We start from the raw sequence: 50,491 nt of genomic DNA, 5'->3' as shown, positions 1-50,491 counted from the left end.
AACAAACCCCCCCCCCCCCCACCCCCACCCCCCCCCCCCCCCCCCCCCCCCCCCCCCCCCCCCCCCCCCCCCCCCCCCCCCCCGCGGCATGTTCAGAACGTCTGCAGCGTGATCAGGGTGATCCGGCGCTCCGCGCCCTCGCCTTCGGTCTCGATCCGCACGCGCTGGCCCGGCCGCAGCAGCCGCAGCCCGCCGGCGTCGAACGCCGGCCCGTCGAAGGGCACCGGAGTGCCGTCGTCGAGCAGCACCTGTCCGCTGCGGGACTCGGGGTCGTACGTGTACGAGGTCGCCTGCATGGGGGCAGCCTACTGACCCCACCGCGCGGAGTGCCGTGCGAGGGACGCCGGGATCGCCCGGCCGCACGGACCCCGAACCGGCCCTGTCTGCCGCCGAGTGCCGCCTACTGCCCGGGAATCAGCAGGCGCGCCGCCGCGGCGGCCGTGCGCGGCCCCACGCCGAGGGCCAGCGCCGCCCGCAGATCGTCCCGGGTGTCCACGTCCTGGCGTACGGAATCCACCGCGTCGAGACGGAGTTCCGCGGCTCCCGAGGCGCGATGGCGGGCCCGGGAATCGCCGCCGAAAGCGGGGAGCAATTCCACGCCGGGGGAAGCGGCCAGGAGAGTGGTGCCGATTGCGGCGGCATCGGCCAGGAAAGCGCGGGGGAATTCACCGGCGGCGGACAGTACCCGGGCCAATTCCAAAGGCCGCAGAGCGGGCAGATCGGCGTTCAGGGCGGCGACCGCACGTTCGGGATCCCGGGACCGTACGGCCATCGCTCCGTGCGCCAGCGCCGCGTTGAGGCCCCCTCCCGGCTCGTCCGCGACGATGCGCGCGCCCAGCGCGGACAGTTCCCGCCCGGCCAGCGCGTCGCCCGTGACGACCGCCACATCCCGGACCGCCGCGCAGGCCAGCGCGGCCGCCACGGTGTCCTGCGCGAACGCCAGGGCGAGGCCGGGGCGCAGTACGTCGGAGGCGGTGTCCGCCAGTCTGCTCTTGGCCCGCGCCAAAGGTTTGAGGGGTACGACCAAGGTCCACCGCACGAGCGCTCCGCCCTCTCCAGTCACGCCTTATTGTGACCCGGTCACCCTGGCGGTCCGGGCGCCGGGGCGTACGGTGTTCTCGACAGACAGGCGGCCTGGAGCGACACTTGTGCGGCCCCCCAGGCTCTAGAGGAAGGTGTCCGCGTGCCCCGCCGCAGAATCGGCTTCTGGTACCGCTTCGCAGCGGTTCTCTGCAAACCGCCGCTGATGGTTCTGATCAAGCGGGACTGGCGAGGAATGGAGAACATTCCGGCCGAGGGCGGATTTATCACCGCGGTGAACCACAATTCCCACGCGGACCCGTTCGCGTATGCGCACTACCAGTACAACACCGGGCGTGTTCCGCGGTTCCTGGCGAAGGCCGGTCTTTTCAAGAAGGGATTCGTCGGCGCCGCGATGCGCGGCACCGGACAGATTCCCGTCTACCGCGAGAGCACCGACGCGCTGAGCGCCTTCCGGGCCGCGATCGACGCCGTGGAACGCGGTGAGTGCGTCGCGTTCTACCCCGAGGGCACGCTCACCCGTGACCCCGACGGCTGGCCGATGACCGGCAAGACCGGTGCGGCCAGGGTCGCCCTGCAGACCAAGTGCCCGGTGATCCCGGTCGCCCAGTGGGGCGCCAACGAACTGCTGCCCCCGTATGCCAAGAAGCCCAACGTCCTTCCGCGCAAGACCCACCACGTGCTCGCGGGCCCGCCGGTGGACCTCTCGCGCTTCTACGACAGGGAGATGAGCCCGGACCTCCTGAAGGAGGCCACGGAGGTCATCATGGCCGCCGTCACCGCGCAGCTGGAGCTGATCCGCGGCGAGAAGGCGCCCGAGAACGTGTACGACCCGCGCGAGGTGCGTATCGCGCAGCGCCGCAAGGCCGCGGCCAAGGGGAAAGCACAGCAGGAAGAAGGGCAGGGCACGTGAGCAAGCCGGTCAGGGCGGCCGTCTTCGGAACCGGATCGTGGGGTACGGCCTTCGGCATGGTGCTCGCCGACGCGGGGTGCGACGTCACCCTGTGGGCGCGCCGTCCCGAACTCGCCGACGCGGTCAACTCCACGCGGATGAACCCGGACTACCTCCCGGGGATCGAACTCCCCGAGAACCTGCGGGCCACCGCCGACCCGGCGAAGGCCGCGCGCGACGCCGACTTCACCGTGCTCGCCGTGCCCTCCCAGACCGTGCGCGAGAACCTCACGGAATGGGTGCCGCTGCTAGCCCCTGACACCGTGCTCGTCTCGCTCATGAAGGGCGTCGAACTCGGCACGGTGAAGCGGATGAGCGAGGTCATCGAGGAGGTCGCCAAGGTCTCCGCGGACCGCGTCGCCGTCGTCACCGGACCCAACCTGGCCAAGGAGATCGCCCAGCGGATGCCCGCGGCCGCGGTCGTCGCCTGCCGCGACGAGGCGGTGGGCCGGCGCATCCAGGCCGCCTGCCACACCCCGTACTTCCGCCCGTACACGAACACCGACGTGGTGGGCTGCGAACTCGGCGGCGCCGTCAAGAACGTGATCGGTCTCGCCGTCGGCATCGCCGACGGCATGGGCCTGGGCGACAACGCCAAGGGCTCGCTGATCACCCGCGGCCTGGCCGAGACCACCCGGCTCGGACTCGTCATGGGCGCGGACCCGATGACGTTCTCCGGCCTCGCGGGCCTCGGCGACCTCGCCGCGACCTGCTCCTCGCCGCTTTCCCGCAACCACACCTTCGGCATCAACCTCGGCAGGGGCATGACCCTCCAGGAGACCATCGCGGTCACCCGGCAGACCGCCGAGGGCGTCAAGTCCTGTGAGTCCGTGCTGGATCTGGCCCGCAGGCACGGCGTCGACATGCCGATCACGGAGACGGTCGTCAGCATCGTCCACGAGGGCAAGCCCCCGGTGGTCGCCCTCAAGGAGCTGATGTCGCGCAGCGCCAAGCCCGAACGCCGCTGAACCGGCAGCGCCGAACCGCCAGGTGGGCGACGCTCCGCAACGGTCGGTACGACGCTGAGCAACGGCCGCCGTGGGGCGCTGACCCACCGCCGTACCACCGGGTACTCTCAACCCGATATGAGCACCGAGAACCTCTCCCAGAACCCTGAGCAGCCGCCTCGCAAGCCGCGCGTGGCCGTCGTGTTCGGCGGCCGCAGCTCCGAGCACGGGATCTCCGTGGTCACGGCCGGCGCCGTCCTCAGCGCCATCGACCGTACGAAGTACGACGTACTGCCGATCGGCATCACCCAGGACGGCCGTTGGGCGCTCACCGCGGACGAGCCGGAACGCATGGCGATCGTCGACCGCAAGCAGCCCAGCGTCGAGCAGCTCGCCGAGTCCAGCGAGGGCGGCGTGGTGCTCCCCGTCGACCCGGCCAACCGCGAGGTCGTCTACAACGCACCCGGTTCGGTCCCCAAGGCGCTCGGCGAGGTCGACGTCGTCTTCCCGATGCTGCACGGCCCGTACGGCGAGGACGGCACCCTTCAGGGACTCCTGGAGCTCTCCGGGGTCCCCTACGTCGGCTCGGGCGTGCTCGCCTCGGCCGTCGGCCAGGACAAGGACTACATGAAGCGGGTGTTCACCTCGTTCGGCCTGAAGGTGGGCCCGTACGTGGTGATCCGGCCGCGCGAGTGGCAGCGGGACGAGTCCGCCGCCCGCAAGAAGATCGTCGACTTCGCGGGTGAGCACGGCTGGCCGCTCTTCGTGAAGCCCGCGCGCGCGGGTTCGTCGTTCGGCATCACCAAGGTCGACGACCTCTCGGGCCTCGACGAGGCCATCGCGGAGGCCCAGCGGCACGACCCGAAGATCATCGTGGAGGCGCTGCTGCGCGGCCGCGAGATCGAGTGCGGTGTCCTGGAGTTCGAGGACGGGCCGCGCGCCTCGGTCCCCGCCGAGATCCCGCCCGTGCAGTCGCACGCCTTCTACGACTTCGAGGCCAAGTACATCGACGCGGCCGACGGGATCGTGCCCGCGCCGCTCACCGGGGAGCAGACCGCCGAGGTCCGCCGCCTGGCCGTCGAGGCCTTCGAAGCGGCCTCCTGCGAGGGCCTGGTCCGCGCGGACTTCTTCCTCACCGAGGACGGCGAGTTCGTGATCAACGAGATCAACACGATGCCGGGCTTCACGCCGATCTCCATGTACCCGCGCATGTGGCGGGAGACGGGCGTCGGTTACCCGGAGCTCGTCGACCGTCTGATCCAGGCGGCGCTGCGGCGGTCCACGGGACTGCGCTGAGCATCCCGCGGGACCACGGTGTCAGTCGGCGATCCCTTTGGGGATCGCCTTCTTGACGGCTGCGGCCAGGTCGACGAGCACCCCGGAGGGATCGGCGCTCCCGGGCACCGTGACCTGGACGTACGCCAGACGCGAAGCGGTGGTGAGGCGGGTCGTCCCGTCGTCCTGCTTCTCCATCAGCCAGTCGACGCCGTTCACACCGCCGCCGACCGCCTTCGGGTCGTCGCCCGTCGCCACCTTCGGGTCGACCATCTTCGGAGGCCGCTCGACACCGCAGCGCAGTATGATCGCCGGGCTTCCCCAGCCCGCGGTCAGCGCGGACCGGGGCTCCGGGTCCTCGCGGCCCTGGCCGTCCACTGTCCGCGGCAGCGCCTTGTCCAGGTTCTGGCACAGCTCGGTGACCTTCGTGTCCGGGCTCGGAACCGCGACGGACGCGCTGTCGTCTGCTGAGGAGCAGCCCGCGATCGTGATCAGCGCCGCGAGAGCGGGCGGCCCGAGGAGAGCGGTGCGCCGGTGACGGAAGGAGTTCACCGGCCAAGGGTAGACGGGGGCTACAGGTGCACGACCGGGCAGGTCAGGGTGCGGGTGATGCCGTCCACTTGCTGGACCTTGGCGACCACCATGCGACCGAGGTCGTCGACGGTGTCGGCCTGGGCACGCACGATCACGTCGTACGGTCCTGTCACGTCCTCGGCCGTGATCACCCCCGGGATCTTGCTGATCGTCTCGGCGACGGTCGACGCTTTGCCGACCTCCGTCTGGATCAGGATGTACGCCTGTACCACGGAACCTCCAGGGCGGCCACGAGGATCATGTGGGGAAAAGGAACGCCACGGTATCGCGTTGCCGCTCGCCGCGGGGAGACCCGCGGTGACTGGGGCTCGCGCGCCGGGGTGGAGGGACTGCGCAAGTTGACGGTCAACTCGACCGTACCGAGTACTCAGACGGCTCGCGACCGGGCACGAGCAGCGACAGAGGGAGCACGACGATCATGAAGGGCACCGTGGGCGAGTTGGGGGAGTTCGGGCTCATCCGAGAGCTCACCTCGCGTCTCACCACCACCCCGGCGGTCCGGGTCGGTCCCGGCGACGACGCCGCGGTGGTGGCAGCGCCGGACCGCAGGGTCGTGGCGAGCACCGACATCCTCCTCGAAGGACGGCACTTCCGCCGTGACTGGTCCACGGCGTACGACGTCGGCCGCAAGGCGGCGGCGCAGAACCTCGCCGACATCGCCGCGATGGGCGCCGTCCCGACCGCGCTGCTGCTCGGCCTGGTCGTGCCCGCCGAGCTCCCGGCCACCTGGCCCTCCGAGCTGATGGACGGGCTGCGCGACGAGTGCCAGGTCGCCGGGGCGGCCGTGGTCGGCGGGGATGTCGTACGGGGCGAGACGATCACCATCGCGATCACCGCGCTCGGCGATCTGCGCAACCACGAGCCGGTCACCCGGGCCGGCGCGCAGCCCGGCGACGTCGTCGCCGTGACCGGCTGGCTGGGCTGGTCCGCGGCGGGGTTCGCGGTGCTCTCCCGGGGCTTCCGCTCGCCGCGCGCCTTCGTCGAGGCCCACCGCCGGCCCGAACCGCCGTACCACGCGGGTCCGGCCGCCGCCGGGCTCGGCGCGACCTCGATGACGGACGTCAGCGACGGTCTGATCGCCGACCTCGGACACATCGCCGAGGCGAGCAAGGTGCGCATCGACGTCCGCTCCGGGGACATCGACATCCCCTCCCAGATGAACGACATCGGCCAGGCCGTCGGGGTCGACCCCATCCAGTGGGTGCTCACCGGCGGCGAGGACCACGCGATCGTCGCGACCTTCCCGCCGGACGTGAAGCTGCCCGCGCGCTGGAAGGTGATCGGCGAGGTCCTCAACCCGTCGGCCCTGCCCCAGGTCACCGTGGACGGCGCTCCCTGGACGAGCAAGGGCGGCTGGGACCACTTCGGGGACATCGAGTCCTGAGGCCGCGGCGCCGGGGCGTGCCTCCGGCGCCCAACGTGCCGTCCGAGGGGTGGACTTCGGGGTCCGGAGAATGAAATGACGTGGCCCGTCGGCCCGCTGGGCGGATCGCCGCGGAACCGCTCCGGGCCGTGGCCGAGTTGCCGGCGCCCTCGTTGATCATGAGTGGGCCCGGCCCGTAAAGGGCCCGGCCCAGGGGCTCACGGACGCGGAAGGTCCCGCTGGGCGCACGCGGCGTGACGTACGAGGGCAGCAGAAAACCCGCCCACCGTGAGGTGGACGGGCTCAATGCAGACGTACCAGCAGTGGCCGCGCGCTAGCGGTTGTCAGCGCGTGACCTTGCCGGCCTTGATGCACGAGGTGCAAGCGTTCACGCGCTTCGGCGTCCCGCCCACCACGGTACGTACGCGCTGGATGTTGGGGTTCCAGCGACGCGGTGTACGGCGGTGCGAGTGCGAGATGTTGTTGCCGAAGCCCGGCCCCTTGCCGCAGACGTCGCAGTTGGCAGCCACGGGTCACTCCAAAGACTTCAGATGCACTTACGGTTGATCCCGGCATGCCGAGAATCAAGATCTAGGATCTGAGTGGCGGTGCCAGGGGGATGGCCCGATCGGATCGGGCAACTGGAGCAGCATACAACGACTGCGTCCGGAGAACGAAACTACCATGACCTGCCGGTTGCCACCGCGCCCGCCTCGGGGCCCTCTACCGGCAGTAACCCTCTCTGGGTCTACGCTGCGTCCCACGTCCAGCAGCTCAAGGAGGCGCAGGTGCCGCAGGTGCCGCAGACATTCGATGCTCTCGCGGTGCGCACCTGGTGCGGGCTCGCGCTGGAGGCCCTGGGCCGCGCGCGCGAGGAGATCGACGCGATCAATGTCTACCCGGTTGCGGACGGCGACACCGGAACGAACCTGTATCTGACGGTGGAGTCGGCGGCGGCCGCGGTCGAGGCGGTGTTCGCGGGCTACGAGGCGATGGCCGCTCCGGTGTCCGAGGCCCCCGAAGGGAACGGGGCGGCCGGCGGAACCGGGTCCGCGGGCGGCCGCGGTGTTCCCCTCGCCGCTGCCGCGCGGGCGATGGCGCACGGAGCCCTGATCGGCGCCCGGGGCAACTCCGGAACCATCCTCGCGCAGCTGCTGCGGGGCATGGCGCAGGTGCTCGCCGCCGATGGTGAGACGGCTCACACCGACGGCCAGGGCATGCGACTCGCCCTGCGGAACGCCGCCGATTCCGCCCGCAGGGCCGTCGCGCACCCCGTCGAGGGCACGGTTCTCACCGTCGCCTCGGCCGCCGCCGACGCGGCTTCCGGCGCCGAGGGGGACTGCGGCGCGGTCGCGTACGCGGCCTACGAGGGAGCCCGCGTCGCACTCGCCGCGACCACCGGCCAGCTCGCCGTCCTGGAGCACGCCGGTGTGGTCGACGCGGGCGGCCGGGGACTGGTGACGGTGCTCGCGGCGCTGGTGGAGACGTTCACGGGGGAGACGCCGGGGACGCCCGCGAGGGCTGCCGGCCTCCACGGGCCCGGATCGGTGACCGTTCCCGATGCCACGGGCGCCGCTGGTACGGCCGACATCTCGGCGGCCGGAACCGTCGGCACCCCGGACGCCCCTCCCGACGTCACCGGAGCCGCTGAAGCCGGCGCGCTGGACGCGGACGGCGCGGGCGCCTGCGTGGACGGGGCGGCGGAGGACGGTCATCCCGCCTTCGAGGTGATCTACCTCCTGGAGGCGGAGGACGCTGCCGTGGACCGTCTTCGGGCCCGGCTCGACGGACTCGGCGACTCCCTCGTCGTGGTCGGCGGCGACGGGCTGTGGAACGTCCATGTGCACGTCGACGACGCGGGCGCGGCGGTCGAGGCGGGCGTCGAGGCGGGGCGGCCGTACCGCATCCGGATCACCCACTTCGGGCTCGGCGACGTACACACCGGAGCCGGGCGTCCGCCCCGCGAGCGGGCACAGCGAGCCGTCGTGGCCGTCGTGCCGGGCGAGGGCCTGGCCGGGCTGTACACGGAGGCGGGGGCGACCACCGTGCTCGCCCGGCCTGGGGAGCCGCCGGCCAGCGGGGAACTCGTGGAGGCCGTACGACGGGCCCACGCGCGCGAGGTGGTGCTGCTGCCCAACGACGCCGATCTGCGGCACACCGCGGCGGCGGCAGCCGAACAGGCCCGCGCCGAGGGCGTCCGGGTCGCGCTGATCCCGACCCGCTCCGCCGTCCAGGGGATCGCCGCGCTGGCCGTGCACGAACCGGAGCGCCGCTTCGACGAGGACGTCGTCGCGATGACCTCGGCGGCCGGCGCCACCCGCTACGCCGAGGTCGCCGTCGCCGAACGGCAGTCCTGGACGATGGCCGGCATCTGCCAGGCCGGGGACGTCCTCGGCCTCATCGACGGCGACGTCGCGGTCATCGGCGCCGACCTCACCACCACGGCCGAGACCGTCCTCGACCGCATGCTCGCGGCGGGCGGTGAGATGGTCACCCTCGTCCTGGGCGACGAGGCCCCCGAGACCATCGCCGCGCACCTGGAGTCCCGGGTGCGGGAGTCGTACCTCGCGGTGGACACCGTGGTGTACCGGGGCGGGCGCCAGGGCGCGCTGCTGCTGATCGGGGTCGAGTAGCCGGACACGGGACGCCGCCCGCGACGGTGATCAGACGCTCGCGGGCAGCGTCTGCCGCTGGGAGGACTCCCTGGGTACGGCCGTCCGGTGGGCGCGTTCGACGGCCTGCCCCCAGTAGGTTCCGGCGACCATGAGCACGGCACCGAGGGCGGTGAGGGCCGTGAGGTGTTCGCCGCCCAGACCGATACCGACCGCGACGGCCCAGACCGGCTCGGTGCCCAGCAGCAGACTGGCCCGGCTGGCGGAACCGCGCTGCACCGCCCAGGTCTGGGCGAGGAACGCGAACACGCTGCAGAACAGGGCGAGATAGAGAAGCCGCGCCCAGCCACCGGCATCGACCCCGCCCAGCGTCGGCAGGGTGCCGGCGACCGGCACCGCGAACAGGGCGGTGCCGACGACCGTCTGGACGGCCGTGACGTGCAGCGGCCGTACGGCGCGACGGGCCGTGAGCCGCCCCACGAGCGCCACATGGGCCGCGCGGACCAGCGCGGCGGCGAGGATCAGCAGGTCACCGCTCCGGGGTGAGTGGAACCCGCTGCCGGACACCAGGAGCCCGACCGCCAGCAGACACAGGCCGGTGGCGGCGAAGTAGCGAAGCGGCAGCCCCGCCGTGCCGGACGTGCGGTCCAGCAGCGGGGTGAGGACGACGGTGAGGCTGATGATCAGGCCCGCGTTGGCCGCGCTGGTGTGCGCGACCCCGTACGTCTCCAGGACCAGGACCGCCGCCTGCGTGATCCCCAGTGCCGCCCCCACGCGGAGCTCGTCGCGTGTGCAGCGCCTCGTCCGGCGCCGGGCGGCGAGGAGGGCGACGCAGGCGGCGGCCGAGATGCCGTACCGGGCGAAGAGGACCAGCAGGACGGGGAGCGCCGATGTGGCGGTCTTGGCGGCCAGATAACTGGAACCCCAGACTGCGGCGACAAGGAGAAGCACCGCGTCGGTGCTGCGGACTCGGGACACGCCCCACACGCTCCCGCACCCCGACCCTGAAGCCCAGAGCGAAGTTCTTCACCGTCTTTTAAGCATCACTACAATGCGTGGATGAACGAGCGGCAGCTGCGGATCCTGCGTGAACTCGGTGAGCTGGGAAGTGTCACCGCCGTGGCGGAGGCGCTGCTGATGACCCCCTCGGCCATCTCGCAGCACCTGCGGCTGCTGCAACGCTCGATTCCCGTCCCGCTCACCGAACGCGACGGACGACGACTGGTGCTGACGGACGCCGGGCGGGCGCTGGCCGGAGCGGCGATCGAGGTGGAGAGCGCCCTCGCCCGGGCACGGCACTGCGTGGACGAGTTCGTCGACGAGCCGGCCGGAGACGTGTCGGTGGCCGCCTTCCACAGCGCGGCCGCCACCTTCTTCCCGGTCCTGCTGCGCGGCCGGGACCCGCGGGCGCCACGGCTCTCGCTCGCCGACGAGGACGTGGCACAGGACCACTTTCCCCGGCTGACACGGGACTACGACCTCGTAGTCGCCCATCACCTGGAACACGCGCCGCCCTGGCCCCGTACCGTCACCGCGACCACGTTGCTGCGCGAACCGCTCGACGTCGCCATGCCGGCCGACCACCCGCTGGCCCGCGCGGAGCGTCTGACCCCGCGTGATGTCGCGGACCGGCCCTGGATCACCGTGCACGACGGATTTCCGCTGATGGCGACCATCGACGCCATCGCGGCGGCCGCGAACCGGCGGCTCGACATCGTCCACCGCATCAACGAATTCTCCGTCGTCGCGGAGACCGTCGCCGCGGGAGGCGGCCTCGCCCTGATGCCCCGCTGGACCACGCGCCCGCATCCCGCGCTGGTTCTCAGGCCGCTCAGCGGGGTCCACGCCATACGGCGCATCGACGTGCTCCACCGCCCCGAACGCGTGGCACGCAAGGCCGTACGAACGGTGCTGGACGAACTGCGCCTTGCGGCGGAGACGATCCGGGGCGGCGACGCGGCGGCTTCCGACGTCGCCGGGACGACCCCCGCCGCCGGTCCGCGGTGAGACCCGCACAGCGGTCCGCGGTGCGGGCACCACACGGACGCGGCAGCAGGGGGCGACGACGTCGCCACCAGGGTGACGACGCGGATCTCGACGGCGCCCCGATCTCCCGCGCCGGACACCTGGGTGCGGGGCCGGGCCTCCGCGCCGGACACCCGGGTGCCGAGGCGCGGGGATCCCGCGCCTCGGCATCGATCAGGCCTTGTCGGCCCTCTCCATGAGCGTGAGCATCTTCTCGGCCTCGGCCCGCCGGGCCTCGGCGACCTGCCCGTCCAGCCGCGCGCACGCGGCGAGGACCACGCGCGCGCGTGCCGTGGCGGACTCGTGCCGACCCAGGTCGGCCTCCAGCCAGCCGGCCGCCAACTCGGCGCCCGTCCGGGCGTCGAGCAGGTCGTCCCCGAGGGAGGCGAACACGGCGCTCGCCAGGGTGAGATGCCCCAGAGCCTCCTCGAACGCCTCCCGCGAGGCGGCCTCCTCCGCGTCGTTCGGCACGGAACGGGCCACCAGATCCCCGAACTGACGCTGGGTGTGGCCGAGTTCGGCGACGATACGGCGCCGCGCCTCCTCGTCCTCGAGTGAGTCGTCCGGCACGGCCGAGTGTTCGGCCTCCAGCGAGAGGGGCGAGACCGAGGTGACCGGCGAGCCCGGCGCGGCCGACCAGTTCTCCACCGCCGACTCGCACTCCTGGACCGCCGCGCCCATCAGCTCCCGCGCCCCGTCGAGCCCGCCGTCCAGCCGGGCCGCGGCCCAGGCGCGTGCCCGGAGCGCCCGGACCAGCCCGTGGACGTTGCCCAGCTCGCGCCAGAGGTCGCCCGCGCGGGCGTACGCCTGATCCGCCTGGGCGGCCATCCCGGCGCGCCCGAGAGCCTCGGCCGCGAGGTGCGCGAGCATCGCGTGGTCGCGCTGCTCGGGCCAGTGCCGGGCGACGTCCGCGGCACGCAGCCAGTGCTCGGCGGCCTCGCGGTGCTCGCCGAGCTCGGTGAGGCAGTCGCCGAGCCACCAGCGCGTCTGCACGATCGAGCCGTCGCCATGTGTCTCGCCGGTCAGATCCGGCAGCGCCGACTCCAGGATCTCGGCGGCCTCCGCCCACCGCCCCCGGCGGACCAGGAAACCACCGAGCTGGTGCCGCGCCCAGGCCCCGAACGTGGCGGCCTCTCCCGCTTCGTCGGCCCAGTGCGCGGCCTCCAGGGCGTGCTCCGAGGCGGGCCCGAACCGCCCGGTGGCGGCGAGTATCTCGGCGAGCCGGAGATGCAGCTGCGCGCGGCCGGCCGGCTCCAGGTGGGACCCTCCGTGGTCCAGCGCCGCGCGCGTCGCCCGCTCGGCCGCCTCCGTGTCGCCGAGGTGCATCGCGATCCCGGCGAGCCGGGAGTCGTACTCGACGGCGAACCACGGCAGCCCGGCCGCCACGAACCCGTCGACGGCGAGCGACAGTAGTTCGGCGGCTCCTTCGGCGTCATCCGCGCGGGCCGCGAGCTCCCCGAGCATCGCGTACGCCTCGGCGGCCCGAGAGGCCAGCGCCACGTCGTCCCCGGCATGCGGCTCCGCGAGGGCCAGCAACTCCCGCGCGGCCTCCTCGGCGGCGACCATGACATCGCCCTCGGAATCGGAGCCGGCGTCGGAACCGGTGTCGGCGAGTGGCTGTCCGCTCTCCGGACCTGCCTCCAGCTCGTCCACCCGTTGCATCAGCGTCCGCGCCCGCCCCACCAGCACGGACGCCGTCTGCGACACCCCGGTCCCGCCCTCCGCGAAGAGGACCAGCACCTGCTCGCGCAGCTCCACGACGGTGTCCAGGACCTCCGCGGCCCCGCCGGACAGCGCCTGGACGTACGCGGCGCGGGAACGCGCCGCCAGCGCCTCGCCCGGGTCGCCCGCCTCGGCGTACAGCTCGGCGGCCCGGAGGAAGAGGTCGGCGCCCCGCGGCCCGCGGCCCATCGCCGCGTGATCGGCGATCTCCGCGCGGTCGCGGACCTCCAGCTCCTGGCCCTCGGCGGCGCGCGAGACAGCCGCCCACGCCTCCACTGCGTCCGGGTTCCGCCGCGCCGAGAGCCTCCGGGCCTCGGCGAGCAGCGCGTCCAGACCGGGGCCGGCGGCCTCGGTCACGGCCCGCGGCACGGGAGCGGGGGCCGTCGACGGCAGGGGAGGTCCGGTGCGCGCCGGGCGCGTGGAGCGCACCCCCAGCGGCAGCCGGTCGACGAGCGCGGGCCGGTCCATGCGCGCGACGGCACGTTCGCTGACGTACGACGTGCCGTTGCGGGCGTCGAACCGCGCGGCCAGCGCGAGCGCCTCCCCGCGCGCGTGCACGGCGAGTCCCGCCGCCGTCCACTCGCGCCCGGCAGGCCCGGGAACCGGCTGTCCGCCGAGCCCGAGGGAGGTCAGACGGTCCATGGTGAGCGCCACCACCGCCATGAAGTCCAGCTTGCTGCGCGGGTCCCCGGAGTCCGTGAAGTAGGCCGGGCGCTCCGCGAGCAGTTCCAGGGCGCGGGCCTCGTTGCCGGTGAGGGCGCAGAACTCCACATGGTCCGCGTACGCGCCCCGCATGCTCTCCATGGCCCGCACCAGCCGGAAACCCCGCAGATGGTGGGCGCGCGCCTCCTCGGCCCGCCCCAGACGCAGCAGCGGCAGCAGGGAGGACGCGAGGACGGTGTGCGGCTCGTGGGCGCACGTGTACTCGCCCTCCAGCACCGGCGCCCACAGCTCCAGCGCCGCCACGTCCGCGCCGCGCGCCGCCCGCCACCAGCCCTGCCCGTGCAGCTCGCACGCGTGGCAGTCGGCCATCGAGTCACGGTCCGCGGCCATCCAGGCGGTGTACGCCCGCTCGGCGCGCTCCAGGTCGCCCAGGTGCGCGGCGACGCTGAACTCGGCGCTGCGCACGGCCCGTTCGGAGTGACCGGCGAGACGGTAGCGCCGCTCCATCTCGCCGAGCCACTTCTCTATGGAGGCGAGCGGAACGTGCGGCTGGTCGAGCATGCCCGCCGACATCCACTTGAAGACCCAGTGCAGCGAGTGGGTCTCGAACTCGTCGAAGTCCTCGGGGTGTTCGTCCCACATGCGCAGCAGACGCGCGAAGGGGACGAACATCTTGCCCTTCTCGGAGCTGTAGTTGTAGACCTTCAGCTGGTGTCCGAGCGCCTCGATGACGGCGAGCGGGATGTTCAGCCGCTCGGCCTCCACGAGCAGTTGCTCCGCGCGCGCGTTGCGGCCGGGCCCCTCCGGCTGCTCGTAGTTGTCCGCCATCGCCCGGCGCAGCGTGTCGAAGTCCATGGCCGGGGTCATCGGCGGTCGTCCTTTCCGGGGTCGGTGTGCGTGGCCCATTCCAGGAGGCCGATGAAGGCGCGGTTGAGGAGCGCCGAGTCCGCGGGCCGCAGCGGGCGCTGGGCCATCAGCAGGGCCTGTCCGTAGAGGGACTCCGTGGCGGTGCCTATCAGGTCCGGGTCACCGAGTGAACTGATCCTGCGGATCAGCGGGTTGAGGTGATTGAGGACCAGCCGCGCGCGCGGGGCGCTGCCGCGCAGCGAGCCGAGAATGCCCGCCCACAGATCGTCGGCCTGATCCTCGGCCTCCGCGCGGGCCTGCTCGTGGCGGGCCGCCCGGTCGTCCAGATGCAGGGCGGGCACCGACATGGGGTGGAAGGCGCGCAGGACCACATCGCAGTTCAGCGGGTCGAGTCTGGCCCGCGCGACCCCCAGGAAGGCCGACAGGGCCAGTTCCTCGGCCGGGTCCACCGCGTCCAGGTGAGCTGTCACGGTGTCCGCGTCCAGCTCCGAGACGACCGTCCCGGGGCGCACGGCGGGCAACGCCTCGATCAGCTCGCTGTCGTACGTGTAGCCGCCGTTGACGACCCCGACACCCTGCGCGGAGGCGATCGGCGCGACCTGCCGGTACTCCTCCACGGTCCGCGTGAAGTGGATCACCGGGTGCCGCTGCGCGAACTCCTCCAGCGACAGCCGTCCGTCGGTCGTCTCGAAGGGCAGCCACGGCAGCATCGTGCGCAGCATCTCCGCGTCGTGCCGCGCCAGCGACTTCACACCCAGGTGGTGCACCGACAGGAACGCGGCCAGCCGCTCCGGATCGCCCGCCGCGAGCCCCGTCAGCCAGGACCGGATGCGCTCGCCCAGTGCCTCCCGTACGGTGGCCAGGGTCTCGTCCTCGTACAGCGACTCGCGCGACGCGGTGGGCCGCAGACTGTCCGTGTCGAGGACACAGCGCACGAAGAACGCCCAGTCGGGCAGCAGCTGTTCGGCCCGCTCGGTGAGCAGCATGCCCTTCAGGTGCACGCGGTGGCTCGCGCGCTGGGCCGGGCTGACCGCCGACGGCAGGACGTAGGCCACGCCCCGGATCCCGGCGAGCGGCACGTCCAGGTCGATCGAGTCCAGCGGAGTGAACCCGAACAGGTCGTGGCAGTGCCGGGCCAGCGCGACCCGTCGGCCGGCGGGACTCGGATAGGGCCGGTCCCAGGGCGCGGGAAGGTCCGCGATCGGCTCGTCGCCCACGCGCACGTCGTACGGCAGCAGCGCGCCGAAGTCGCGCGCCAGCGAGCGGACCCGCTCCTCGCCCAGCCACTCACCGGCCCCGGCGCGCGCCACCAGGTGCACGGTGGTGCCCGGTTCGGTGCGCGCCTCGTGCGGCAGGGTGCGCACGGTGTACGAGCCGTCGTCGGCCGCCGTCCACTCGACGGGCGCCGCGTCGGGCGTCCGGGCGCTGCGGCTGACCACCCGGATGCGTTCGGCGACGACGAAACACGCCAGCAGCCCGATGCCGAACTGGCCGAGGAAGTCCGAACGCGCCGACTCCAGGCCGTCGTTCCGCTTGGAGCTGCGGCCGATGGTCGCCAGCAGGCTGTGCACGTCGGACTCGGTGAGCCCGATGCCGGAGTCCTCCACGCGCAGGGCGCCGCCCTCGGCGTACAGGCGCACCGTGGCCGGGGCGTCCGGCTGCTCCGCGCGCCGCGCGGTGATCGCGTCGACGGCGTTCTGCAGCAGCTCGCGCAGATAGACCTTGGGACTGGAGTAGAGATGATGGGAGAGGAGGTCGACCAGACCGCGCAGGTCGACCTGGAACGTATGAGGAGACGGGGAGGCCTGGGACGGCTGTGAGGTCTGGGATTCCATCGTCGCTGCGCCGGTGGGTGGGGGGACGTGCGACGGCGCGGGGTCGGGCGGTCCCGGGGGACGGTGACCGCGAAGAGGGCCGGAGCGCGTCATCCTAGGCCCGGAACGAGCCGTCTGACCAGCGGATTTCCGGGACGTATACGGCAATGTCAGTGCCGTGGTGTGCAATGGATCTCGTGCCCGTGCTCGAAGAACCACTGAAGAAGGCGCTCGGTCCCGCCACCGCGAAGGTGATGGCCGAGCACCTCGGCCTGCACACCGTCGGCGACCTGCTGCACCACTACCCCCGCAGATACGAGGAGCGCGGGCAGCTCACGCACCTCGCCGACCTGCCGCTGGACGAACACGTGACCGTGGTCGCCCAGGTCGCCGACGCGCGCCTGGCCACCTTCGCCTCGTCCAAGGCGCCCCGCGGCAAGGGCCAGCGCCTCGAAGTCACCATCACGGACGGCAGCGGCCGCCTCCAGCTCGTCTTCTTCGGGCACGGCGTGCACAAGCCCCACAAGGACCTGCTCCCCGGCACCCGCGCGATGTTCTCCGGCAAGGTCTCCGTCTTCAACCGCCGCCTCCAGCTGGCCCATCCGGCGTACGAACTGCTGCGCGGCGACGGCGACGAGGCCGTGGAGAGCGTCGACAGCTGGGCGGGCGCCCTCATCCCGATCTACCCGGCCACCGCCAAGCTGGAGTCCTGGAAGATCGCCAAGTCGGTGCAGACGGTGCTGCCGAGCGCCCAGGAAGCGGACGATCCCCTGCCGGACTCGCTGCGGGACGGCCGCGGCCTGGTCACCCTCCCCGAGGCCCTCCTCAAGGTCCACCGCCCGCACACCAAAGCGGACGTCCACGACGCCCGCGCCCGCCTCAAGTGGGACGAGGCCTTCGTCCTCCAGGTCGCCCTGGCCCGCCGCCGCCACGCCGACGCCCTGCTCCCGGCCGTCGCCCGCGTCCCCGCACCCGACGGCCTGCTCACCGCCTTCGACGCCAGACTGCCCTTCACCCTCACCGACGGCCAGCAGAAGGTCTCCAAGGAGATCTTCGACGACCTCGCCACCGAACACCCGATGCACCGGCTGCTCCAGGGCGAGGTGGGCAGCGGCAAGACCCTGGTCGCCCTGCGCGCCATGCTCGCCGTGGTCGACGCGGGCGGGCAGGCCGCGATGCTCGCGCCCACCGAGGTGCTCGCCCAGCAGCACCTACGGTCGATCACCGAGATGATGGGGGAGCTGGCCGAGGGCGGCATGCTCGGCGGGGTCGAGCACTCGACGAAGGTCGTGCTGCTCACCGGTTCCATGGGGACGGCGGGCCGGCGGCAGGCGCTGCTCGACCTGGTCACCGGCGAGGCCGGGATCGTGATCGGCACCCACGCGCTGATCGAGGACAAGGTCCAGTTCCACGACCTGGGCCTGGTCGTGGTCGACGAACAGCACCGCTTCGGTGTCGAGCAGCGCGACGCCCTGCGCGGCAAGGGCAAGCAGCCCCCGCACCTCCTGGTGATGACCGCCACGCCCATCCCGCGCACGGTCGCGATGACGGTCTTCGGCGACCTGGAGACCTCCGTCCTCGACCAGCTGCCCGCCGGACGCTCCCCGATCGCCAGCCATGTCGTCCCCGCCGCCGACAAACCGCACTTCCTCACGCGCGCGTGGGAGCGCGTGCGCGAGGAGGCGGAGAACGGCCATCAGGCGTACGTCGTCTGCCCCCGCATCGGTGACGAGGACGACGACCCGAAGAAGGGCGCCAAGAAGAAGACCCCCGAGGACGAGGCCGAGAAGCGCCCGCCGCTGGCCGTCCTCGACGTCGCCGCCCAGCTCGCCAAGGGCCCCCTCCAGGGCCTCAAGGTCGAAGTCCTGCACGGCAGGATGCATCCCGACGACAAGGACGCCGTCATGCGCCGCTTCGCCGCGGGCGAGACGGACGTCCTGGTCGCCACGACGGTGATCGAGGTCGGGGTGAACGTACCGAACGCCACCGCCATGGTGATCATGGACGCCGACCGCTTCGGCGTATCCCAGCTCCACCAGCTGCGAGGCCGCGTCGGCCGCGGCTCGGCAGCCGGGCTCTGCCTCCTGGTCTCCGAGATGCCGGAGGCGAGCCCGGCCAGACAAAGGCTGAACGCGGTGGCCTCGACCCTGGACGGCTTCGAGCTCTCCCGCATCGACCTCGAACAGCGCCGCGAGGGCGACGTCCTCGGCCAGGCCCAGTCCGGCGTCCGCTCCTCCCTGCGCATGCTCGCCGTCATCGAGGACGAGGAGATCATCGCGGAGGCCCGCGAGGAGGCCACCACGGTCGTCGCGGCGGACCCGGACCTCAAGGGCCTCCCCGGCCTGCGCACCGCACTGGACGCCCTGCTGGACGAGGAACGTGAGCAGTACCTGGACAAGGGCTGAGCCGGGACCTGGACAAGGGCTGACCGGGTGCCTGGGCAAGGGCTGAGCGGCGACGACCGGCCGACGGCTGAGAGACTGGGAGGAACCGACACACCCCCAGCGCAAAGGACCCTCATGACCCGCGTGATCGCCGGCCGGGCCGGCGGACGCCGTCTGGCCGTCCCGCCGGGCACCGGCACCCGCCCCACCTCCGACCGGGCGCGCGAGGGCCTCTTCTCCACCTGGCAGTCCCTGCTCGGCGGCCCACTGGAGGGCGAACGCGTGCTCGACCTGTACGCCGGCTCGGGCGCCGTCGGCCTGGAGGCGCTCAGCCGCGGCGCCGGGCACACCCTGCTGGTCGAGGCGGACGCCCGCGCGGCCAAGGTCATCCGCGACAACGTGAAGTCGCTCGGCCTGCCGGGCGCCGAGGTCAGAGCGGGCAAAGCGGAGCAGATCGTCCGGACGGCGGCGCCGGAGGCACCGTACGACCTGGTCTTCCTCGACCCTCCGTACGCCGTCGAGAACGACGATCTTCGGGAGATCCTGCTCACACTCCGGACCGGGGGCTGGCTCGCGGAGGATGCGCTCGTCACCGTGGAGCGCAGCACCAGAGGCGGCGAATTCGGCTGGCCTGACGGTTTCGAAGCCGTCAGGGCCCGTCGATACGGCGAAGGCACGTTTTGGTACGGTCGCGCCGCCTCTACGTGCGAAGACGCACGATGACCGGACCGGAGAGCGAGGGACCACTGTTGCGCCGCGCCGTCTGTCCGGGGTCATTCGACCCCATCACCAATGGACACCTCGACATCATCGCCCGCGCCTCCGCGCTGTACGACGTCGTGCACGTCGTAGTGATGATCAATCAGTCGAAGAAGGGCCTGTTCACGGTCGACGAGCGGATCGAGCTGATCCGCGAGGTCACGGCCGAGTTCGGCAATGTCCAGGTCGAGGCCTACCACGGCCTCCTCGTCGACTACTGCAAGCAGCGGGACATCCCGGCCATCGTCAAGGGCCTGCGCGCGGTCAGCGACTTCGACTACGAACTCCAGATGGCCCAGATGAACATCGGCCTCTCGGGCGTGGAGACCCTGTTCATCCCGACCAGTCCCACCTACAGCTTCCTGTCCTCCTCGCTGGTCAAGGAAGTCGCGAACTGGGGCGGCGACATCTCCCATCTGGTGCCGCCGCCGGTCCTGGTGGCGCTCAAAGAACGACTGGGCCAGGACTGAGCGACTGACAGTCCGTCACCCGGTGTCGGACGGTGCGGGAGTGGTCGTACAGTCGACCCGTCCGTCTCCATCACAGCTGTAGAGAGTGGCGAACCCACGGTGGACGTGCAGAAGAAGCTCGATGAGATCGTCGCGGCGGTCGGCAGTGCCCGTTCCATGCCCATGTCGGCCTCGTGCGTGGTCAACCGCGCCGACCTGCTGTCGATGCTGGAAGAGGTGCGCCAGGCGCTGCCCGGCTCCCTCGCCCAGGCGCAGGAGCTGATCGGCGGCCGCGAGGAGATGGTCGAGCGGGCCCGTCAGGAGGCCGAGCGGATCATCGAGACCGCGCACGCCGAGCGGGGCTCCCTGATCTCCGACACCGAGGTCGCCCGCCGCTCGCAGAACGAGGCGGACCGGATCCTCGCCGAGTCCCGCAAGGAGGCCGAGGAGATCCGCGCCGAGGCCGACGACTACGTCGACTCCAAGCTCGCCAACTTCGAGGTCGTCCTCACCAAGACCCTCGGCTCCGTCGGCCGCGGCCGCGAGAAGCTCCTCGGTGCCGGTCCGGGCCTCGACGAGCAGGGGTACGAGGACGAGGACGCCCCCGAGCGCAGCCACGACCCGGAGACCCTGCGCCGCAACGCCGACGAATACGTCGACATCAAGCTCGGCGCCTTCGAGGCCGTCCTCGCCAAGACCCTGGAGGCCGTCGGTCACGGCCGGCGGAAGCTGCACGGCCGGATCGCCAGCGACGACCTCGGCGATCTGAGCGCCTTCGGGGAGGACGGAACGTCCGGCGCGCACACCAGCGACGCCGACTACCTGGCCGGCCTGGCGGAGCTCTCCGACGCCCCCGAGCGGCCCGCCCAGGCACCGGAGCCGGCCGCCCAGCAGTCCTACGGGCAGCAGCAGGAGGCGTACGCCTACCAGCAGCAGACCGACCCGTACGGCTACCAGCAGCAGTACGCCCAGCAGCAGGACGCGTACGGCTACCAGCAGGCCGACCCGTACGCCGCCTACCAGCAGCAGGGCTACGACCAGCAGCAGACGTACGACCAGAACCAGCAGCAGGTCTACGCCCAGCAGCAGGCCCACGCCATGGACCAGCAGAACCACGCCCTCGACGAAGCCAGCCTCTTCGACACCAGCATGATCAGCGCCGAGCAGCTCAGGGCGTACGAGCAGGGGCGCGGCGGCCACTGACCACCGGGTCGGGAGAGGCGCGTACCGGCGGGCGGGGCCGAGGGTACGGACCGGATTGGGCCGAAAGCGAAAGGTCCAGTATCCTGGCTCTTCGGTCGCGTGTACGTCCGCGATCCACGCTGCCCGCGGGAGACCAAGGGCGGCGTTCCCTTGAGTTCGAAGATCGAAAGCAGGAATGGCTCTGAACGCCCGCCTCGACCACCGCAATCCTCTCGTGTTCGACACGCACGAGCTGGGGCGGCGTCCTGGCGCGCTCCAGCGCCTGACCCGCACGATCGACGCTCCCACGGATCTGGGGATCCAGGGTGTCATCGGAGTGCCGGAAGGCGCCCCGGTGGAGCTCGGACTCCGTCTGGAGTCGGTCATGGACGGGGTGCTTGTCACAGGCACCGCCCGTGCATCGGCCAAGGGGGAGTGCGTAAGGTGTCTGGAGCCGCTCGAGCAGGCGCTCAGAGCGGATTTCCAGGAGATGTTCTCGTACCCTGACGCCGATGACCGGGGCCGCCCCAAAGCGGAGCCGGTCGACGACGCCGAGGACGACGAGGACACGCTCTTCCTCGAGGACGGCCTGTTCGACCTCGAACCCGTGCTGCGTGATGCGGTGGTGCTCGCACTGCCGATGCAGCCGGTGTGCCAGGACGACTGCCCCGGCCTGTGCTCCGAGTGTGGAGCGCGGCTCGCGGACGACCCGGAGCACCACCATGACGCCGTCGACATCCGTTGGGCGGCACTGCAGGGACTCGCCGGTTCACTCGAAGATGGCGAGAAGGACGAGTTGAGCGGCGCCGAAGCTGGCGTCGACGAGAAGCAGGAGAAGTAGCCGTGGCTGTTCCGAAGCGGAAGATGTCGCGCAGCAACACGCGCCACCGCCGGTCGCAGTGGAAGGCTGCGGTCCCCACCCTGGTTGCGTGCGAGCGCTGCCACGAGCCCAAGCTGCAGCACATCGCGTGCCCGGCTTGCGGCACCTATAACAAGCGCCAGGTCCTCGAGGTCTGAGCGGCTGGTGAGAGGTCTGATGTCTGACGCCAAGGCGGATCCAACCGCCAAGAAAAAGGCGGACAACACAGCCTCGTCCCACACGCTTCTGGAAGGGCGGCTCGGCTACAAGCTCGAGTCCGCCCTTCTGGTGCGTGCGCTGACCCACCGTTCCTACGCGTACGAGAACGGCGGTCTGCCGACCAACGAGCGTCTGGAGTTCCTCGGGGACTCCGTACTGGGCCTCGTGGTCACGGACACGCTGTACCGCACCCACCCCGACCTGCCCGAAGGCCAGCTGGCCAAGTTGCGGGCCGCGGTGGTCAATTCTCGTGCGCTGGCGGAAGTGGGCCGCGGCCTCGAACTCGGCTCCTTCATCCGGCTCGGCCGGGGCGAAGAAGGCACGGGAGGCCGGGACAAGGCGTCCATCCTCGCCGACACCCTTGAAGCGGTGATCGGCGCTGTCTATCTCGACCAGGGACTGGAGGCGGCGGGCGAACTCGTCCACCGGCTCTTCGACCCACTGATCGAGAAGTCCTCGAATCTTGGTGCCGGCCTGGACTGGAAGACCAGTCTCCAGGAGCTCACGGCGACCGAGGGGCTCGGAGTTCCCGAGTACCTGGTCTCGGAGACCGGCCCGGACCACGAGAAGGTCTTTACTGCTGCCGCCCGCGTCGGAGGCGTCTCGTACGGCACCGGCACCGGCCGCAGCAAGAAGGAGGCGGAGCAGCAGGCCGCGGAGTCCGCGTGGCGTGCCATCCACTCCGCCGCGGACGAACGCGCGAAGTCGGCCCAGGCCGCCGAACAGGTGGCTCGTGCCGCCCAGCAGGCGGCTCAGGACCTCGAGGAGACCGCCGACGCCTCCTCGACGCCGACCACCGACACGGCCACGGCCTGAATCCTTCACCCATCTGAAGTACCGCAGTACCTGTAGGACCCGCAGTACCAGCAGTACTGGACCCCGTCGCAGCGCTCTCGCGCCGCGGCGGGGTCCGCGCGTTGCCCGCCCCGTCTCGCTCCGGGGGAGGGGGAGCGGACCGGCCCAACTCCTCGGCGGCAGCGTGCCGCTGAGCCCGGACGAACCGCTCGCCACCGACCGTCGACAGCTGACGACGAGCGCGATGTACCCTTCCGGCATCACCCGCTCAGCCCGCCCCTCAGGAGGAGTCCCGTGCCCGAGCTGCCCGAAGTCGAAGTCGTGCGGCGGGGCTTGGAGCGCTGGGTCACCGGGCGGGTCGTGAAGTCGGTGGACGTACGGCATCCACGGGCCGTACGGCGGCATCTGGCGGGGCCCGACGGCTTCGCGAAGGCGCTCGCCGGACACCGGGTGGGTGAGGCGATGCGCCGCGGCAAGTACCTGTGGCTGCCGCTCGACGACTCGCCGTTCTCCGTGCTCGCGCACCTCGGTATGAGCGGCCAGCTCCTCGTGCAGCCGGAGGACGCCGCCGAGGAGAAGCACCTGCGCATCCGCATCCGCTTCGAGGACGACCGGGGCACCGAGCTGCGCTTCGTCGACCAGCGCACGTTCGGCGGGCTGTCGCTGCACGAGAACACTCCGGACGGCCTTCCCGACGTCATCGCGCACATCGCCCGCGACCCGCTCGACCCCCTGTTCGACGACGCCGCGTTCCACAGCGCGCTGCGGGCCCGCCGTACGACGATCAAACGCGCCCTGCTCGACCAGTCACTGATCAGCGGCGTCGGGAACATCTACGCGGACGAGGCGCTCTGGCGCTCCAAGCTGCACTACGAACGCCCGACGGGCACCATGACCCGGCCGCGCACCGCCGAACTCCTCGGCCACATCCGCGACGTCATGAACGACGCCCTCGCCGCCGGCGGCACCAGCTTCGACAGCCTGTACGTCAACGTCAACGGTGAGTCGGGCTACTTCGACCGCTCGCTCGACGCGTACGGGCGCGAGGGGGAACCCTGCCGCCGCTGCGGGACGCCGATGCGCAGGCGGGCCTGGATGAACCGCTCCAGCTACTTCTGCCCGCGCTGCCAGCGGGCACCCCGCCCCGGAGCCTGACTTCCGCCTTCGGCCTGACCCCTTACGCCCCGCGCTGGGCTTCGAGGGTCTCGTCGTAGCGCCCGCGGGCCTCCAGGACGTCGTCCATGCGGCCCTCGACGAAGGTGATGAGAGCCAGCAGCCGCTCGGCGACCTCGCGGCCCAGCGGCGTGAGGGTGTAGTCGACGCGCGGCGGGTTCGTGGGCCGCGCGTCGCGGTGCACCAGACCGTCGCGCTCCAGCGCGTGCAGGGTCTGCGAGAGCATCTTCTCGCTGACGCCGTCGACCCGGCGGCGCAGTTCGTTGAACCGGAACGTGCCGTCGTACAGCGCTCCCAGCGTGAGCGAGCCCCAGCGGCCGGTGACGTGCTCCAGCGTGCCCCGGGACGGGCAGCCGCGGGCGAACACGTTGTACGCGAGGTCCTTGCCGTCGGCGCACACGGTGCTCTCGTCGCTCTCGGCGCGCTCCGTGATCCGCGCGGACGATTCCATACGACCAGCATACTCAGCCACAGCGCTACCCAGAGGGTTGCACTAACTTCTGGTGAGCGCCCGGTGCTTGGCGCCCTGGATCCGCTTCTGAGTATGGGTACTCATGTGCGACACCCGCCGGCTCGGCATGCTGGGCCGCACGCGAGGGGCGACGGGCGACCGCGGACGGAACGGGGTGGACATGGAACGCGGGAGGGAGCCGTCGACCGGCCGGCAGGTGGTGATGGGTGTGGCGCTGCTCGTCAGCGACCTGGTGGTCATCGCCGGGCTGCTGTACGGCTATGGGATCACGGGCTGGGCCGACAGCTACAACGAGGGCGACGCACCCGAGGCGCCGGAGCTCGCGCTGCGGCTGACGTGGTACCTGGCCGGTGGCGCGGCGGTCACGGGCGGCGGCCTTCTCGCGATGCGATGGCGCATCCCCGGCGCCGTACAGATCGTCGTCCTGGGGATCGGGGCGCTCCTGTTCCACTCGCTCGCCGCCCGCACATAGGCGGCGCCCGGCCCCTCGACCCTGGGCGTCGGAACAGGCAAGGACGGACGACAGCCCGGACGTGAACCAAAAACACAGCCATGGCCGACCCCCTAGCGGGCCGGCCATGTGATCCGCGGCTACCTCAGTAGCCGAAGTCCTGCGTCCACCAAGGGCCGCCCGTGCCGAAGTGGACTCCGACGCCGAGGGTCTTGAAGTCGCAGTTCAGGATGTTGGCCTTGTGGCCGGGGCTGTTCATCCAGGCGTCCATGACGGCGGCCGCGTCGGCCTGGCCGCGGGCTATGTTCTCGCCGCCGAGGCTGGTTATCCCGGCCTTCGCGGCACGGTCCCAGGGGGTCAGTCCGCTCGGGTCGGTGTGGTCGAAGAAGTCCCGTGCCGCCATGTCCTCGCTGAAGGCCTGGGCCAGGTCCGACAGGGCGCTGTTCGCGGCCACCGGGCTGCAACCGACCGCGGCCCGCTGGTCGTTGACGAGATTGAGCACCTCGGCCTCGGCGGCGGCCTGTGCGGACACGTTCACCGGGGCCAGGGTGACCGGCGCCTTGGTGGCGGTCTGGGAGGGCTTCGGAGCCTCGGGCGCCGTCGCCTCCTCGGTGGGCTTGGCGGTCGGCACCTTCGACGGCTGCGTCGTGGTGGGAGCGGCCGACGGCGCCGACGAGGTCGACGTGGAGGGGACCGAGGGGGCGGCCGAGGGCGTGGCCGCGCGATTGGCGCCACGGCTCGTCGACGTGTCGTCGCGGGAGTCCGCGCTGCCCGAGGTACCGCCCTGCTGGGTGTCCCCACTGGACGGCGAGCCCACGGCCTGAACGCTGTCGGAGTTGTTGCCGCCACCGCCGAGCGCGCCGAGCGCGTAGTTGTCGCTGCCGGGCAGGACACCGGCCGCGACGGCCACGGTGCCGAGAGCCACGGCCGCCGAGACGCCGAGCAGTCCCGTCTTGACCGGGCTCGGACCCTTTCGCTTGCGGTGCGAGCGGTTGGTGGCCGCGGACGGGAGATCGGCGACGGCCGCGTAGCCGTACAGGTTCTCCGGGCCGTAGCTCTCCGTGTGGGTCCCGCTCGTTTCTGTGACTCCGGTGGCGCGCCCTGTGGCGGCGCGGCCGGCGTCGGAGCGTCGGTGGCGTCCCATCTCTTGGGCCTTCCTCGATCTTGAGTCAGCGATCCTCACCTGAACCTCACCCGAAAGAGTGAGTTTCTAATGAGACTCATTGGGTCGGGACGGTACCCCATGGCGCAAGGGGAGGATGTGCTCCGCGAGACATTGTCCGGTTAGCGTGCAGCCATGAACGAGGTCGTACGGCTGGTCGTCTGGGTGCGCGGACGCGTCCAAGGTGTGGGTTTCCGCTGGTTTACGCGGGCCAGGGCGCTGGAGATCGGCGGGCTGAGTGGTTTTGCTCTCAATCTCGACGACGGACGCGTCCAGGTGGTCGCGGAGGGCTCCCGAGCCGGTTGCCAGGGGCTGCTCGACTGGCTCCAGGGAGACGACACGCCCGGCCGGGTGGACGGAGTCACTGAGATCTGGGACACGCCCCGCGGGATCTACGACGGCTTCGCGATCCGGTGACGGCGACGGCCCCGAGGGCCCGTGATGGTGTCATGGCGTATGCCGCCGGCACCCGTCAGTAGCGGAAACGGCCTGGTGGTTGCCAAGAACGGTGCGAAGTGGCAGGCTCCCCAGGTAACGATGATCTCGACGCCCCGAGGGCCCCGCAGGAGTCGCAGCGCCGCAGTTCCAAAAGCCGCGCGACAGTGGGTTGCCCGCCGATACGGGGCGTGATCGTGTTGACCGTCAAACTTTTTGGTGAGACGCTGAAAGCCCCGCGCACCCTAGCTGTTTGGCATGTGGAACGGCAGCAGGACATCAGCAGTGTCAAGCATCGCGGGTGCGATTCCCTCACGACCCACACCGCTTCGGTCGGTCACTCAGTGTGGAGGACCATCCATCATGGCAAAGGCGCTTCTCGGTTACGTCGGCGGTTCCGACCCGCGACTCATTGCCGAGATGCGACGGCTCCAGCAGCGCGTCCAGGACCTCGAATCCGAGCTCGTACGGATTCAGGCCGAGAACGACGCGCTCGCGGCTGCCGCTTCTCACGACTCGCTTCTCGAGAGCATCGACGTACCCCAGGCGGAGCCTGCGCTCACCTGACCACTGCACCGCACCACGACAGCAGTGGTTGGGCAGCCCGAATCAGCCGCTAAGTTGTCAGATTTGCAAGGGACGCCCTCAGGCGTCCCTTCTTTCTTTCCCCCGAGCACCGCTCCCCCTCTTTAACGTCTGGTGTGCCCTGCGCGTTCATGGGCGAAACCGCGCGTTCATGGAGTGAGACCGGCCCGAAAGGTAGAGTCCAGCGGCGTGCACCTCAAGGCCCTGACCCTGCGCGGGTTCAAGTCGTTCGCCTCCGCGACCACCCTGCGGTTCGAGCCGGGCATCACCTGTGTCGTGGGCCCCAACGGCTCGGGCAAGTCCAACGTCGTGGACGCGCTCAGCTGGGTCATGGGCGAGCAGGGGGCCAAGTCGCTGCGCGGCGGCAAGATGGAGGACGTCATCTTCGCCGGCACCACCGGGCGTCCGCCGCTCGGCCGTGCCGAGGTGTCCCTCACCATCGACAACTCCGACGGCGCCCTGCCCATCGAGTACGCCGAGGTCACCATCACGCGGATCATGTTCCGCAACGGCGGCAGCGAGTACCAGATCAACGGCGACACCTGCCGACTGCTGGACATCCAGGAGCTGTTGTCGGACTCCGGCATCGGCCGGGAGATGCACGTCATCGTCGGACAGGGCCAGCTCGACTCCGTCCTGCACGCCGACCCGATGGGCCGCCGCGCCTTCATCGAGGAAGCGGCGGGCGTCCTCAAGCACCGCAAGCGCAAGGAGAAGGCGCTGCGGAAGCTGGACGCCATGAAGGCGAACATGGCCCGCGTCCAGGACCTCACCGACGAACTGCGGCGCCAGTTGAAGCCGCTCGGCCGACAGGCCGCCGTGGCGCGCCGCGCCGCCGTCATCCAGGCCGACCTGCGCGACGCCCGGCTGCGCCTGCTCGCCGACGACCTCGTACGCCTGCGAGGGGCGCTCCAGTCCGAGATCGCCGACGAGGCCGCGCTCAAGCGGCGCAAGGAATCCGCCGAGGCCGAGCTGAAGAAGGCGCTCCAGCGGGAGGCACTCCTGGAGGACGAGGTACGGCAGCTGACACCGCGCCTCCAGCGCGCACAGCAGACCTGGTACGAACTCTCCCAGCTCGCCGAGCGGGTGCGCGGCACCATCTCGCTGGCCGACGCGCGCGTGAAGAGCGCCACCTCGGTGCCCGCCGAGGAACGGCGCGGGCGCGACCCCGAGGACATGGAGCGCGAGGCCGCCCGCGTCCGTGAGCAGGAGGCCGAACTCGAAGCGGCCCTGGAAGCGGCCGAGCGGGCCCTGGAGGACACCGTCGCGCACCGCGCCGAGCTGGAGCGCGAGCTCACGGTCGAGGAGCGCCGCCTCAAGGACGTGGCCCGCGCCATCGCCGACCGCCGTGAAGGCCTCGCCCGCCTCAACGGCCAGGTCAACGCGGCCCGTTCACGCGCCGCCTCCGCGCAGGCCGAGATCGACCGGCTCGCCGCCGCCCGCGACGAGGCCCAGGAGCGCGCGGTCACCGCCCAGGAGGAGTACGAGCAGCTGAAGGCCGAGGTCGACGGTCTCGACGCGGGCGACGCCGACCTCACCGAACAGCACGAGGCGGCCAGACGCGCCCTGTCCGACGCGGAGGCCGCGCTGAGCGCGGCCCGCGAGGCGGCCACCGCGGCCGAACGCGAGCGGGCCGCCACCCAGGCCCGCCGCGAGGCCCTGGCCCTCGGCCTGCGGCGCAAGGACGGGACGGGAGCCCTGCTCGGCGCCACCGACCGGCTCACCGGTGTCCTGGGTCCCGCCGCCGGACTGCTGTCGGTCACCCCCGGTTTCGAGGTCGCGCTCGCCGCCGCGTTCGGCGTGGCCGCGGACGCCGTCGCGGTCACCACACCCGCCTCCGCGGCGGAGGCCATCCGTCTGCTGCGCAAGCAGGACGCGGGCCGCGCGGCGCTGCTGCTCGCCGGAGCACCCGAGGAACCCCGCGCCGACGCCGGACCGACGGGCGGCGCCTCCATGGACGTAACCCTTCATGACAGGGGTCCGGACCAGGATCAGGACAGGGACCCGGGCAGGGACCGGGCCGGGGAGTGGAGCGACGGGCCGCCGTACGCCGCCGATCTCGTCCGGGGTCCCGCCGAGCTGATGCCCGCCGTACGGCGGCTGCTGCGCGGGATCGTCGTCGTAGGGACCCTCGAAGAGGCCGAGGACCTGGTCTACGCGCGGCCCGGACTCACCGCGGTGACCGCCGAGGGCGACCTGCTCGCGGCGCACTTCGCGCACGGCGGGTCCGCCGGGGCGCCCAGCCTGCTCGAAGTGCAGGCCTCCGTGGACGAGGCGGCGGCCGAGCTCAAGGAACTGGCCGTGCGCTGCGACGAGTTGACCGAGACGCAGCGTCTGGCGGCCGAGCTGCGGACGCAGCGGGCCGCGCTCGTCGAGGAGTTGGGGGAGCGGCGGCGAGCGGCCGAGCGGGAGAAGTCGTCGGTCGCGCAGCAGCTCGGACGGCTGGCCGGGCAGGCGCGGGGCGCCGCGGGCGAGGCGGAGCGCAGCACCGCGGCCGCAGCCCGCGCGCAGGAAGCGCTGGACCGGGCCGTGGAGGAGGCCGAGGAACTGGCCGAACGGCTCGCCGTGGCCGAGGAGATGCCCGTCGAGGAGGAACCCGACACCTCGGTACGGGACCGGCTCGCCGCCGACGGCGCCAACGCGCGGCAGACGGAGATGGAGGCCCGGCTCCAGGTGCGTACGCACGAGGAGCGGGTCAAGGGACTCGCCGGGCGGGCCGACTCGCTCGACCGGGCCGCCCGCGCCGAACGCGAGGCACGCGCGCGTGCCGAACAGCGCCGGGCCCGGCTCCGTCACGAGGCGGCCGTCGCCGAGGCCGTCGCGTCCGGTGCGCGACAACTGCTCGCGCACGTCGAGGTCTCGCTCGCCCGGGCCGAGGAGGAGCGCACCGCCGCCGACAGCTCCAAGGCCCGCCGCGAGCAGGAGCTCGTCACCGCGCGGAGCCAGGGCCGCGACCTCAAGGCGGAGCTCGACAAGCTCACCGACTCGGTGCACAGGGGCGAGGTGCTCGGCGCGGAGAAGCGGATGCGCATAGAGCAGCTGGAGGCCAGGGCGCTGGACGAACTCGGCGTCGAACCGGCCGGACTCGTCGCGGACTACGGCCCCGATCAGCTCGTACCGCCGTCGCTGCCCGCCGAGGGCGAGGAACTGCCCGAGGACCCGGAGCACCCGCGCAACCAGCCCCGGCAGTTCCACCGTGCCGAGCAGGAGAAGCGGCTCAAGTCGGCCGAGCGGGCGTACCAGCAGCTCGGCAAGGTCAATCCGCTCGCCCTGGAGGAGTTCGCCGCGCTGGAGGAGCGCCACAAGTTCCTCAGCGAGCAGCTGGAGGACCTCAAGAAGACGCGCGCCGACCTTCTCCAGGTGGTGAAGGAGGTCGACGAGCGCGTCGAGCAGGTCTTCACCGAGGCGTACCGGGACACCGCCCGGGAGTTCGAGGGCGTCTTCAGCCGGCTGTTCCCGGGCGGGGACGGGCGGCTCATCCTGACCGACCCCGACAACATGCTCACCACGGGTGTCGACGTGGAGGCCAGACCGCCCGGCAAGAAGGTCAAGCGGCTCAGCCTGCTCTCCGGCGGCGAGCGGTCGCTGACCGCCGTCGCACTCCTCGTGGCGATCTTCAAGGCGCGCCCCAGCCCGTTCTACGTGATGGACGAGGTCGAGGCGGCGCTCGACGACACCAACCTCCAGCGGCTGATCAGGATCATGCAGGAGCTGCAGGAGGCCTCCCAGCTGATCGTGATCACGCACCAGAAGCGCACGATGGAGGTCGCCGACGCCCTGTACGGCGTCTCCATGCAGGGCGACGGCGTCTCGAAGGTCATCAGCCAACGACTGCGGTGACGCCCCCCGCACGTGCCCGTGCGCCCCTGCCCGTGCCCACGCCCGCCCGATGCCGGGAGGGCCAGGTCTACGGTCCGTCCGGCTCCGGAAGGTCCGCGCCCGCGCCCTCGTCGGCGAGTTCGGCGAGCACCTCCGCGTGGCAGAGCTCGGGGACGCACCAGCAGCCGAGCCGGTGGCCGCGCAGGGCGGGGAGCCGGGCCAGCAGCTCCGGACGCGCCGGCAGATAGGCGCGGTACATCTCGACGACCTCCTCCCGGGTGCCGTCGTGGCCGGGCCGGAACGGGCTCGCCAGCGGGGAACCGGCCAGGTGCCAGCCGCCCCGGTGCATGGCGCGGCCGACGTACACCACATCGGCGTACGCCGGATCGTCGCGGTGACCCTTGAGGTTGACGACCGTCGTGGGCGGCATGACCGGATCCTCGCCGCTCGGGCCGCTGCGGGCAACGCGAAACACGGCGGCACCGGCACGCCCGCGAGCGCACCCTCGCGGGCGTGTCCGCGGTGTTCCGCGGGTGTTCCGCGTGTCACACCCGGGCGCTCCGTTCAGGGTCCGTGCGCCGCGACGGCCCTCGCCGCCGCCGCCCGAGCCGGAGATCCCGACGGGCCCGATCGCCCGAGCGGTCGGCCCCGAGTGAGCCGACTCGCCGCGGATTCCGCCGTCTCGACCCGGGTCAGTGACCGTGCGACGCGGTGCGCAAGGTGGCTTTTGGTGGGCCATTCGGATGTCAGATGTTCAAGTCTTGAATACAACTACGTCACATCTGACGCAGAAGTTCACATCTCTCCAAGTTTGACTTCGAAACTTGAAGGCATATTCTCTCCGACGTTGCTTTTACCTTCAGGTGGTGGCCCGCGTGAACATGTGCGCCACTGGTACCACCAGCGAAGGGTTTCGCCCCCCACCCCCGGCAGCGAGGCCGGTGGCCCGAGGAGTTTTACGTGACCAGCGCATCGCAGGCACCTAAGTCAGAAGCCAAGTTGGCTCACCCCGAACATCTCGGGCACGTCATCTTCATCGCGGCGGCGGCCGCGATGGGCGGCTTCCTGTTCGGCTACGACAGTGCCGTGATCAACGGCGCCGTCGAGGCCATCCGCAGCCGCTACGACATCGGCTCCGCGGCCCTGGCCCAGGTCATCGCCATCGCCCTGATCGGCTGCGCCATCGGCGCCGCGACCGCCGGCCGCATGGCCGACCGCATCGGCCGCATCCGCTGCATGCAGATCTCCGCGACGCTCTTCACCATCAGCGCCGTCGGCTCGGCGCTGCCCTTCGCGCTGTGGGACCTCGCCTTCTGGCGCATCGTCGGCGGATTCGCCATCGGCATGGCCTCCGTCATCGGCCCCGCCTACATCGCCGAGGTCTCCCCGGCCGCGTACCGCGGGCGGCTCGGCTCGTTCCAGCAGGCCGCGATCGTCATCGGCATCGCCATCTCGCAGCTCGTCAACTACGCCATCCTGAACGCCGCCGGCGGCGAACAGCGGGGCAAGCTCCTGGGCGTGGAAGCCTGGCAGGTCATGCTCGGCGTCATGGTCATCCCGGCCGTCGTCTACGGTCTGCTCTCCTTCGCCATCCCCGAGTCGCCGCGCTTCCTGCTCGAGGTCGGCCGCAGGGACCGTGCCCGTGAGGTGCTCAAGGAGGTTGAGGGCGACAAGATCGACCTGGACGCCCGCGTCGCCGAGATCGAGCACGCCATGAAGCGCGAGCACAAGTCGACCTTCAAGGACCTGCTCGGCGGTGCCGTCTTCTTCAAGCGGATCGTCTGGGTCGGTATCGGTCTCTCGGTCTTCCAGCAGTTCGTCGGCATCAACATCGCGTTCTACTACTCCGCGACGCTGTGGCAGTCGGTCGGCGTCGACCCGACGGACTCGTTCTTCTACTCGTTCACCACGTCGATCATCAACATCATCGGCACCGTGATCGCCATGATCTTCGTGGACCGCATCGGCCGTAAGCCGCTCGCCCTCATCGGCTCCGTGGGTATGGCCATCGGTCTCGGCGCGGAGGCCTGGGCCTTCTCCTACGACCTGGTCGACGGCAAGCTGCCGGACACCCAGGGCTGGGTCGCCCTGATCGCCGCCCACGTCTTCGTCCTCTTCTTCGCCCTCTCCTGGGGTGTCGTGGTCTGGGTCTTCCTCGGCGAGATGTTCCCGAACCACATCCGCGCCGCCGCGCTCGGTGTCGCCGCCTCCGCGCAGTGGATCGCCAACTGGGCCATCACCGCGAGCTTCCCGTCGCTGGCCGACTGGAACCTCTCCGGCACCTACGTGATCTACACGTGCTTCGCCGTGCTCTCCATCCCCTTCGTGCTCTTGTTCGTCAAGGAGACGAAGGGCAAGACCCTGGAGGAGATGGGCTAGCCGCCCGCGTCACCGGCGGCTCCTCGCGAGCCCCGGTGACTCCCCGGAACTCGGGGAGAAGGGCCAAGTCCCCGCTGCCCCTCTCCTCGTACTCGTCAAGAGGGCGTGCTGCCCCGGCTCGGACCGTCAGGTCGGTCGAGCCGGGGCAGCACGCTTTCGCAGAACAGCCGCAGACCGCGCCAGCCCTCGTCCACGGGCATCCCGCCGGACAGCGGATGCAGTACGAGGCTGTCGAGGCCCAGCGCCACGCACTGGTCGGGCGTGAGGATGCGGTAGACGCCCTCGGCACGCAGCTCCTCGACCGTCGTGGCCGCCGACTTCACCGCCGAGCGGATGTCGCCGGACTGCCAGGAGGCGTACGTCCGCGCCTCGTGCAGGAAGTGGGAGCCGTACGCGGCCCAGGCCCGGTCCGGGTCCTCGGCGATGTGCAGCAGCGGCGTCTCGGCGCCGGGCATCATGGTCCAGCCCTCGGTGCCGTACTCGATGAGCCGCTCCTTGTAGTAGGCCTCCAGCTCGGGCAGGTGGGCGCTCGGGAAGAAGGGCAGCCCGAGCCGGGCGGCGCGCCGGGCCGCCGCCCTGGAGGAACCGCCCACCAGCAGCAGGGGGTGCGGATCCGAGAACGGACGCGGGGTGACCCGTACCGTGCGGCCCCGGTAGGTGAACTCCTCGCCGGTCCACGCCTTCAGCACCGTCTCCAGCAGCTCGTCCTGGAGCTCGCCGCGCCGCTTCCAGTCGACGTCGAAGAGCGCGTACTCCTCGGGCCGGTAGCCGATGCCGGCCACGGTCACCAGGCGCCCGCCGCTGAGCAGGTCGAGTACGGCGATGTCCTCGGCGAGACGCAGCGGGTCGTGCAGCGGGCCGATGACCGCCGAGACGGTCACCGCGAGACGCCGGGTCGCCCCGAAGACCGCGCCCGCGAAAGCGAACGGCGAGGGCAGCCAGTTGTTGGCGACGCCGTGGTGCTCCTCGGTCTGCACCGTGGTGATCCCATGGTCGTCGGCGTATGCGGCCATCTCGACGGCCGCCCGGTAGCGGGCGCCGAGCGAGGCGGGGGTGGCGCCGGGTTCGACGAGGTTGAAGCGCACGACCGTTACGGGCATGGGGAGCCCCCCTTCGTGTGTGGAGGGGGACGGTAGCTGACGGTGCGTCAGGTTTCCATAGCGGCGGACGTCGGGGCCGGGCCGGAGCGCCGGTCGGATCGACGGGCCCGGAGGGGGCTGGGCGTGGCCCGTGCCCACCGGCGCGGACCGCACGCTCCCGGAGCTGCGCCGGGGGTGCCCGGGTCCACGCCGGAGCTCCAAGTGTTCGTACAAAACTACAAGAGTTCCCCTGCGTGGGGGGAAAAGCCTCCCGCGCAAGGGATGACTGATACTGGGTTCGTTATGGAAACCATCATCCTTGCTGTAGTCATCGCCGTGGTGGTGATCGGCGCGCTCGGCGGGCTCGTCGTCGGCAGTCGCAAGCGGAAGCAGCTGCCCCCGCCGCCCCCCGCCGCCCCGGACATCACCGCCCCACCGGCCGAACCGCACGTCGGCGACGAGGCCGAGGCGCCACGCGACGAACCGCGCCGCACGATAGAGGAGGTGGATCTCCCCGACGGCTCGGCCGTCCCGTCGGTCGTCGTCGAGGAACCTCCGGTCGCCCCCGAGATCGAGATCGAGATCCCGGAACCGACCGCCGGCCGCCTGGTGCGCCTGCGCACCCGGCTCTCCCGCTCGCAGAACGCGCTCGGCAAGGGGCTGCTCACGCTGCTCTCGCGCGAGCACCTCGACGAGGAGACCTGGGAGGAGATCGAGGACACGCTGCTCGTCGCCGACGTCGGTGTGCAGCCCACCCAGGAACTGGTCGAGCGGCTGCGCGAGCGTGTGAAGGTGCTCGGCACCCGGACGCCGGTCGAACTGCGCGCCCTGCTGCGCGAGGAGCTGCTCACGCTGCTCGTCCCGGAGTTCGACCGCACGGTCAGGACCGACTCGAACCTCGACACCCCGGGCATCGTGATGGTCGTCGGCGTCAACGGCACCGGCAAGACCACCACCACCGGCAAGCTCGCGCGGGTGCTCGTCGCCGACGGCAAGAACGTCGTGCTGGGCGCGGCCGACACCTTCCGCGCCGCGGCCGCCGACCAGCTCCAGACCTGGGGCGAGCGCGTGGGCGCCCGCACCGTCCGCGGTCCCGAGGGCGGCGACCCCGCCTCGGTCGCGTTCGACGCGGTCAAGGAGGGCATCGCGGAGGGCGCGGACGTCGTCCTCATCGACACCGCGGGCCGGCTCCACACCAAGACCGGTCTCATGGACGAGCTCGGCAAGGTCAAGCGCGTCGTCGAGAAGCACGCCCCGCTCGACGAGGTGCTGCTCGTCCTCGACGCGACCACGGGCCAGAACGGTCTGGTCCAGGCGCGCGTGTTCGCCGAGGTCGTGGACATCACCGGCATCGTGCTGACCAAGCTCGACGGCACGGCGAAGGGCGGCATCGTCATCGCGGTGCAGCGCGAGCTGGGTGTCCCGGTCAAGCTGGTGGGGCTCGGCGAGGGCGCGGACGACCTGGCGCCGTTCGAGCCGGAGGCGTTCGTTGACGCCCTTATCGGAGAGTGACCACCCGCGCGAACGCGTAGGTGCCCGAAGAAGCGCCCGTCCCACGACACTGTCGGGGGACGGGCGCTTCGTCCTGTGCGGCTGCTGCCGTCGACGGCGTGGGCCGTCGCCTCCCGTGGGGTGAGGCGACGGCGGACGGACCTGTGGGGGAAGGCTCGGGCCGGAGCCTCAGGCCCGCGAACGGTGTGCCACGTAGGCCAGCGTGCCCAGCAGCAGCCGGGCCGGGGGCGGCTTCGTGGCGGAGTCGAGGGCGGGGGAGCGCAGCCAGCGGACCGGGCCGAGTCCAGCGCGGTCGGAGGGCGGGGCGGTGATGAACGTACCGGGGCCCAGGCCGTGCAGGTCGAGGGTGGCGTCGTCCCAGCCCGTCCGGTAGAGCAGCTCGGGAAGCTCGGCGGCGGAGCCGGGGGAGACGAAGAAGTGGGCGCGGCCGTCCGCCGTTGCCGTGACCGGACCGAGAGGCAGGCCCATGCGCTCCAGGCGGGCGAGCGCGCGGCGCCCCGCCGGCTCGGCCACCTCGATCACGTCGAACGCCCGGCCGACCGGCAGCATCACCGCGGCACCCGGGAACTCGGACCAGATGCCGGTCGCCTCGTTCAGGGTCGCGCCCGCCGGGATCGTCGGGGCGAAGCCCAGGGGGTGCGCGCCCGGCGCGGCGCAGTCGCCCCTGCCGCACGAGCACGCCCCCGCGGCGGCTCGGGCGCCCGGGACCACGTCCCATCCCCACAGTCCGGTGAACTCGGCGACGGCCGTGCCCTCCGACGAGCGGCCGCGGCGACGAGCGCCGGTCCGGATGTCGCGCATCGCCCGACTACTGCCGATCGTGAAGCCCATGCCCCCTCCAACGGGTCCGATGCGCGGGTGGTTACGTGAAGGAACCGGATTGTCACCCTCTGTTCCTGACTGCCCGGTATCGCGCGATCCAGGCGGCGCCTTGCGGTGCACGGGGTGGTGTGCTCGGCTCCGCGCGCCCTGGAGTGCGCCTTTCCGCCCACCCTTGGCGTTCTGTGTCAAGTGAATCGCGGCCATGGTGAACGGAGTTCATTCGAAGGGGTGGCGAATGGTGGCGTTTCATGGATCGCCATGGCTGAGTCCGTGATCGTAGGATTACTTTGTGTGCACGAGTCCTGGGGTTGTCTGTACTCGTGGGTATGCCAAGGGCAAGCCGGTTTCCCGTTCGAAGGGTGAGAACTACCGGACGCGCGGCGGTATTTACCGGCATTCTGATAGGGCTTGGCGCAGAGCGGCGGCAAGTGGTCTCGGGGAGTGGGGGCGTTCCAGTGGGCGGCAACGGCGGAGGCGGGACGAACGCTGACAAGCGCCCCAACGACATGCTCGGCTCGTGGTTTGTGCGCAGCGGCTGGTCGAAGGGCGAGCTCGCGCGGCAAGTGAACCGCCGGGCCCGGCAGTTGGGGGCCAACCACATCTCCACGGACACCTCGCGGGTGCGTCGCTGGCTGGACGGGGAGAACCCGCGCGAGCCGATCCCGCGGATCCTGTCGGAGCTGTTCTCCGAGCGGTTCGGCTGTGTCGTCGCCGTGGAGGACCTCGGTCTGCGCGCGGCCCACCAGGCACCCTCCGTGTCCGGCATCGACCTCCCGTGGACGGGCCCCCAGACCGTCGCGCTGATCAGTGAGTACTCGCGCAGCGACCTGATGCTGGCGCGGCGCGGCTTCCTCGGCAGCTCGCTGGCGCTCTCCGCGGGCCCGGCCCTCATCGAGCCCATGCAGCGCTGGCTCGTCCCCACGCCCATGGCGTCGTACGAGGAGAGCGAACCCCCGGCCTCGACGCGCCGCGGCGGCCGGCTCTCCCAGCCGGAGCTGGACCTCCTGGAGTCCACCACCGTGATGTTCCGTCAGTGGGACGCCCAGTGCGGCGGCGGACTGCGCCGCAAGGCCGTCGTCGGCCAGCTCCACGAGGTGACGGACCTGCTCCAGGAGCCGCAGCCCGCCGCCACCGGCAAGCGCCTGTTCAAGGTCGCGGCCGAACTGGCCGAGCTGGCGGGCTGGATGAGCTACGACGTGGGTCTCCAGCCCACCGCGCAGAAGTACTTCGTGCTCGCCCTGCACGCCTCGAAGGAGGCGGGCGACAAGCCCCTCGGCTCGTACATCCTCTCCAGCATGAGCCGCCAGATGATCCATCTCGGGCGCCCCGACGACGCGTTGGAGCTGGTCCACCTCGCGCAGTACGGCAGCCGCGACTGCGCGAGCCCGCGCACCCAGTCGATGCTGTATGCGATGGAGGCCCGCGCCTACGCCAACATGGGCCAGCCCGGAAAGTGCAAGCGGGCCGTCCGGATGGCCGAGGACACCTTCGCCGACGTGCACGAGTGGGACGACCCGGACCCCGACTGGATCCGCTTCTTCTCCAAGGCCGAGCTGTACGGCGAGAATTCGCACTCCTACCGTGATCTCGCCTATGTCGCCGGGCGCAGCCCCACGTACGCCTCCATGGCCGAGCCTCTGATGCAGCAGGCGGTCGACCGTTTCGGCAAGGATTCCGAGCACCAGCGTTCGTACGCACTCAACCTCATCGGCATGGCCACCGTGCACCTTCTCCAGCGTGAGCCCGAGCGGAGTGCGGTCCTGGCCAAGGAAGCGCTGAGGATCGGCAAGAAGGTGCGCTCGGAGCGCGTCAACACTCGTATCCGAAAGACGGTCGACACCGCGGTCCGTGACTTCGGGGACCTCGCCGAGGTCATCGACCTCACCGACCAGCTGGCCGTCGACCTCCCCGAGACCGCTGAGGCGGTCTGATTCCCGGCCGCCCAGGCGGCCCCGCCCAGTACCCCGGCTGCGGCCGGTCGTCCCGAACTGCCCGACTCGGCTCCCCCATGCCAGGTCATCGGACGACCAGCCGTGGCCGGTTCCGCTGTATGCGGCCGCGGCCGGCCCAGCTCCCGCGGACATGGCTGGTCACCGCGCGGACGCCGCACACCATGGTCGCCGCCGTCCTCGTCGAAGAGGCCGCGAGCGCGCCGCCGGAGATTGCGTCACGATAACGATCGATTCGACCGCAATCCGGCAGTTCATGAATGCGTAACACACAGAGCGCCTTCGTCACTGGTGCGAAACATCGAGGGGCTTCCACGGAAACGGCGCTGCGTCAATCTCATGGCGCATAACCGGCCCACCCCTCACGACCACTCAGGCTTCGCCCGCACGGGGCCGTACCAACGACGAGGAGACGCCGATGGCACCAGCCATCACCCTTGCCGCAGAGGCACCCAAGCTGTCTGCCGCCAACACAGGGTTCATGCTCATCTGTTCCGCCCTGGTGCTCATCATGACGCCCGGACTCGCCTTCTTCTACGGAGGCATGGTCCGCGTCAAGAGCACCCTCAACATGCTGATGATGAGCTTCATCAGCATCGGGATCATCACCATCCTGTGGGTGCTGTACGGCTTCTCTCTCGCCTTCGGCACCGACAAGGGATCGTTCATCGGCTGGGACTCGCACTGGGTCGGCCTGAGCGACATCGGCCTGACGCAGCTCTGGCCCGGCTACACCATCCCGGTGTTCGTGTTCATGGTCTTCCAGATGATGTTCGCCATCATCACCCCCGCGCTGATAAGCGGTGCTCTCGCCGACCGCGTGAAGTTCACGGCGTGGTCGCTCTTCATCACACTGTGGGCCACGCTCGTCTACTTCCCGGTCGCCCACTGGGTGTGGGGCACGGGCGGCTGGGCCTTCGACCTCGGTGTGATCGACTTCGCCGGTGGTACGGCGGTCCACATCAACGCGGGCGCCGCGGCGCTCGGCGTGATCCTGGTCATCGGTAAGCGCGTCGGTTTCAAGAAGGACCCGATGCGTCCGCACAGCCTTCCGCTGGTGATGCTCGGCTCCGGCCTGCTGTGGTTCGGCTGGTTCGGATTCAACGCCGGCTCGTGGCTCGGCAACGACGACGGCGTCGGCGCGCTGATGTTCGTCAACACGCAGGTCGCCACCGCGGCCGCCATGCTGGCCTGGCTCATCTACGAGAAGATCCGGCACGGCGCGTTCACCACGCTGGGCGCCGCCTCCGGCGCGGTCGCCGGTCTGGTCGCCATCACCCCGTCCGGTGGCTGTGTCTCCCCGCTCGGCGCGATCGCCGTCGGCGCCATCGCCGGTGTCCTGTGCGCCATGGCCGTGGGCCTGAAGTACCGGTTCGGCTACGACGACTCCCTGGACGTCGTCGGTGTCCACCTCGTCGGCGGTGTCATCGGCTCCCTGCTGATCGGCTTCTTCGCCAGCGGCAAGGGCCAGTCCACGGCCGAGGGCCTCTTCTACGGCGGCGGCCTGACCCAGTTCTGGAAGCAGTGCGCCGCGGTCTTCGCCGTCCTCGGTTACTCCCTGGTCGTCTCCGCCATCCTCGCCTTCCTCATCGACAAGACGATGGGCATGAGGGTCACCGAGGACGAGGAGATCTCCGGCATCGACCAGGCCCAGCACGCCGAGACCGCATACGACTTCAGCGGTGCCGGCGGCGGCACCGCACGGACCGCCGCGACCGTCCCGGCCGACGCGGATGCCAAGAAGGTGGACGCATGAAGCTCATCACCGCCGTCGTGAAGCCTCACCGGCTCGACGAGATCAAGGAGGCCCTGCAGGCCTTCGGGGTTCACGGACTGACGGTCACCGAAGCGAGCGGCTACGGTCGGCAGCGGGGACACACCGAGGTCTACCGCGGTGCCGAGTACACCGTCGACCTCGTCCCCAAGATCCGCATAGAGGTGCTGGTCGAGGACGACGACGCCGAACAGCTCATCGACATCGTCGTGAAGGCGGCCCGAACCGGCAAGATCGGTGACGGCAAGGTGTGGTCCATCCCGGTCGATACGGCCGTCCGGGTCCGGACCGGCGAGCGCGGCCCGGACGCGCTCTGACCGGACCGGCCCGCCAGAGGAAAGACAGGAGTCGCTGGGTGACGAGTACGGACACGCGAGTGGAAGCAGAGGACTCGGGACCCAGCGGCTATGCGGCGGCCCGGCTGCGCCTCCTCCAAGAGGGGGCGCGGTCCGGGCCGCCGCGCCGTGCCGCCCTCGCCGAACTGACGGACGACTGGCTGACCGGTCTGTTCACCGCCGGATCCGAGGGCCTGCGCGGAGTCTCCCTCGTCGCCGTCGGCGGCTACGGCCGCGGTGAGCTCTCCCCCCGCAGCGACCTCGACCTGCTCCTCCTGCACGACGGCGGTGACTCCGGCGCCGTCGCCGCCCTCGCCGACCGCATCTGGTACCCCGTCTGGGACCTGGGCCTCGACCTCGACCACTCGGTCCGTACGCCGGCCGAGGCGCGCAAGACCGCCGCCGACGACCTCAAGGTCCAGCTCGGTCTCCTCGACGCCCGCCACCTCGCGGGCGACCTCGGCCTCACCGCCGGATTGCGTACGGCCGTCCTCGCCGACTGGCGCAACCAGGCGCCGAAACGGCTGCCCGAACTCCAGGAGCTGTGCGCGGAGCGCGCGGAACGCCAGGGCGAACTCCAGTACCTCCTCGAACCGGACCTGAAGGAAGCCCGCGGCGGACTGCGCGACGCCACCGCGCTGCGCGCCGTCGCCGCGTCCTGGCTCGCCGACGCACCCCGCGAGGGCCTCTCCGACGCCCGCCGCAGACTCCTGGACGTCCGTGACGCCCTGCACCTCGCCACCGGGCGCGCCACCGACCGCCTCGCCCTCCAGGAACAGGACCAGGTCGCCGCCGAACTCGGACTGCTGGACGCCGACACACTGCTGCGCCAGGTCTACGAGGCCGCGCGCGTCGTGTCGTACGCCAGTGACGTCACCTGGCGCGAGGTGGGACGCGTCCTGCGGTCGCGCGCCGTACGGCCGCGGCTGCGCGCCATGCTGGGCGGCGGCAAGCCGGCCGCCGAGCGGTCCCCCCTCGCCGAGGGCGTGGTCGAACAGGACGGCGAGGTCGGGCTCGCCCGCACCGCGCGGCCCGAACGCGACCCCGTGCTCCCGCTCCGCGCGGCCGCCGCGGCCGCGCAAGCCGATCTCCCCCTGTCGCTGCACGCCGTACGGCGCATGGCCGCCGTCGCGCGCCCCCTCCCCACACCCTGGCCCGCCGAGGCCCGCCAACAACTCGTCACACTGCTCGGCTCGGGCCGCCCGACCATCGAGGTCTGGGAGGCACTGGAGGCGGAAGGGCTGATCACCCGGCTGCTGCCCGACTGGGAGCGGGTGCGCTGCCGGCCGCAGCGCAACGCCGTGCACATCTGGACCGTCGACCGGCACCTCATCGAGACGGCCGTCCGGGCCTCCGAACTGACCCGCCGCGTCGGCCGACCCGACCTCCTCCTCGTCGCCTCCCTGCTGCACGACATCGGCAAGGGCTGGCCCGGCGACCACTCCGTGGCGGGCGAGATCATCGCCCGCGACGTGGCCGCCCGCATCGGCTTCGACCGTACGGAGGTGGCGGTGCTCGCCACCCTCGTACGCCACCATCTGCTGCTGATCGACACCGCGACCCGGCGTGACCTGGAGGACCCGGCCACCGTCCGCTCGGTCGCCGAGGCCGTCGGATCACAGGGCACCCTGGAACTGCTGCACGCGCTCACCGAGGCGGACGCGCTGGCCACCGGGCCCGCCGCCTGGTCCTCCTGGCGCGGCTCCCTCGTCGCCGACCTGGTCAAACGGGTCTCGGCCGTCCTCGCCGGGGACGTCCCCGAGGAGCCCGAGGCCGCCGCGCCGACCGCCGAGCAGGAACGGCTCGCGATCGAGGCCTGCCGCACGGGCGGGCCCGTCCTGGCCCTGCGCGCGCAGACGGAACCGGTCGACACCGACGCCGAGCCCGCCACCGTCCCGGAGGACCCGGAGCCGCTCGGTGTGGAACTCCTCATCGCGGTCCCGGACCAGCCCGGCGTGCTCCCCTCGGTGGCCGGCGTCCTCGCCATGCACCGGCTGACCGTCCGCACCGCCGAGCTGCGCGCCCTGGACCTGCCCGACGGGGTCGAGGGCTCGGTCCTGCTGCTCAACTGGCGGGTCGCCGCCGAGTACGGCTCCCTGCCCCAGGCCGCCCGCCTGCGCGCCGACCTCGTACGCGCCCTCGACGGCTCCCTCGACATCACCGCGCGCCTCGCCGAACGCGACGCCGCCTACCCGCGCCGCCGCGGAACGATCGCGCCGCCGCCCCGTGTGACGGTCGCCCCGGCCGCCTCGCGCCACGCCACGGTCATCGAGGTCCGCGCCCACGACGCCCCGGGCCTGCTGCACCGCATCGGGCGGGCCCTGGAGGACGCGCACGTCCGGGTCCGGAGCATGCACGTCTCCACCCTCGGCGCGAACGCCGTGGACGCCTTCTACGTGACGGGCACCAAGGGCGCGCCGCTGCCGGGCGAGGAGGCGGCCTCACTGGCGCGCGCCCTGGAGGAGATGCTGAGGGGGTGACCCCGCCCTCGTTTTGCGCGGTGAGCGGACAGACGATCCCCGCACCGCGGGCGTGATCCGGCCGGCGAAAGCCGGTCCGGGAGAGTTTCCAGCCCCGCTCCCCGCCGCCGCCGGGCTCCGCTGCTTCCGTCCCCGCCCGTCGAATGCGGCGGGCGGGGACGATTCGCTTGCCGGGCCGGATACCCTGGAGGGCAGCCCAAAACGCCCCCGACTCCGAGGACCGAAGCCACCGTGTTCGATACCCTCTCCGACCGCCTCAGCGCGACGTTCAAAAACCTCCGCGGCAAGGGGCGCCTCAGTGAGGCGGACATCGACGCCACGGCCCGGGAAATCCGCATCGCGCTTCTCGAAGCGGACGTCGCCCTCCCGGTCGTCCGCACGTTCATCAAGAACGTCAAGGAACGCGCCCTCGGTTCCGAGGTCTCCAAGGCCCTGAACCCGGCCCAGCAGGTCCTGAAGATCGTGAACGACGAGCTCGTCACGATCCTCGGTGGTGAGACGCGCCGCCTCCGGTTCGCCAAGAACCCGCCCACCGTGATCATGCTCGCGGGTCTCCAGGGCGCGGGCAAGACCACGCTCGCCGGAAAGCTCGGCAAGTGGCTCAAGGACCAGGGCCACTCCCCGCTCCTCGTCGCCGCCGACCTCCAGCGCCCGAACGCGGTGAACCAGCTCAGCGTCGTCGCCCAGCGCGCGGGTGTCGCCGTCTACGCCCCCGAGCCGGGCAACGGCGTCGGCGACCCGGTCAAGGTCGCCAAGGACTCCATGGAGTTCGCGAAGACCAAGGTCCACGACATCGTGATCGTGGACACCGCCGGCCGCCTCGGTATCGACCAGGAGCTGATGCGGCAGGCCGCGGACATCCGCGACGCCGTCAGCCCCGACGAGATCCTCTTCGTCGTCGACGCGATGATCGGCCAGGACGCGGTCAACACGGCCGAGTCCTTCCGCGACGGCGTCGGCTTCGACGGCGTGGTGCTCTCCAAGCTCGACGGTGACGCCCGCGGTGGCGCGGCCCTGTCGATCGCCTCGGTCACCGGCAAGCCGATCATGTTCGCGTCGAACGGCGAGAAGCTCGACGACTTCGACGCCTTCCACCCGGACCGGATGGCCTCCCGCATCCTCGACATGGGTGACCTCCTCACCCTGATCGAGCAGGCGGAGAAGACGTTCAGCCAAGAAGAGGCCGAGAAGATGGCCTCCAAGCTGGCGTCCAAGAAGGGCCAGGACTTCACCCTGGACGACTTCCTGTCCCAGATGGAGCAGGTCAGGAAGATGGGCAGCATCAGCAAGCTGCTCGGCATGCTCCCGGGCATGGGCCAGATCAAGGACCAGATCAACAACCTCGACGAGCGCGACGTCGACCGTACGGCCGCCATCATCAAGTCGATGACCCCGGCCGAGCGCCAGGAGCCGACGATCATCAACGGCTCGCGCCGTGCCCGTATCGCCAAGGGCTCCGGCGTCGAGGTCAGCGCGGTCAAGGGCCTGGTCGAGCGCTTCTTCGAGGCCCGCAAGATGATGTCCCGCATGGCCCAGGGCGGCGGGATCCCGGGCATGCCCGGGATGCCGGGGATGGGCGGCGGCCCCGGCCGCGCCAAGAAGAAGCAGAAGCAGGCCAAGGGCAAGCAGCGCTCCGGCAACCCGATGAAGCGCAAGCTCCAGGAGGAAGAGGAGGCCGCTCGCCGCGAGGCCGGCGCGCAGGGCGGCAACGCCTTCGGTCTCCCGCAGCAGGGCGCCCAGGAGGACTTCGAGCTGCCGGACGAGTTCAAGAAGTTCATGGGCTGACCTCCCGTCCCGTACGGGAGCGCCTTTCGTGACGCCCACTGGGGGCGCCCCTCACCGCGAGGGGCGCCCCCAGCGGCATGGGTGCGGGTGCCGGTGTCCACCATCTGACGTAACGTCCCCTTATGAGCAATGCCGTGCCGCCGCGCAAGGCACCTGATCAGCCGTGGCGTACCGAGGGCACGCCGCCCGAGCCGACCCCGCCGTCGGGCGGCCGGCGAAAGCTGCCGGGCGGCTGGTGGAGCCTGGCCCTGGCCGCGCTCATCGTGTTCCTGGTCGCCAACCTGGTGCTGTCCTTCTACAACCAGGGCAACGAGCCGACGATCTCGTACACGGAGTTCAGCAGGCAGGTCGGCGACGGCAACGTCTCCAAGATCTACTCCAAGGGCGACGCGATCCAGGGGCAGCTCAAGAACTCCCAGGAGAACCCCGACGGCGACGGGAAGTACACCAAGTTCAAGACCCAGCGCCCGGTCTTCGCGGACGACAAGCTCTGGGAGAACCTGCAGAAGCACGACGTCACGGTGACCGCCTCGCCGGTCGTCCAGGAGCGCAGCTTCCTCTTCAACCTGCTGATCTCGCTCGCCCCGATGGCCCTGCTCGTCGTCCTGTGGATCTTCATCGCCCGGCGGATGGGCTCGGGTATGGGCGGCGCCGGCGGCATGCTCGGCCGCAAGACGCCTCCGAAGCCGGTCGAACTCGTGCCCGGCGGCAAGCGCACGACGTTCGCGGACGTGGCCGGCATCGACGAGGTCGCCGGTGAGCTCAACGATGTCGTGGACTTCCTCAAGAACCCCGACGCGTACCGCAGGATGGGCGCGAAGATGCCGCGCGGTGTGCTGCTGGCGGGCCCGCCGGGCACCGGAAAGACCCTGCTCGCGCGGGCGGTCGCGGGGGAGGCGGGGGTCCCGTTCTTCTCCGCCTCCGCCTCCGAGTTCATCGAGATGATCGTGGGCGTCGGCGCCTCGCGCGTGCGTGAACTGTTCGCCGAGGCCCGCAAAGTGGCCCCGTCCATCATCTTCATCGACGAGATCGACACCATCGGACGGTCGCGGTCGGGCGGCTCCGCCATGGGCGGTCACGACGAGCGCGAGCAGACACTGAACCAGATCCTCACCGAGATGGACGGCTTCTCCGGTTCGGAGGGCGTCATCGTCATCGCCGCCACCAACCGCGCGGACATCCTGGACCCGGCGCTCACCCGCCCCGGCCGCTTCGACCGCGTCGTCAACGTCTCGCCCCCCGACCGCGGCGGCCGAGAGGCGATCCTGGAGATCCACACCCGCGACATCCCGCTCGCCCCCGGCGTGGACCTGACCCAGGTGGCCCGGTCGACCCCGGGCATGACCGGCGCCGACCTCGCCAACCTCGCGAACGAGGCGGCCCTCCTGGCCGTCAAGCGCAAGCAGGACGAGGTGACACAGGGCGACCTCTCCGAAGCGCTCGAAAAGGTCCAGCTCGGCGCCGAACGCTCGCTGGTCATGCCCTACGAGGAACGCCGCCGCACCGCGTACCACGAGAGCGGCCACGCCCTCCTCGGGATGCTGCGGCCCGGCGCCGACCCGGTCCGCAAGATCACCATCGTCCCGCGCGGCCGAGCCCTCGGCGTCACCCTCTCGACGCCGGACGCGGACCGGTACGCGTACACCGAGGAGTATCTGCGCGGCCGGATCATCGGCGCCCTCGGCGGCATGGCCGCCGAGCACGTCGTCTACGACGTCATCACCACGGGCTCGGAGAACGACCTGGAACAGGTCACGAACCTCGCCCGCGGCATGGTGGCCCGCTGGGGCATGAGCGAACGGGTGGGCAGGCTGTCCGCGCTGCCCAACGACGCCCAGCAGGCCTACGGCCTCGCGGCGGCTCCGGGCACCCTCGACTCGATCGACCACGAGATGCGCCGCATCGTCGACGAGTGCTACGAGGAGGCCTGCCAGAAACTCCGCGACCACCGAGGACAACTGGACGCCCTGGCCGAGGCGCTCCTCGCGAACGAGACGCTGGAGGAGGCGGAGGCGTACCGGATCGCCGGGGTGCCCCGGGCGGCGAAGGAGGTGTGAACGCCCGGCCCGACCTCAGGCGGCCCTCCTCAACAGTCCGTCCCCAGAGTCCGCCTTCAGCAGCGCGTCCTCAGCGGTCCGTCTTCGGCGGTCCGTCTTCAGTACCGTGTCCGCATGCCGTCCTCGCGCCGCGGGGGTCCTCAGGCCGTACGGGCGATCAGATACCGGAACACGTTCGGCATCCAGACCGTTCCGTCCCGCCGCAGATGAGGATGCAGCGCCTCGGCCACTTCCTTGTCGACCTGGGCCTGATCGGTGGCGTCGACCGCGGCGTCGAAGAGGCCCGTGGAGAGCAGCCCGCGCACGGCGCTGTCCACATCGGCGTAGCCGAACGGGCAGGCCACCCGGCCCGAGCCGTCCGGCCGCAGCCCGGCCCGCTCGGCGACCTCCTCCAGGTCGTCCCGGCGGGCGGCACGCCAGCTCGCCGCGCCGCGCAGGGGATCGGCCAGCTTGGTGGCGACCCGCAGCACGGCCGAGGTGCTGCACCGCTCCGGCGGCCCCCACCCGACCAGCACCACGGGCGTTCCCCGGTCGGTCAGCGGCGCCGCCGCCGCGAGGAGCGAAGCGAGCCCTTCGGAGTCGCCGGCCACGCAGCCGATCGGCTCGAACGCGGTCACCAGGTTGTACGCCGACCCTCCCGCGACGGCCGCGTCCCCGGGAGAGCCGGCGACGAGCCTGGTCTCGGCGCGCGGGCGCGTGTCCCGTCCCTGCGGCAGCAGACGTTCTCTCGCGAGGGCCAGCCGTTCGGGTGACGAGGAGTCGACACCCGTGACGGCGGCGCCGCGGGAGGCCGCCGTCAACAGGGCGAGCCCCGTCCCGCAGCCGAGCCCGAGCAGCCGTGTCCCGCCGCCCACTTCGAGTCGCTCGTAGACGGCCTCGTGGAGCGGTACCAGCATCCGCTCCTGGATCTCGGCCCAGTCACGCGCGCGTGCACCCCGGTCCGCGCGGGGCGATGGGCCCGCATGAGGAAGGTGCTGCCGCACGAGCGTAGGTGTCATCGAAAGTGCCCCAATCCGCCGAGAGTTGCCGCCGGGCCCCCTTGTCCTCCGCCCCCGCGCACGAGGCCCGCACTCCCCCCGTATGTCAGGTAACTCCCCGCTCGACGTGCCGTCCAGGGTTTGCGGGGCCCCGTTTGTGCCCCAGCCGCAAAGGGCGCGAGAATTCACATACCGGCAACGTGGGCCCGTACCATCACCCGCATGGCAAAGGCACCCGTTCTCACGCCCCAGGCGGACGATTTCCCGCGCTGGTACCAGGACTTGATCAACAAGGCCGAGCTCGCCGACAACGGGCCGGTGCGCGGCACCATGGTCATCCGGCCGTACGGGTACGGGCTGTGGGAGCGGATGCAGCAGGAGATGGACGCCCGCATCAAGGAAGCGGGTGCCCAGAACGCGTACTTCCCGCTGTTCATCCCGCAGTCGTACCTGACCCGGGAGGCCGAGCACGTCGAGGGCTTCGCGCCCGAACTCGCGGTCGTCACGCACGGCGGCGGCAAGGAGCTGGAGGAGCCGGTCGTCGTCCGCCCCACCTCCGAGACGATCGTCAACGAGTACTTCTCCAAGTGGGTCCAGAGCTACCGCGATCTGCCGCTGCTGATCAACCAGTGGGCGAACGTGGTCCGTTGGGAGATGCGCCCGCGGGTGTTCCTGCGGACGACCGAATTCCTCTGGCAGGAGGGCCACACCGCGCACGCCACCTACGAGGACGCCCGCGACTACGCGGCGCACATCCACAAGGAGGTGTACGCCGACTTCATGACCGACATCCTCGGCATCGATGTCGTCCTTGGCCGGAAGACGGCGAGCGAGCGGTTCGCGGGCGCCATCAACACCCTCACGCTCGAAGCCATGATGGGCGACGGCAAGGCGCTCCAGATGGGCACCAGCCACGAGCTGGGGCAGAACTTCGCGAAGGCGTTCAACACCCGGTACCTGTCCAAGGCCGGGAAGCAGGAGCTCGTCTGGCAGACCTCCTGGGGGTCCTCGACCCGCATGGTGGGTGGCCTGATCATGTCGCACGGCGATGACAGTGGGTTGCGGGTGCCGCCCCGGCTCGCCCCGGTACAGGTCGTCGTCCTCGCGATCAAGGGGGACGAGGCGGTTCTGGCCAAGGTCCGCGAGATCGGCGACCGGCTGAAGGCGGCGGGTGCAAGGGTCCAGGTCGACGACCGTACGGACACCCCCTTCGGGCGCCGCGCCGTCGACTGGGAGCTCAAGGGCGTCCCCGTACGCGTCGAGGTCGGCCCCCGTGACCTGGAGAACGGCACGGCGATGCTGGTCCGCCGGATCCCCGGAGGCAAGGAGCCCGTGGCCGTCGACGCACTGGCGGCCCTGCTCCCCGCGCTCCTCGAAGAGGACCAGGCGCTGCTCCTGCGGCAGTCGCGTGAGCGCCGCGAGTCCCGTACGTCGGACGTGTCGACGATCGACGCGGCCGTGGAGGCCGCCGTCGCGGGCGGCTGGGCGCGCATTCCCTGGGCCGACCTCGGCGAAGAGGGCGAGGCCCGGCTCGCCGAGCACGCGGTGACCGTACGGTGTCTGGTCGCCGAGGACGGGTCGGTGCCGGACGCCGACGACGCACCCGGTAACGTCGCCGTCGTCGCCCGCGCCTACTGAGTGGGACGCGAGGGCGGCCGAAACACCTCTTGCGCATCCGCCGACCACAGGTGCCCCGGTGTGCGGATTCCGTCTACGCGCCGGGGCGTACGTGTGCCTACGTACCGCCTTGGTATGAGCTGTGATGCTTCTCCGCAGATCAGCGCACCCGCCCTCGTCAGGACGCATCAGTGGCAACTGACGGGTACGTGCAAATTATTTGGGATGCCCCGGAATAGGAACACAGGGGCACCTCCGCTCGTTCTCATTACGTGAGCACGACACCACCTGTTCTCGCCGCAGAGCTGGCAGGGGCGTGGGCCGACATTCAGCGGCACCACCCCGAACTGCCCGATCTTGCCGCGCCAGAGTCCCTGATCGGAGAATCGTCGTCCGCCTGCGGACACGAGCTCTCCTTCGAACGACTGCTTCACGAAGCAGTCCACGGCATCGCCGCCGCCCGCGGAGTCCGCGACACCTCGCGCGCCGGCCGGTATCACAACCGCAGATTCCTCGCGATCGCCGAGGAGCTGGGCCTCGACCACCCCGAGGAGCCGCATCCCAGCAGTGGCTTCTCGCTGGTCACGCTCAACCCCGAGGCGAAGCGCCGCTACCGCCCGACCATCGAGCGGCTCCAGCGGGCGCTGAAGGCCCACACGGCCGCCACGTCCGCGGACACCGCCCGCTCGTTCCGCGGGCCGGCCGCCCGCCACGGCTCCTCCGGGGGAGGCGTCCGCGTCAAGGCCGTCTGTGACTGCGGGCGCAATGTGCGCGTGGTCCCGTCGGTCCTCGCGCAGGCGCCGATCGTGTGCGGAGGATGCGGCAAACCCTTCCGGATTCCGGAGGTGGTCGGGGCGGCCGTCGCCTGAGACGCGTGCGACACCGGCGTCTCGTGGGTGCCGGACGAGTACGCGCGGCCCGTGAGCAGTCGTGCCTCCCCCACTGTCCCTGGGGAAGTGGGGGAATTCAGGAGGCGCGAGTGCACGCGGGCCTCACCTCGCCGACGCCCCGGGCGGCCGATCCGCGCAGGTCCGGGGGGGGGGGGGGGGGGGGGGGGGGGGGGGGGGGGGGGGGGGGGGAGGCAAAAACGCCCGTCGGGGGGGGGA

At 71.4% G+C, this 50,491-nt stretch carries 42 protein-coding genes; 28 read left to right on the top strand and 14 right to left on the bottom strand.

Features of this window, described 5'->3' with window-relative positions:
* Positions 1-92: 92 nt before the first annotated feature.
* Complete coding sequence (locus tag ACZ6KY_RS32615) at positions 93-296, bottom strand: hypothetical protein (RefSeq protein WP_469313864.1); 204 nt, start codon at positions 294-296, stop codon at positions 93-95.
* Positions 297-400: 104 nt separating this feature from the next.
* Positions 401-1,039: a 2-phospho-L-lactate guanylyltransferase gene (cofC, locus tag ACZ6KY_RS32610; protein WP_469313863.1), complete on the bottom strand. Its 639-nt coding sequence runs from the start codon at positions 1,037-1,039 to the stop codon at positions 401-403.
* Positions 1,040-1,183: 144 nt separating this feature from the next.
* Here cofC and ACZ6KY_RS32605 point away from each other — a divergent pair, with 144 nt between their 5' ends.
* The 3 genes from ACZ6KY_RS32605 (at position 1,184) to ACZ6KY_RS32595 (ending at position 4,236) form a co-directional block, all read left to right on the top strand.
* On the top strand, positions 1,184-1,954 hold the full coding sequence (locus tag ACZ6KY_RS32605) for a lysophospholipid acyltransferase family protein (RefSeq protein ID WP_469313862.1): 771 nt from the start codon (positions 1,184-1,186) through the stop codon (positions 1,952-1,954).
* Entirely contained in the window at positions 1,951-2,961 is a 1,011-nt protein-coding gene (locus tag ACZ6KY_RS32600; RefSeq protein ID WP_469313861.1) for an NAD(P)H-dependent glycerol-3-phosphate dehydrogenase, read from the top strand. The genes ACZ6KY_RS32605 and ACZ6KY_RS32600 overlap by 4 nt, the downstream gene beginning before the upstream one ends.
* A 117-nt stretch (positions 2,962-3,078) precedes the next feature.
* Complete coding sequence (locus ACZ6KY_RS32595; protein ID WP_469313860.1) at positions 3,079-4,236, top strand: D-alanine--D-alanine ligase family protein; 1,158 nt, start codon at positions 3,079-3,081, stop codon at positions 4,234-4,236.
* A 21-nt stretch (positions 4,237-4,257) separates the two neighbouring features.
* Here the strand turns inward: ACZ6KY_RS32595 and ACZ6KY_RS32590 are convergent, their stop codons facing one another.
* Positions 4,258-4,767 (bottom strand): DUF3515 domain-containing protein, encoded by a 510-nt coding sequence (locus tag ACZ6KY_RS32590; RefSeq protein ID WP_469313859.1) that lies wholly within the window; start codon positions 4,765-4,767, stop codon positions 4,258-4,260.
* 20 nt (positions 4,768-4,787) lie between these two features.
* Positions 4,788-5,021, bottom strand: coding sequence for an Lrp/AsnC family transcriptional regulator (locus ACZ6KY_RS32585; RefSeq protein ID WP_328553205.1), 234 nt, complete (start codon positions 5,019-5,021; stop codon positions 4,788-4,790).
* A gap of 206 nt (positions 5,022-5,227) precedes the next feature.
* Here ACZ6KY_RS32585 and ACZ6KY_RS32580 point away from each other — a divergent pair, with 206 nt between their 5' ends.
* Positions 5,228-6,193, top strand: coding sequence for a thiamine-phosphate kinase (locus ACZ6KY_RS32580; protein WP_266763152.1), 966 nt, complete (start codon positions 5,228-5,230; stop codon positions 6,191-6,193).
* A gap of 323 nt (positions 6,194-6,516) precedes the next feature.
* Here ACZ6KY_RS32580 and rpmB read toward each other — a convergent pair whose 3' ends face one another.
* The gene (gene rpmB, locus ACZ6KY_RS32575) at positions 6,517-6,702 is read right to left on the bottom strand and encodes a 50S ribosomal protein L28 (protein WP_037625034.1); all 186 of its coding nucleotides are present in this window, start codon (positions 6,700-6,702) and stop codon (positions 6,517-6,519) included.
* Between the two features lie 258 nt (positions 6,703-6,960).
* Between rpmB and ACZ6KY_RS32570 the strand changes: the two genes are divergently transcribed.
* Positions 6,961-8,805 carry a DAK2 domain-containing protein gene (locus tag ACZ6KY_RS32570; RefSeq protein WP_469313858.1) on the top strand — a complete coding sequence of 615 codons (1,845 nt, stop codon included), beginning with the start codon at positions 6,961-6,963 and terminating at the stop codon, positions 8,803-8,805.
* Between the two features lie 30 nt (positions 8,806-8,835).
* Here ACZ6KY_RS32570 and ACZ6KY_RS32565 read toward each other — a convergent pair whose 3' ends face one another.
* Entirely contained in the window at positions 8,836-9,762 is a 927-nt protein-coding gene (locus tag ACZ6KY_RS32565; RefSeq protein WP_469313857.1) for a DMT family transporter, read from the bottom strand.
* Positions 9,763-9,843: 81 nt separating this feature from the next.
* Between ACZ6KY_RS32565 and ACZ6KY_RS32560 the strand changes: the two genes are divergently transcribed.
* Positions 9,844-10,791, top strand: a complete 948-nt coding sequence (locus ACZ6KY_RS32560; RefSeq protein ID WP_469313856.1) for a LysR family transcriptional regulator — start codon at positions 9,844-9,846, stop codon at positions 10,789-10,791.
* Between the two features lie 192 nt (positions 10,792-10,983).
* Here the strand turns inward: ACZ6KY_RS32560 and ACZ6KY_RS32555 are convergent, their stop codons facing one another.
* Positions 10,984-14,061: a tetratricopeptide repeat protein gene (locus ACZ6KY_RS32555; RefSeq protein ID WP_469313855.1), complete on the bottom strand. Its 3,078-nt coding sequence runs from the start codon at positions 14,059-14,061 to the stop codon at positions 10,984-10,986.
* Entirely contained in the window at positions 14,058-15,896 is a 1,839-nt protein-coding gene (locus ACZ6KY_RS32550) for an HSP90 family protein (protein WP_469313854.1), read from the bottom strand. The genes ACZ6KY_RS32555 and ACZ6KY_RS32550 overlap by 4 nt, the downstream gene beginning before the upstream one ends.
* A 167-nt stretch (positions 15,897-16,063) precedes the next feature.
* On the opposite strand from ACZ6KY_RS32550, the gene recG reads away from it, so the two are divergent.
* From recG to mutM, 8 genes are all read left to right on the top strand, one after another.
* The gene (gene recG, locus ACZ6KY_RS32545; RefSeq protein WP_469313853.1) at positions 16,064-18,280 is read left to right on the top strand and encodes an ATP-dependent DNA helicase RecG; all 2,217 of its coding nucleotides are present in this window, start codon (positions 16,064-16,066) and stop codon (positions 18,278-18,280) included.
* A gap of 75 nt (positions 18,281-18,355) precedes the next feature.
* Positions 18,356-18,982: a 16S rRNA (guanine(966)-N(2))-methyltransferase RsmD gene (gene rsmD / locus ACZ6KY_RS32540; protein WP_469313896.1), complete on the top strand. Its 627-nt coding sequence runs from the start codon at positions 18,356-18,358 to the stop codon at positions 18,980-18,982.
* Between the two features lie 26 nt (positions 18,983-19,008).
* Complete coding sequence (gene coaD / locus ACZ6KY_RS32535; protein WP_469313895.1) at positions 19,009-19,488, top strand: pantetheine-phosphate adenylyltransferase; 480 nt, start codon at positions 19,009-19,011, stop codon at positions 19,486-19,488.
* Between the two features lie 99 nt (positions 19,489-19,587).
* The gene (locus ACZ6KY_RS32530; protein ID WP_469313852.1) at positions 19,588-20,670 is read left to right on the top strand and encodes an ATP synthase F0 subunit B; all 1,083 of its coding nucleotides are present in this window, start codon (positions 19,588-19,590) and stop codon (positions 20,668-20,670) included.
* Between the two features lie 175 nt (positions 20,671-20,845).
* The gene (locus ACZ6KY_RS32525) at positions 20,846-21,490 is read left to right on the top strand and encodes a YceD family protein (RefSeq protein ID WP_469313851.1); all 645 of its coding nucleotides are present in this window, start codon (positions 20,846-20,848) and stop codon (positions 21,488-21,490) included.
* 2 nt (positions 21,491-21,492) lie between these two features.
* On the top strand, positions 21,493-21,666 hold the full coding sequence (gene rpmF, locus ACZ6KY_RS32520; RefSeq protein ID WP_006139588.1) for a 50S ribosomal protein L32: 174 nt from the start codon (positions 21,493-21,495) through the stop codon (positions 21,664-21,666).
* 19 nt (positions 21,667-21,685) lie between these two features.
* Positions 21,686-22,543: a ribonuclease III gene (gene rnc, locus ACZ6KY_RS32515; RefSeq protein ID WP_469313850.1), complete on the top strand. Its 858-nt coding sequence runs from the start codon at positions 21,686-21,688 to the stop codon at positions 22,541-22,543.
* A 273-nt stretch (positions 22,544-22,816) separates the two neighbouring features.
* Positions 22,817-23,677: a bifunctional DNA-formamidopyrimidine glycosylase/DNA-(apurinic or apyrimidinic site) lyase gene (gene mutM, locus ACZ6KY_RS32510; RefSeq protein ID WP_469313849.1), complete on the top strand. Its 861-nt coding sequence runs from the start codon at positions 22,817-22,819 to the stop codon at positions 23,675-23,677.
* Positions 23,678-23,699: 22 nt separating this feature from the next.
* Here mutM and ACZ6KY_RS32505 read toward each other — a convergent pair whose 3' ends face one another.
* A complete protein-coding gene (locus ACZ6KY_RS32505) occupies positions 23,700-24,146 on the bottom strand; it encodes a winged helix-turn-helix transcriptional regulator (RefSeq protein WP_469313848.1) in 447 nt (148 codons plus the stop codon).
* Positions 24,147-24,249: 103 nt separating this feature from the next.
* Between ACZ6KY_RS32505 and ACZ6KY_RS32500 the strand changes: the two genes are divergently transcribed.
* Positions 24,250-24,639, top strand: a complete 390-nt coding sequence (locus ACZ6KY_RS32500; protein ID WP_469313847.1) for a hypothetical protein — start codon at positions 24,250-24,252, stop codon at positions 24,637-24,639.
* 124 nt (positions 24,640-24,763) lie between these two features.
* On the opposite strand, the gene ACZ6KY_RS32495 is transcribed toward ACZ6KY_RS32500, so the two are convergent.
* Complete coding sequence (locus ACZ6KY_RS32495) at positions 24,764-25,762, bottom strand: CAP domain-containing protein (RefSeq protein ID WP_469313846.1); 999 nt, start codon at positions 25,760-25,762, stop codon at positions 24,764-24,766.
* A 153-nt stretch (positions 25,763-25,915) separates the two neighbouring features.
* Between ACZ6KY_RS32495 and ACZ6KY_RS32490 the strand changes: the two genes are divergently transcribed.
* The 3 genes from ACZ6KY_RS32490 (at position 25,916) to ACZ6KY_RS32480 (ending at position 30,640) form a co-directional block, all read left to right on the top strand.
* On the top strand, positions 25,916-26,197 hold the full coding sequence (locus ACZ6KY_RS32490; RefSeq protein ID WP_389081651.1) for an acylphosphatase: 282 nt from the start codon (positions 25,916-25,918) through the stop codon (positions 26,195-26,197).
* Between the two features lie 381 nt (positions 26,198-26,578).
* On the top strand, positions 26,579-26,782 hold the full coding sequence (locus ACZ6KY_RS32485) for a hypothetical protein (protein WP_028802434.1): 204 nt from the start codon (positions 26,579-26,581) through the stop codon (positions 26,780-26,782).
* A gap of 207 nt (positions 26,783-26,989) precedes the next feature.
* The gene (locus ACZ6KY_RS32480; RefSeq protein WP_469313845.1) at positions 26,990-30,640 is read left to right on the top strand and encodes an AAA family ATPase; all 3,651 of its coding nucleotides are present in this window, start codon (positions 26,990-26,992) and stop codon (positions 30,638-30,640) included.
* Positions 30,641-30,707: 67 nt separating this feature from the next.
* On the opposite strand, the gene ACZ6KY_RS32475 is transcribed toward ACZ6KY_RS32480, so the two are convergent.
* Entirely contained in the window at positions 30,708-31,049 is a 342-nt protein-coding gene (locus ACZ6KY_RS32475) for a DUF4326 domain-containing protein (protein ID WP_469313844.1), read from the bottom strand.
* A 530-nt stretch (positions 31,050-31,579) separates the two neighbouring features.
* On the opposite strand from ACZ6KY_RS32475, the gene ACZ6KY_RS32470 reads away from it, so the two are divergent.
* On the top strand, positions 31,580-32,998 hold the full coding sequence (locus tag ACZ6KY_RS32470; protein ID WP_469313843.1) for a sugar porter family MFS transporter: 1,419 nt from the start codon (positions 31,580-31,582) through the stop codon (positions 32,996-32,998).
* Positions 32,999-33,093: 95 nt separating this feature from the next.
* On the opposite strand, the gene ACZ6KY_RS32465 is transcribed toward ACZ6KY_RS32470, so the two are convergent.
* Complete coding sequence (locus tag ACZ6KY_RS32465; RefSeq protein ID WP_469313842.1) at positions 33,094-34,098, bottom strand: LLM class flavin-dependent oxidoreductase; 1,005 nt, start codon at positions 34,096-34,098, stop codon at positions 33,094-33,096.
* A gap of 282 nt (positions 34,099-34,380) precedes the next feature.
* On the opposite strand from ACZ6KY_RS32465, the gene ftsY reads away from it, so the two are divergent.
* On the top strand, positions 34,381-35,589 hold the full coding sequence (gene ftsY / locus ACZ6KY_RS32460; protein ID WP_469313841.1) for a signal recognition particle-docking protein FtsY: 1,209 nt from the start codon (positions 34,381-34,383) through the stop codon (positions 35,587-35,589).
* A gap of 168 nt (positions 35,590-35,757) precedes the next feature.
* On the opposite strand, the gene ACZ6KY_RS32455 is transcribed toward ftsY, so the two are convergent.
* Positions 35,758-36,420, bottom strand: coding sequence for a bifunctional DNA primase/polymerase (locus tag ACZ6KY_RS32455; protein ID WP_469313840.1), 663 nt, complete (start codon positions 36,418-36,420; stop codon positions 35,758-35,760).
* 446 nt (positions 36,421-36,866) lie between these two features.
* On the opposite strand from ACZ6KY_RS32455, the gene nsdA reads away from it, so the two are divergent.
* The 6 genes from nsdA to ftsH all read left to right on the top strand — a co-directional run bounded on the left by nsdA (position 36,867) and on the right by ftsH (position 46,791).
* Positions 36,867-38,342, top strand: a complete 1,476-nt coding sequence (nsdA, locus tag ACZ6KY_RS32450) for a transcriptional repressor NsdA (RefSeq protein ID WP_469313839.1) — start codon at positions 36,867-36,869, stop codon at positions 38,340-38,342.
* 436 nt (positions 38,343-38,778) lie between these two features.
* On the top strand, positions 38,779-40,116 hold the full coding sequence (locus ACZ6KY_RS32445; protein WP_469313838.1) for an ammonium transporter: 1,338 nt from the start codon (positions 38,779-38,781) through the stop codon (positions 40,114-40,116).
* A complete protein-coding gene (locus tag ACZ6KY_RS32440) occupies positions 40,113-40,451 on the top strand; it encodes a P-II family nitrogen regulator (protein WP_261708276.1) in 339 nt (112 codons plus the stop codon). Before ACZ6KY_RS32445 ends, ACZ6KY_RS32440 begins: the two co-directional genes overlap by 4 nt.
* A gap of 38 nt (positions 40,452-40,489) precedes the next feature.
* Positions 40,490-42,949 (top strand): [protein-PII] uridylyltransferase, encoded by a 2,460-nt coding sequence (locus ACZ6KY_RS32435; protein ID WP_469313837.1) that lies wholly within the window; start codon positions 40,490-40,492, stop codon positions 42,947-42,949.
* Between the two features lie 231 nt (positions 42,950-43,180).
* Entirely contained in the window at positions 43,181-44,734 is a 1,554-nt protein-coding gene (gene ffh / locus ACZ6KY_RS32430; RefSeq protein ID WP_469313836.1) for a signal recognition particle protein, read from the top strand.
* A gap of 122 nt (positions 44,735-44,856) precedes the next feature.
* Entirely contained in the window at positions 44,857-46,791 is a 1,935-nt protein-coding gene (gene ftsH, locus ACZ6KY_RS32425) for an ATP-dependent zinc metalloprotease FtsH (protein ID WP_469313835.1), read from the top strand.
* A 140-nt stretch (positions 46,792-46,931) separates the two neighbouring features.
* Here ftsH and ACZ6KY_RS32420 read toward each other — a convergent pair whose 3' ends face one another.
* A complete protein-coding gene (locus ACZ6KY_RS32420; protein WP_469313834.1) occupies positions 46,932-47,789 on the bottom strand; it encodes an SAM-dependent methyltransferase in 858 nt (285 codons plus the stop codon).
* 201 nt (positions 47,790-47,990) lie between these two features.
* Between ACZ6KY_RS32420 and proS the strand changes: the two genes are divergently transcribed.
* Both proS and ACZ6KY_RS32410 read left to right on the top strand, forming a co-directional pair.
* Positions 47,991-49,406 carry a proline--tRNA ligase gene (gene proS / locus ACZ6KY_RS32415; protein WP_469313833.1) on the top strand — a complete coding sequence of 472 codons (1,416 nt, stop codon included), beginning with the start codon at positions 47,991-47,993 and terminating at the stop codon, positions 49,404-49,406.
* 251 nt (positions 49,407-49,657) lie between these two features.
* On the top strand, positions 49,658-50,254 hold the full coding sequence (locus ACZ6KY_RS32410; protein WP_467759497.1) for a hypothetical protein: 597 nt from the start codon (positions 49,658-49,660) through the stop codon (positions 50,252-50,254).
* Positions 50,255-50,491 lie beyond the last annotated feature (237 nt).

The sequence above is a fragment of the Streptomyces sp. NPDC042002 genome (assembly GCF_055588305.1).
The sequence above is the reverse complement of the archived record's forward strand: the minus strand, read 5'-3'. Positions and strand labels throughout refer to the sequence as shown.

What these genes read in the sequence shown, in the direction of transcription:
- ACZ6KY_RS32615 (WP_469313864.1), bottom strand. Translation starts at nt 296, where the DNA reads ATGCAGGCGACCTCGTACACGTACGACCCCGAGTCCCGCAGCGGACAG.
- ACZ6KY_RS32595 (WP_469313860.1), top strand. Translation starts at nt 3,079, where the DNA reads ATGAGCACCGAGAACCTCTCCCAGAACCCTGAGCAGCCGCCTCGCAAG.
- ACZ6KY_RS32580 (WP_266763152.1), top strand. Translation starts at nt 5,228, where the DNA reads ATGAAGGGCACCGTGGGCGAGTTGGGGGAGTTCGGGCTCATCCGAGAG.
- ACZ6KY_RS32560 (WP_469313856.1), top strand. Translation starts at nt 9,844, where the DNA reads ATGAACGAGCGGCAGCTGCGGATCCTGCGTGAACTCGGTGAGCTGGGA.
- ACZ6KY_RS32555 (WP_469313855.1), bottom strand. Translation starts at nt 14,061, where the DNA reads ATGACCCCGGCCATGGACTTCGACACGCTGCGCCGGGCGATGGCGGAC.
- ACZ6KY_RS32550 (WP_469313854.1), bottom strand. Translation starts at nt 15,896, where the DNA reads ATGGAATCCCAGACCTCACAGCCGTCCCAGGCCTCCCCGTCTCCTCAT.
- recG (WP_469313853.1), top strand. Translation starts at nt 16,064, where the DNA reads ATGGATCTCGTGCCCGTGCTCGAAGAACCACTGAAGAAGGCGCTCGGT.
- ACZ6KY_RS32525 (WP_469313851.1), top strand. Translation starts at nt 20,846, where the DNA reads ATGGCTCTGAACGCCCGCCTCGACCACCGCAATCCTCTCGTGTTCGAC.
- rnc (WP_469313850.1), top strand. Translation starts at nt 21,686, where the DNA reads ATGTCTGACGCCAAGGCGGATCCAACCGCCAAGAAAAAGGCGGACAAC.
- ACZ6KY_RS32505 (WP_469313848.1), bottom strand. Translation starts at nt 24,146, where the DNA reads ATGGAATCGTCCGCGCGGATCACGGAGCGCGCCGAGAGCGACGAGAGC.
- ACZ6KY_RS32500 (WP_469313847.1), top strand. Translation starts at nt 24,250, where the DNA reads ATGTGCGACACCCGCCGGCTCGGCATGCTGGGCCGCACGCGAGGGGCG.
- ACZ6KY_RS32495 (WP_469313846.1), bottom strand. Translation starts at nt 25,762, where the DNA reads ATGGGACGCCACCGACGCTCCGACGCCGGCCGCGCCGCCACAGGGCGC.
- ACZ6KY_RS32490 (WP_389081651.1), top strand. Translation starts at nt 25,916, where the DNA reads ATGAACGAGGTCGTACGGCTGGTCGTCTGGGTGCGCGGACGCGTCCAA.
- ACZ6KY_RS32485 (WP_028802434.1), top strand. Translation starts at nt 26,579, where the DNA reads ATGGCAAAGGCGCTTCTCGGTTACGTCGGCGGTTCCGACCCGCGACTC.
- ACZ6KY_RS32475 (WP_469313844.1), bottom strand. Translation starts at nt 31,049, where the DNA reads ATGCCGCCCACGACGGTCGTCAACCTCAAGGGTCACCGCGACGATCCG.
- ACZ6KY_RS32465 (WP_469313842.1), bottom strand. Translation starts at nt 34,098, where the DNA reads ATGCCCGTAACGGTCGTGCGCTTCAACCTCGTCGAACCCGGCGCCACC.
- ftsY (WP_469313841.1), top strand. Translation starts at nt 34,381, where the DNA reads ATGGAAACCATCATCCTTGCTGTAGTCATCGCCGTGGTGGTGATCGGC.
- ACZ6KY_RS32455 (WP_469313840.1), bottom strand. Translation starts at nt 36,420, where the DNA reads ATGGGCTTCACGATCGGCAGTAGTCGGGCGATGCGCGACATCCGGACC.
- ACZ6KY_RS32445 (WP_469313838.1), top strand. Translation starts at nt 38,779, where the DNA reads ATGGCACCAGCCATCACCCTTGCCGCAGAGGCACCCAAGCTGTCTGCC.
- ACZ6KY_RS32440 (WP_261708276.1), top strand. Translation starts at nt 40,113, where the DNA reads ATGAAGCTCATCACCGCCGTCGTGAAGCCTCACCGGCTCGACGAGATC.
- ftsH (WP_469313835.1), top strand. Translation starts at nt 44,857, where the DNA reads ATGAGCAATGCCGTGCCGCCGCGCAAGGCACCTGATCAGCCGTGGCGT.
- ACZ6KY_RS32420 (WP_469313834.1), bottom strand. Translation starts at nt 47,789, where the DNA reads ATGACACCTACGCTCGTGCGGCAGCACCTTCCTCATGCGGGCCCATCG.
- proS (WP_469313833.1), top strand. Translation starts at nt 47,991, where the DNA reads ATGGCAAAGGCACCCGTTCTCACGCCCCAGGCGGACGATTTCCCGCGC.